General features: G+C 32.6%; 62 protein-coding genes, 1 tRNA gene and 2 pseudogenes (2 of these 65 only partly in view). 52 read left to right on the top strand and 13 right to left on the bottom strand.

Annotated features, from left to right (window positions below):
* Both ACPWTF_RS11040 and ACPWTF_RS11035 read left to right on the top strand, forming a co-directional pair.
* Positions 1-2,587 carry the 3' portion of a PD-(D/E)XK nuclease family protein gene (locus ACPWTF_RS11040; RefSeq protein WP_427875464.1) on the top strand. Its footprint begins 176 nt before the window's first position, so the window shows 2,587 of its 2,763 coding nt (coding positions 177-2,763); its start codon lies beyond the left edge, outside the window; the stop codon is at positions 2,585-2,587.
* Between the two features lie 298 nt (positions 2,588-2,885).
* Positions 2,886-3,560, top strand: a complete 675-nt coding sequence (locus ACPWTF_RS11035; RefSeq protein ID WP_427875463.1) for an ATP-binding cassette domain-containing protein — start codon at positions 2,886-2,888, stop codon at positions 3,558-3,560.
* Positions 3,561-3,566: 6 nt separating this feature from the next.
* On the opposite strand, the gene ACPWTF_RS11030 is transcribed toward ACPWTF_RS11035, so the two are convergent.
* Complete coding sequence (locus ACPWTF_RS11030; RefSeq protein ID WP_248728558.1) at positions 3,567-3,710, bottom strand: hypothetical protein; 144 nt, start codon at positions 3,708-3,710, stop codon at positions 3,567-3,569.
* 273 nt (positions 3,711-3,983) lie between these two features.
* Here ACPWTF_RS11030 and ACPWTF_RS11025 point away from each other — a divergent pair, with 273 nt between their 5' ends.
* Positions 3,984-4,319, top strand: a complete 336-nt coding sequence (locus tag ACPWTF_RS11025; protein WP_250834922.1) for a hypothetical protein — start codon at positions 3,984-3,986, stop codon at positions 4,317-4,319.
* Between the two features lie 24 nt (positions 4,320-4,343).
* Positions 4,344-4,718: a hypothetical protein gene (locus tag ACPWTF_RS11020; protein ID WP_095928390.1), complete on the top strand. Its 375-nt coding sequence runs from the start codon at positions 4,344-4,346 to the stop codon at positions 4,716-4,718.
* A gap of 83 nt (positions 4,719-4,801) precedes the next feature.
* Here the strand turns inward: ACPWTF_RS11020 and ACPWTF_RS11015 are convergent, their stop codons facing one another.
* Both ACPWTF_RS11015 and ACPWTF_RS11010 read right to left on the bottom strand, forming a co-directional pair.
* Positions 4,802-5,578: an alpha/beta fold hydrolase gene (locus ACPWTF_RS11015; RefSeq protein WP_427875462.1), complete on the bottom strand. Its 777-nt coding sequence runs from the start codon at positions 5,576-5,578 to the stop codon at positions 4,802-4,804.
* A 170-nt stretch (positions 5,579-5,748) separates the two neighbouring features.
* Positions 5,749-6,552, bottom strand: a complete 804-nt coding sequence (locus ACPWTF_RS11010) for a TIGR00266 family protein (RefSeq protein ID WP_427875461.1) — start codon at positions 6,550-6,552, stop codon at positions 5,749-5,751.
* A gap of 177 nt (positions 6,553-6,729) precedes the next feature.
* Between ACPWTF_RS11010 and ACPWTF_RS11005 the strand changes: the two genes are divergently transcribed.
* Positions 6,730-7,086 (top strand): hypothetical protein, encoded by a 357-nt coding sequence (locus tag ACPWTF_RS11005; RefSeq protein WP_427875459.1) that lies wholly within the window; start codon positions 6,730-6,732, stop codon positions 7,084-7,086.
* 89 nt (positions 7,087-7,175) lie between these two features.
* Positions 7,176-7,694 carry a ferritin gene (locus tag ACPWTF_RS11000; protein ID WP_095928386.1) on the top strand — a complete coding sequence of 173 codons (519 nt, stop codon included), beginning with the start codon at positions 7,176-7,178 and terminating at the stop codon, positions 7,692-7,694.
* Between the two features lie 339 nt (positions 7,695-8,033).
* On the opposite strand, the gene ACPWTF_RS10995 is transcribed toward ACPWTF_RS11000, so the two are convergent.
* Positions 8,034-9,326, bottom strand: a complete 1,293-nt coding sequence (locus ACPWTF_RS10995) for an aminopeptidase P family protein (protein ID WP_250834926.1) — start codon at positions 9,324-9,326, stop codon at positions 8,034-8,036.
* A 612-nt stretch (positions 9,327-9,938) separates the two neighbouring features.
* Between ACPWTF_RS10995 and ACPWTF_RS10990 the strand changes: the two genes are divergently transcribed.
* On the top strand, positions 9,939-10,490 hold the full coding sequence (locus ACPWTF_RS10990; RefSeq protein WP_427875458.1) for a hypothetical protein: 552 nt from the start codon (positions 9,939-9,941) through the stop codon (positions 10,488-10,490).
* 115 nt (positions 10,491-10,605) lie between these two features.
* Here the strand turns inward: ACPWTF_RS10990 and ACPWTF_RS10985 are convergent, their stop codons facing one another.
* Entirely contained in the window at positions 10,606-11,013 is a 408-nt protein-coding gene (locus tag ACPWTF_RS10985) for a helix-turn-helix domain-containing protein (RefSeq protein WP_427875457.1), read from the bottom strand.
* Between the two features lie 33 nt (positions 11,014-11,046).
* On the opposite strand from ACPWTF_RS10985, the gene ACPWTF_RS10980 reads away from it, so the two are divergent.
* The 8 genes from ACPWTF_RS10980 (at position 11,047) to ACPWTF_RS10945 (ending at position 16,272) form a co-directional block, all read left to right on the top strand.
* Positions 11,047-12,534, top strand: coding sequence for a polymer-forming cytoskeletal protein (locus ACPWTF_RS10980; protein ID WP_427875456.1), 1,488 nt, complete (start codon positions 11,047-11,049; stop codon positions 12,532-12,534).
* 6 nt (positions 12,535-12,540) lie between these two features.
* Positions 12,541-12,717, top strand: coding sequence for a hypothetical protein (locus tag ACPWTF_RS10975; protein WP_427875455.1), 177 nt, complete (start codon positions 12,541-12,543; stop codon positions 12,715-12,717).
* 377 nt (positions 12,718-13,094) lie between these two features.
* A complete protein-coding gene (locus tag ACPWTF_RS10970) occupies positions 13,095-13,472 on the top strand; it encodes a nuclear transport factor 2 family protein (protein ID WP_427875454.1) in 378 nt (125 codons plus the stop codon).
* A 4-nt stretch (positions 13,473-13,476) separates the two neighbouring features.
* Positions 13,477-13,914: a GNAT family N-acetyltransferase gene (locus tag ACPWTF_RS10965; protein WP_427875453.1), complete on the top strand. Its 438-nt coding sequence runs from the start codon at positions 13,477-13,479 to the stop codon at positions 13,912-13,914.
* 142 nt (positions 13,915-14,056) lie between these two features.
* The gene (locus ACPWTF_RS10960) at positions 14,057-14,797 is read left to right on the top strand and encodes a LytTR family transcriptional regulator DNA-binding domain-containing protein (protein ID WP_427875452.1); all 741 of its coding nucleotides are present in this window, start codon (positions 14,057-14,059) and stop codon (positions 14,795-14,797) included.
* Between the two features lie 102 nt (positions 14,798-14,899).
* Positions 14,900-15,454 carry a hypothetical protein gene (locus ACPWTF_RS10955; RefSeq protein WP_427875451.1) on the top strand — a complete coding sequence of 185 codons (555 nt, stop codon included), beginning with the start codon at positions 14,900-14,902 and terminating at the stop codon, positions 15,452-15,454.
* Between the two features lie 205 nt (positions 15,455-15,659).
* On the top strand, positions 15,660-16,031 hold the full coding sequence (locus ACPWTF_RS10950) for a hypothetical protein (RefSeq protein ID WP_427875449.1): 372 nt from the start codon (positions 15,660-15,662) through the stop codon (positions 16,029-16,031).
* A gap of 85 nt (positions 16,032-16,116) precedes the next feature.
* Positions 16,117-16,272, top strand: coding sequence for a hypothetical protein (locus tag ACPWTF_RS10945; RefSeq protein WP_427875448.1), 156 nt, complete (start codon positions 16,117-16,119; stop codon positions 16,270-16,272).
* A 204-nt stretch (positions 16,273-16,476) separates the two neighbouring features.
* Here the strand turns inward: ACPWTF_RS10945 and ACPWTF_RS10940 are convergent, their stop codons facing one another.
* Positions 16,477-17,838 carry a hydroxymethylglutaryl-CoA synthase family protein gene (locus tag ACPWTF_RS10940; protein WP_427875447.1) on the bottom strand — a complete coding sequence of 454 codons (1,362 nt, stop codon included), beginning with the start codon at positions 17,836-17,838 and terminating at the stop codon, positions 16,477-16,479.
* A 356-nt stretch (positions 17,839-18,194) separates the two neighbouring features.
* On the opposite strand from ACPWTF_RS10940, the gene ACPWTF_RS10935 reads away from it, so the two are divergent.
* The 5 genes and pseudogenes from ACPWTF_RS10935 to ACPWTF_RS10915 all read left to right on the top strand — a co-directional run bounded on the left by ACPWTF_RS10935 (position 18,195) and on the right by ACPWTF_RS10915 (position 23,520).
* The gene (locus ACPWTF_RS10935; RefSeq protein ID WP_248728545.1) at positions 18,195-18,860 is read left to right on the top strand and encodes a succinate dehydrogenase cytochrome b subunit; all 666 of its coding nucleotides are present in this window, start codon (positions 18,195-18,197) and stop codon (positions 18,858-18,860) included.
* An 11-nt stretch (positions 18,861-18,871) separates the two neighbouring features.
* A pseudogene (locus ACPWTF_RS10930) lies at positions 18,872-20,873 on the top strand (fumarate reductase/succinate dehydrogenase flavoprotein subunit).
* 51 nt (positions 20,874-20,924) lie between these two features.
* The gene (locus tag ACPWTF_RS10925) at positions 20,925-21,671 is read left to right on the top strand and encodes a succinate dehydrogenase/fumarate reductase iron-sulfur subunit (RefSeq protein WP_095928369.1); all 747 of its coding nucleotides are present in this window, start codon (positions 20,925-20,927) and stop codon (positions 21,669-21,671) included.
* A gap of 267 nt (positions 21,672-21,938) precedes the next feature.
* The gene (locus tag ACPWTF_RS10920; RefSeq protein WP_250834934.1) at positions 21,939-22,715 is read left to right on the top strand and encodes a DeoR/GlpR family DNA-binding transcription regulator; all 777 of its coding nucleotides are present in this window, start codon (positions 21,939-21,941) and stop codon (positions 22,713-22,715) included.
* A 37-nt stretch (positions 22,716-22,752) separates the two neighbouring features.
* The gene (locus ACPWTF_RS10915; RefSeq protein WP_427875446.1) at positions 22,753-23,520 is read left to right on the top strand and encodes an amidohydrolase; all 768 of its coding nucleotides are present in this window, start codon (positions 22,753-22,755) and stop codon (positions 23,518-23,520) included.
* Here the strand turns inward: ACPWTF_RS10915 and ACPWTF_RS10910 are convergent.
* A complete protein-coding gene (locus tag ACPWTF_RS10910) occupies positions 23,517-25,205 on the bottom strand; it encodes an Ig-like domain-containing protein (RefSeq protein WP_427875445.1) in 1,689 nt (562 codons plus the stop codon). The two genes, ACPWTF_RS10915 and ACPWTF_RS10910, sit on opposite strands and share 4 nt — an antisense overlap.
* A gap of 293 nt (positions 25,206-25,498) precedes the next feature.
* Here ACPWTF_RS10910 and ACPWTF_RS10905 point away from each other — a divergent pair, with 293 nt between their 5' ends.
* From ACPWTF_RS10905 to ACPWTF_RS10830, 16 genes are all read left to right on the top strand, one after another.
* Positions 25,499-25,786 carry a hypothetical protein gene (locus ACPWTF_RS10905; protein ID WP_427875444.1) on the top strand — a complete coding sequence of 96 codons (288 nt, stop codon included), beginning with the start codon at positions 25,499-25,501 and terminating at the stop codon, positions 25,784-25,786.
* A complete protein-coding gene (locus ACPWTF_RS10900) occupies positions 25,758-26,375 on the top strand; it encodes a hypothetical protein (protein WP_427875443.1) in 618 nt (205 codons plus the stop codon). Before ACPWTF_RS10905 ends, ACPWTF_RS10900 begins: the two co-directional genes overlap by 29 nt.
* Positions 26,335-28,695, top strand: a complete 2,361-nt coding sequence (locus ACPWTF_RS10895) for a hypothetical protein (protein ID WP_427875442.1) — start codon at positions 26,335-26,337, stop codon at positions 28,693-28,695. Before ACPWTF_RS10900 ends, ACPWTF_RS10895 begins: the two co-directional genes overlap by 41 nt.
* A 10-nt stretch (positions 28,696-28,705) precedes the next feature.
* Positions 28,706-29,110, top strand: a complete 405-nt coding sequence (gene mce, locus ACPWTF_RS10890; protein WP_095928359.1) for a methylmalonyl-CoA epimerase — start codon at positions 28,706-28,708, stop codon at positions 29,108-29,110.
* A 147-nt stretch (positions 29,111-29,257) separates the two neighbouring features.
* A tRNA-Ile gene (locus ACPWTF_RS10885) sits at positions 29,258-29,331 on the top strand.
* A 431-nt stretch (positions 29,332-29,762) separates the two neighbouring features.
* Entirely contained in the window at positions 29,763-30,281 is a 519-nt protein-coding gene (locus ACPWTF_RS10880; RefSeq protein ID WP_427875441.1) for a hypothetical protein, read from the top strand.
* 177 nt (positions 30,282-30,458) lie between these two features.
* On the top strand, positions 30,459-30,794 hold the full coding sequence (locus ACPWTF_RS10875) for a helix-turn-helix domain-containing protein (RefSeq protein WP_427875440.1): 336 nt from the start codon (positions 30,459-30,461) through the stop codon (positions 30,792-30,794).
* Positions 30,795-30,881: 87 nt separating this feature from the next.
* Positions 30,882-32,114, top strand: coding sequence for a DUF5906 domain-containing protein (locus ACPWTF_RS10870; RefSeq protein ID WP_427875439.1), 1,233 nt, complete (start codon positions 30,882-30,884; stop codon positions 32,112-32,114).
* Between the two features lie 267 nt (positions 32,115-32,381).
* Positions 32,382-33,314 carry a toprim domain-containing protein gene (locus ACPWTF_RS10865; protein WP_427875438.1) on the top strand — a complete coding sequence of 311 codons (933 nt, stop codon included), beginning with the start codon at positions 32,382-32,384 and terminating at the stop codon, positions 33,312-33,314.
* A 122-nt stretch (positions 33,315-33,436) separates the two neighbouring features.
* Complete coding sequence (locus ACPWTF_RS10860) at positions 33,437-33,817, top strand: plasmid mobilization protein (protein ID WP_427875437.1); 381 nt, start codon at positions 33,437-33,439, stop codon at positions 33,815-33,817.
* Entirely contained in the window at positions 33,814-34,833 is a 1,020-nt protein-coding gene (locus tag ACPWTF_RS10855; RefSeq protein WP_427875436.1) for a relaxase/mobilization nuclease domain-containing protein, read from the top strand. Before ACPWTF_RS10860 ends, ACPWTF_RS10855 begins: the two co-directional genes overlap by 4 nt.
* A gap of 19 nt (positions 34,834-34,852) precedes the next feature.
* The gene (locus ACPWTF_RS10850; protein WP_427875435.1) at positions 34,853-35,398 is read left to right on the top strand and encodes a hypothetical protein; all 546 of its coding nucleotides are present in this window, start codon (positions 34,853-34,855) and stop codon (positions 35,396-35,398) included.
* Positions 35,399-35,625: 227 nt separating this feature from the next.
* Positions 35,626-37,272, top strand: a complete 1,647-nt coding sequence (locus ACPWTF_RS10845; protein ID WP_427875434.1) for an alkyl/aryl-sulfatase — start codon at positions 35,626-35,628, stop codon at positions 37,270-37,272.
* Positions 37,269-37,625, top strand: coding sequence for an alkyl sulfatase C-terminal domain-containing protein (locus tag ACPWTF_RS10840; protein ID WP_427875433.1), 357 nt, complete (start codon positions 37,269-37,271; stop codon positions 37,623-37,625). The genes ACPWTF_RS10845 and ACPWTF_RS10840 overlap by 4 nt, the downstream gene beginning before the upstream one ends.
* A gap of 285 nt (positions 37,626-37,910) precedes the next feature.
* Positions 37,911-38,321, top strand: a complete 411-nt coding sequence (locus ACPWTF_RS10835; protein WP_427875432.1) for a hypothetical protein — start codon at positions 37,911-37,913, stop codon at positions 38,319-38,321.
* A 433-nt stretch (positions 38,322-38,754) separates the two neighbouring features.
* Positions 38,755-39,126 (top strand): helix-turn-helix domain-containing protein, encoded by a 372-nt coding sequence (locus ACPWTF_RS10830; protein ID WP_427875431.1) that lies wholly within the window; start codon positions 38,755-38,757, stop codon positions 39,124-39,126.
* 68 nt (positions 39,127-39,194) lie between these two features.
* On the opposite strand, the gene ACPWTF_RS10825 is transcribed toward ACPWTF_RS10830, so the two are convergent.
* Positions 39,195-39,410, bottom strand: a complete 216-nt coding sequence (locus ACPWTF_RS10825; protein WP_427875430.1) for a hypothetical protein — start codon at positions 39,408-39,410, stop codon at positions 39,195-39,197.
* Positions 39,411-39,654: 244 nt separating this feature from the next.
* Here ACPWTF_RS10825 and ACPWTF_RS10820 point away from each other — a divergent pair, with 244 nt between their 5' ends.
* The gene (locus tag ACPWTF_RS10820; protein ID WP_427875429.1) at positions 39,655-40,440 is read left to right on the top strand and encodes a DUF2490 domain-containing protein; all 786 of its coding nucleotides are present in this window, start codon (positions 39,655-39,657) and stop codon (positions 40,438-40,440) included.
* 65 nt (positions 40,441-40,505) lie between these two features.
* Here the strand turns inward: ACPWTF_RS10820 and ACPWTF_RS10815 are convergent, their stop codons facing one another.
* Positions 40,506-41,717: a tyrosine-type recombinase/integrase gene (locus ACPWTF_RS10815; protein WP_427875428.1), complete on the bottom strand. Its 1,212-nt coding sequence runs from the start codon at positions 41,715-41,717 to the stop codon at positions 40,506-40,508.
* A gap of 359 nt (positions 41,718-42,076) precedes the next feature.
* A complete protein-coding gene (locus tag ACPWTF_RS10810) occupies positions 42,077-44,050 on the bottom strand; it encodes an NACHT domain-containing protein (protein ID WP_427875427.1) in 1,974 nt (657 codons plus the stop codon).
* 318 nt (positions 44,051-44,368) lie between these two features.
* Here ACPWTF_RS10810 and ACPWTF_RS10805 point away from each other — a divergent pair, with 318 nt between their 5' ends.
* Together ACPWTF_RS10805 and ACPWTF_RS10800 are read left to right on the top strand one after the other, a co-directional pair.
* Positions 44,369-44,770, top strand: a complete 402-nt coding sequence (locus tag ACPWTF_RS10805; protein ID WP_427875426.1) for a helix-turn-helix domain-containing protein — start codon at positions 44,369-44,371, stop codon at positions 44,768-44,770.
* A gap of 170 nt (positions 44,771-44,940) precedes the next feature.
* The gene (locus ACPWTF_RS10800; protein WP_379798336.1) at positions 44,941-45,360 is read left to right on the top strand and encodes a very short patch repair endonuclease; all 420 of its coding nucleotides are present in this window, start codon (positions 44,941-44,943) and stop codon (positions 45,358-45,360) included.
* On the opposite strand, the gene dcm is transcribed toward ACPWTF_RS10800, so the two are convergent.
* On the bottom strand, positions 45,357-46,343 hold the full coding sequence (gene dcm, locus ACPWTF_RS10795; RefSeq protein ID WP_427875424.1) for a DNA (cytosine-5-)-methyltransferase: 987 nt from the start codon (positions 46,341-46,343) through the stop codon (positions 45,357-45,359). The genes ACPWTF_RS10800 and dcm overlap by 4 nt on opposite strands.
* A gap of 472 nt (positions 46,344-46,815) precedes the next feature.
* On the opposite strand from dcm, the gene ACPWTF_RS10790 reads away from it, so the two are divergent.
* Positions 46,816-47,085: a hypothetical protein gene (locus ACPWTF_RS10790; RefSeq protein ID WP_427875423.1), complete on the top strand. Its 270-nt coding sequence runs from the start codon at positions 46,816-46,818 to the stop codon at positions 47,083-47,085.
* 30 nt (positions 47,086-47,115) lie between these two features.
* Here the strand turns inward: ACPWTF_RS10790 and ACPWTF_RS10785 are convergent, their stop codons facing one another.
* Positions 47,116-47,706, bottom strand: a complete 591-nt coding sequence (locus tag ACPWTF_RS10785; protein WP_427875422.1) for a riboflavin synthase — start codon at positions 47,704-47,706, stop codon at positions 47,116-47,118.
* Between the two features lie 57 nt (positions 47,707-47,763).
* Here ACPWTF_RS10785 and pdxA point away from each other — a divergent pair.
* The 12 genes and pseudogenes from pdxA to ACPWTF_RS10725 all read left to right on the top strand — a co-directional run bounded on the left by pdxA (position 47,764) and on the right by ACPWTF_RS10725 (position 56,255).
* A pseudogene (gene pdxA, locus ACPWTF_RS10780) lies at positions 47,764-48,814 on the top strand (4-hydroxythreonine-4-phosphate dehydrogenase PdxA).
* Between the two features lie 105 nt (positions 48,815-48,919).
* A complete protein-coding gene (locus ACPWTF_RS10775) occupies positions 48,920-49,462 on the top strand; it encodes a YceD family protein (RefSeq protein WP_427875421.1) in 543 nt (180 codons plus the stop codon).
* Between the two features lie 9 nt (positions 49,463-49,471).
* Positions 49,472-49,666 carry a 50S ribosomal protein L32 gene (gene rpmF, locus ACPWTF_RS10770; protein WP_008465217.1) on the top strand — a complete coding sequence of 65 codons (195 nt, stop codon included), beginning with the start codon at positions 49,472-49,474 and terminating at the stop codon, positions 49,664-49,666.
* 174 nt (positions 49,667-49,840) lie between these two features.
* Positions 49,841-50,839, top strand: coding sequence for a beta-ketoacyl-ACP synthase III (locus tag ACPWTF_RS10765; protein ID WP_427875419.1), 999 nt, complete (start codon positions 49,841-49,843; stop codon positions 50,837-50,839).
* A gap of 23 nt (positions 50,840-50,862) precedes the next feature.
* On the top strand, positions 50,863-51,348 hold the full coding sequence (gene accB, locus ACPWTF_RS10760; protein WP_427875418.1) for an acetyl-CoA carboxylase biotin carboxyl carrier protein: 486 nt from the start codon (positions 50,863-50,865) through the stop codon (positions 51,346-51,348).
* A gap of 108 nt (positions 51,349-51,456) precedes the next feature.
* Positions 51,457-52,803 (top strand): acetyl-CoA carboxylase biotin carboxylase subunit, encoded by a 1,347-nt coding sequence (gene accC / locus ACPWTF_RS10755; RefSeq protein ID WP_427875417.1) that lies wholly within the window; start codon positions 51,457-51,459, stop codon positions 52,801-52,803.
* A 350-nt stretch (positions 52,804-53,153) separates the two neighbouring features.
* Positions 53,154-53,450, top strand: coding sequence for a hypothetical protein (locus tag ACPWTF_RS10750; RefSeq protein ID WP_250834945.1), 297 nt, complete (start codon positions 53,154-53,156; stop codon positions 53,448-53,450).
* 75 nt (positions 53,451-53,525) lie between these two features.
* On the top strand, positions 53,526-53,822 hold the full coding sequence (locus ACPWTF_RS10745) for a hypothetical protein (protein WP_248728511.1): 297 nt from the start codon (positions 53,526-53,528) through the stop codon (positions 53,820-53,822).
* Positions 53,823-53,850: 28 nt separating this feature from the next.
* Positions 53,851-54,141: a hypothetical protein gene (locus tag ACPWTF_RS10740; protein ID WP_248728510.1), complete on the top strand. Its 291-nt coding sequence runs from the start codon at positions 53,851-53,853 to the stop codon at positions 54,139-54,141.
* Positions 54,142-54,159: 18 nt separating this feature from the next.
* A complete protein-coding gene (locus ACPWTF_RS10735) occupies positions 54,160-54,453 on the top strand; it encodes a hypothetical protein (protein WP_427875416.1) in 294 nt (97 codons plus the stop codon).
* 14 nt (positions 54,454-54,467) lie between these two features.
* A complete protein-coding gene (locus ACPWTF_RS10730; RefSeq protein WP_427875415.1) occupies positions 54,468-54,764 on the top strand; it encodes a hypothetical protein in 297 nt (98 codons plus the stop codon).
* Between the two features lie 135 nt (positions 54,765-54,899).
* On the top strand, positions 54,900-56,255 hold the full coding sequence (locus ACPWTF_RS10725) for a sigma-54 dependent transcriptional regulator (protein ID WP_320494232.1): 1,356 nt from the start codon (positions 54,900-54,902) through the stop codon (positions 56,253-56,255).
* Positions 56,256-56,294: 39 nt separating this feature from the next.
* Here the strand turns inward: ACPWTF_RS10725 and ACPWTF_RS10720 are convergent, their stop codons facing one another.
* Positions 56,295-56,553: the 3' end of an ATP-binding response regulator gene (locus ACPWTF_RS10720; protein ID WP_427875414.1), read on the bottom strand. 2,186 nt of this gene lie beyond the right edge of the window; only the last 259 of its 2,445 coding nucleotides appear in the window; its start codon lies beyond the right edge, outside the window; its stop codon occupies positions 56,295-56,297.

The following is a 56,553-nucleotide window of genomic DNA, read 5'->3' as shown; positions in this document are numbered from 1 at the left end:
AGATTTTGTTCAAGATGTAGCTTCAATTCGTTCTGTTGATTCGATAGAGCTTTTGTTTGAATTTTATGAAGTTTATTTATCTATTACAGAACAAAAACAACAACAATCTTTTGAGCTGTTTGCAAACTGGGCAAAAACGCTCCTACAGGACTTTAATGAAATTGACAGATACCTTCTGGATCCTTCGCATGTTCTGTCTTATCTGAAAGATATTGAAGATATAAAAAGATGGGGGTTGGAAGTAGATCAAAAAACAAAGCTTCTTGAAAACTACATAGATTTCTGGAAGTTGCTCCCGTTGTATTATGAGTCGTTGTACAATCATTTGCTTTTTAAGTCAATTGGATACCAAGGTTTGATTTATAGAGAAGCTGTAAATAATCTTAATCATTTTTCGAATACTATTGGAAACCGCACATTTATTTTTGCCGGATTCAATGCTTTGAATGCTGCCGAAGAAAAAATAGTACAGCATTTACTTGCTTTGGATCAAGCTAGAATTTATTGGGATGCTGATCAGGCTTTTCTAAATGATCCATATCATGATGCGGGACTTTTTTTAAGAAGATTTAAAGAAAGTTGGAAACATTATAAGTCCAATATTTTTGAATGGATTGTTGATGATTTTTCACAGTCAAAAAACATTCAAATAATAGGAACTCCAAAGACAATTGGGCAGGCTAAACTAGCAGGAAGTATTATTGAAAATTTAATAGATCAAAATCCTGATGCTTCATTGGATAAAGTTGCAGTTGTGCTAGGTGAGGAAAACTTATTGGTTCCCGTTTTATACTCACTTCCTTCATCTGTTGGGGCATTAAATATTACGATGGGATATTCTGGAAAAAATAATCCGTCGCAGATATTTGTTGCCAAATTGTTTAAAATGCACACCAATGCACTTTCCAGAAAAGGAGGTAGTTATGTTTTTTATTATAAAGACGTGCTTGATATTTTGACGCATCCTTTGGTGGAGCCGTATGCGAATTCACACAGATTGGTACGAATTATAAAAGAGAATAATTATACTTTTATTACGCATCAGAAAATTTTAGAACTACATCCTGAGTCTTCTAGTTTTTTTAATTTACTATTTGAAAAATGGGAAAATGGTTCAATTGCAGTTTTAAAGAATATTTCGGCTTTGTTGATCGCAATTAAAGATCATTTTAGCAATGATAATGAAGAGGAAAAAATTGCAAAGGCTTTTGTTTATGGTGTTTTTAAGGTAATTAATAAGCTTATAAATTATTATTCTAAACATCATCATATCGATAATATAGATACACTGCATTCGATTTACAAACAGATTATAGATTTAGCGGAAGTATCTTTTGAGGGTGAGCCATTACGAGGTTTACAGATCATGGGGGTTTTGGAAAGTCGTGTTTTGGACTTCGATACTGTCATTATAACTTCTATGAATGAAGGTAAATTTCCAGCTGGAAAATCGCAGAATTCATTTATTCCTTATGATGTAAAAAGAGAGCTTGGACTTCCAACTTTCAAGGAAAAGGATGCTATTTATACTTATCATTTTTATCACTTATTACAGAGGGCTAAAAATATTTATTTGATTTATAATACTGAAAATGACGGATTGGATGCTGGAGAACGAAGCCGTTTTATTACGCAACTAGAAGTCGAAAAGAAACCGCAGCATAATATTACTTTTGATATTTATAATCCTGATCTTCCAAATACAGCTTACGAGCCTATTTCTGTCCCTAAGTCTGAGTTGGTAATGGAGCGATTGAAGGAGATTGCTGTAAATGGTTTTTCGCCCTCAGCGTTGACTAGCTATATTCGAAATCCGATTGAGTTTTATTTTCAGAAGATATTGAGAATTCGGGAGGTGGAAGAAGTGGAAGAAAATATTGCTTTGAATACTTTAGGAACAATTATTCATGAAACATTAAAAACACTTTATGAACCTTTTATTGGAAAATTTATTTCTGAGAACGATCTTTTAAATTGTTTTAAATTACTGGATGATGAAGTGCTCAAGCAGTTTAAGTTAGTTTACAAAGAAGGTGAAATCAAGAAAGGGAGAAATCTTTTGGCTTTTGAAGTCGCAAAACGAAATGTGGCTAATTTCTTGAGAATGGAATTAGAATCGGTAAAAAACGATGAAGCGATTCAGATAATTGCTTTAGAGCAGACTTTTGAACGCGAGTTTGTTCATCCAAAATTGCCATTTCCTGTTTTGATTAAAGGAAATGTCGATCGAATTGAACGTCGAGATGGGAAAATCCGAATTATCGATTATAAGACCGGAAAAGTAGAAAAGTCTAATGTTGTGTTGAAATCCTGGAATGGATTGACACAAGAGCTTAAAAATGATAAAATCATTCAGGTTTTGGCTTATGCATTCATGTTCGAAAAGCATGCAGGCGGACTTCCGATAGAAGTTGGAATTATATCCTTTAAAAATTTAAAATCGGGTTTTTTGCCTTTTGGCTTTAAAGAAGAAAAGGATTTAGATGTTATAGTGTCACCTCAAATCTTGAATTCTTATTTGGAAGAAATTGCTAATTTGCTAGTGGAGATTTTGGATATTAATATTCCTTTTGAGGAAAAAATCTAAAAGATCTTATCAGGAAATTTAGAAACATATTTGAGTTTTATAAGACGACTTTGATCGTGAATTTAGCCGTTTCTGCCATTGCATTTCTTTTTGGCGGATTTAATCATTTTTTATTGATGATAGCTACACTAGGTTTTGTTTCAAGTATTGGATTTAAAGAAATATATCGCCAAAACGAATATTTGTTTTATAGGAACAATGGTCTTTCAAAAAGGAGGCTTTTGTTTTGTACTTTTCTGCTAAATTTTGGTTTTGTATTTCTGTCTGCGACCATTTGGGTTTTAATTCACAAAATAGCTTGAAAAAACATATCCTTGAAGTAAGCGGAATTCAAAAAAGCTTTAATAATAAATTATTGCTTTCGGATATTTATTTGAAATTGGAAACAGGTCAAATAATGGGCTTGTTTGGTAGAAATGGCTCTGGAAAATCTACATTGTTAAAAATTATATTTGGAATAGTGCCCGCTTTGAATAAAAGTATTTTTGTTAACGGAATTTCAAAAAATAACGACTCTACTTTGTTAAATGAAATTGGTTATCTGCATCAAAACCAATTTATTCCAAATCATTTTTCGGTTTTGCAAACCATTTTGTTATCTGTCGATAAACAAAAAGCACGTTTCGTTTGTGAAGATGATTTTTTAAAATCTCTTTTAAATCAAAAAATTAGGGATTTGTCTTTTGGAGAATTGCGATATCTTCAGGTTAAATTGATACTTTCTAATCAATCAAAATTTACATTATTAGATGAGCCGTTTAGCGGTTTATCGCCTAAAATGGCAGATAATGTCGCTTTATTAATTAAAGAAAATTCTCAAGAAAAAGGAATAATTGTTACAGATCACAATTATAGAAATGTTGTAGAAATTGCAACAGATTTAAGAATATTAAGTGATGGTAAGTTGCATGTAATCAATGAAAAAGCCGAACTTATGCAGAAAGGTTATCTGATAAATTCGGCAATTTTTTAGATGCTTTTAGCTGAATATTTTCTTGAAAAAACCTTTTTTAGATTTTTCTCCAGAAGTAGAGTTGTTAATGTGTCCGTTTTCAATACGAAATCTTCTAAACTTCTCCAATTTTACATTTAAGTCAAAACGTAATTCGTCAACAGTTTTCATTTTGTTAAATTTTTTTGCAAAGCTATAGAAAAACTTTTGTCAAATGCAATAATCTGCAAATGTTAATTTTAGAAATGAGTTTTGTTAAGTGAATTGTTATGTTTTTAGTATTATTTGCTTTTTATGTTAATTTTTTTTGCAGATTTTTTGCAAAAAAATAGGATTAATTAAGTGATAAATAAAAGTGCGTCAGTACGTTATACTACATCTTTTTTTAACAAGTGTTTATCGCGCAATTGCCAATATTAAAATATCTTTGGCGCTTCCAAAAACATGACAAATAAGAAAATGATTGATTTACAAACACTAGTAGAAGAGACTGGCGCAGAGTCTGGACTAAGTTTTAATATTGATGGAATCTTGAATGAGTCTGTTAATTTAGAGTACGACGGGAATGTTGCAGCAATGATCGGAATGATTTTAAAGATGTGCCTAGAAATGTCTGAAGACGTTAATAATGGAGATCTTAAACAAGTTATGATAAAAAATAACGACGGAATTGTTGTAGCAAGCAAAAATCAAGATGATAATTGCATCGCGTTGCTTTCTAAAGATTTAAGTAAAATGGGTCTATTGCTGAGAAAAATGGATTCTATTTTTAACAACTAATTTAAAACCAAAAATTTAATACACATGTCAGATTTTTTGCAAAATTTTCAAAACGATTTAAAAGAGAATGTTAACGGATTTATCGCTGTTTCGGTTACAGAAGTTGAAACAGGAATGTCGTACTGCTCTCTAACAGTAAAATCTGATTTTGATCCAGAATTGGCTTCGGCTTATAATTTAGAAGTTGTAAAAGCTAAATTAAATGCACTTAGAGCTTTAGGATTAAATCAAAAAATTAATGATATTTTAATTACCCTTACAGATCAGATTCATATTATTGATGTTTCTGAAGATGGAAGATATTTTATCTACTTGGCGGTAGATTCTACTAAAGCAAATCTTGGATTAACAAGAGCGACTTTATCTAAATACAAGAAAGACATTACTTCAAAGTTATAACGATATTTGCCCCCAAGAATGAGAAAAAGGCTATTTCAACCCTAGGTTAGAAATGGCCTTTTTTGATTTTGATAGTTTCTTTTTTATTCGAAGAAATCTAGTAAAATAGTTTTCAGAGCTTCTTTGTTTTCAATTTGGCTCATATGCCCGTCTTCAAAAGAAACCAATTCTGCTGTCGTATCTTCGATTTGTGAAAGACTTTCTTCGTAATTTAAAACAGGATCTTTTTTTCCTAATATCAATAAAATCGGAAATAAATTTTTGCGAACCAGTTCTTCTCTGTCTTTTCTAATTTTCATTCCTTCCTGAGAAGCGATAATTCCCTGCAAAGGCGTTTTTAAAGCTTCCGTTTTTACTTTTTCGATTTCTTCTGCTAATCGAATTCTGTTGTTTTCACTGAATAAATTTGCAATCGCTAAACTTACAAAATTGACATAATTTTGTTTTACAGCTTTAATGGCTCGGGCTCTGTTTAATTTTTTCTCCGCGCTGTCTTCTTTTGAAGTGGAGTTTAGTAAAACTAATTTCTGAATTTTTTCTGGATATAATTCGGCGAAAGCCAAACCAACATAACCTCCCATTGAATGCCCGACAATTGTAGCTTTTTCAATATTCAAATGCTCTAAAACTTCATTTACAGCACCTGCATTGTCTTCCATTTTATGGACATATCCTAAGCAATCAGATTCACCATGACCTAATAAGTCGATTGCTACAACGCGGTATTTTTCTGAAAATAGATCGATATATTCTGACCACATTTTTTTGTTTTCAAGAAAGCCGTGAAGTAAAACTATTGTGTTTCCAATTCCAGAATCTGAGTATGATATTTTAGTATTTTTATATAAAATCGTTTTCAAAATGAACATTTTTTTTGTGAAAGCACAAAGTTAAGAAAGCTGAAGTAAAATATCATGATGTCTTGATTTAATTGGGAAATCTTTAAAAGAGTTATAAAATTATTTATAACATTGTTTAGTTTGTGAAATAATAAAAAATGGCTTCCATTTCTGAAAGCCATTTCTATAAATTAAAATCGGTTATCACCATCCAAAAGATTTCCTAGCCCGCCAAGTAGGCTTCCTTCATCACGACTATTTCCGCCAGATCGTGGTGCCGATGCAATAATACGGTCAGCCAATCTTGAGAATGGTAACGATTGTATAAAGACTGTTCCTGGACCTTTTAAAGTGGCATAAAATAAACCTTCGCCTCCAAAAATGGAATTTTTAATGCCACCAATAAATTCAATATCATAATCTACATCTTTGGTAAAACCAATAATGCATCCCGTATCTACTTTTAAGACTTCGCCAAGAGCTAACTCTTTTTTAGCCATTGTTCCTCCAGAATGTACAAATGCCATTCCGTCTCCTTCAATTTTCTGCATGATAAAACCTTCACCGCCAAATAAGCCGCGACCTAGTTTCTGAGAAAATTCAATTCCGACAGAAACGCCTTTGGCAGCGCATAAAAAAGAACTTTTTTGACAGATAAATTTACCTTGAAATTGGGTTAAATCAATTGGAAGAATTTTTCCAGGATATGGTGATGCAAATGAAACTTTGCTTTTGGTGTTACCTTGATTTAAAAATGCCGTCATAAACAAGCTTTCGCCAGTAAGAACTCTTTTGCCTGCATTTAAAAGTTTGCCAAACAAACCCGAACCTTGTTGTTGCGAACCGTCTCCAAATATAGTTTCCATCTGGATATTGTTTTCCATCATCATAAAACTGCCTGCTTCGGCAATTACAATTTCCTGTGGATCCAATTCTATTTCCACATACTGCATTTCTTCACCAAAAATCTGATAATCTATTTCGTGTGCCTGCATAATTTCTTAGGTATTTGTTTTTAAAATTAGACAAAAAATACTGTCGAATGTTACAGTGTTTAACGCACTTCGGCTGTTTTTAAGAACTTTAAATGATTTTGTTATTTTAAATTAGTCTTAATTACGTGTTTATTTGCCTTAAATTATATATTTTTGCATCGTTATAATTTTATCAGAATGTCATTAGTTAGCGATTTGACCACCAAAGTATTATTTGAGACCGAAAAAGGATACAGTTACCAATGTGATTTGACCAATAGTATAATTATCAATTTTGTTGATACTGTGTCAAGTTATAAGATTCAAGATTTTTTGATTTTTCAAAGAAAGGTTAATAGTGTTGATATTCTTAACATGCTTTATGACTTATCTGACCATTCAGATGCACAGCTGATTGAAACTACCAAAAGAAACTTTTCTAGAAATCTTACTATCTGCGAAATAGTGCAGTTAAGGGATTTATTAAACGGAACAAAATTTACCCTCAACCTGCATTCTTTGCTTTGCAATATGGTAAACGTCGAGCTTATTTAGATTCTTACTTAGATTAAATCCAAATTTTCAAGGGGTTACGATCTGCTTCTTTAATTTTTGTAATTTTACACGTATAAAAATTAAAGGTTATGAAAGATTTACTAAGAACACGTACTTCATTAGTTGAAGGTGTAGAAAATATATTGAATTTACAAGCAAAATTAGAAAGTGACGCTTCGAACAAATATTTAGCTATGGCTGCATGGTTGGATAGAAATGGTTATGCTAATACAGCATCGTATTTGTATAAGCAAGCAGAAGAAGAAAGAGAGCATTTTCTAAAAATTTTCAAATTCATTACAGATATGGGAGGGATTGCAATTACGCCATCGGTTCCAGAAGTACAGCAAGAATTTGCTTCTTTTAAAGAAGTATTCGAAATTGCTTTGCAAAACGAAATTGCAGTTACTCAGGCAATTAATAAAGTGATTGCAAAATGTAGAGCTGAAAATGACTACGCTACAGAAGATTTCATGATGTGGTATGTAGCAGAACAAAGAGAAGAAGAGAAAAATGCAAGAAGAGCATTAGAGCTTTTTGATCTAATCAATGGAAATGAAGCTGACGGTAAATTCCAATTGGATGTACAAATCTCAAAAATCGGATAATTAACCGATTTATATAATTTAAAAAGCCCTTAATATTTTATTAAGGGCTTTTTTATTGGTTTTAGATGTCACTTCCCAAAGATTAGAGAATTTTTAGTTTCTTTTGTTTTGGAAGATCAGCTTCGGAGAAGCGAAATATTTATAGAAATTTATGTATTGCCAAAACAATAGCTCCAGCGGAGCGACATATGTTTTTTTTACATTATGTGTCGCTCCGCTGGAGCTCTTTTACATCAATACGATTGAATGGCTATAAATATTTCGCCCCACTGGGGCTTAAAAAAGAAACACTTATAAAACAAAGGCTGTCCAAAAATATTAGACAGCCTCTTTTTTTATTTATGAATTCATCAAAGTCTCAATCTCATCTGCTTCAACAGGAATGTTACGCATTAAGTTGAAAGGTTCTCCTTTTTCCTGAACCACAACGTTGTCTTCTAAACGGATTCCGAATTTTTCAGCTGGAATGTAAATTCCTGGCTCAACCGTGAAAACCATATTTGCTTTCATTGGTTCGTGAAGCAATCCGTAATCGTGCGTGTCAAGACCTAAGTGGTGAGACGTTCCGTGCATGAAATATTTTTTGTAAGCAGGCCATTCTGGATTTTCATTCTGAACATCGGCTTTGTCAATTAAGCCTAAACCAAGTAATTCAGAAGTCATAATTTTACCTACTTCAACATGGTATTGTTTCCAAAGTGTTCCAGGTGTAAGCATTTTTGTTGCTTCGTTTTTAACTCTCAAAACAGCATTATAAACCGCTTTCTGACGATCTGTAAAACGTCCAGAAACTGGAATTGTTCTCGTCATGTCGCTTGAGTAATTTGCATATTCAGCCGCAACATCCAACAAAATCAAATCTCCATCTTTACATTGCTGGTTGTTTTCGATATAATGTAAAACATTTGCATTGTTTCCAGAAGCAATAATTGGCGTATAAGCAAAACCTTTAGAACGATTGCGGATGAATTCGTGCGCTAATTCTGCTTCGATTTCGTATTCTGTAACGTTTGGTTTTACGAATCCTAATAATCTACGGAAACCTTTTTCTGTAATATCGCAAGCGTGCTGAATCAAATCGATTTCTTCGCTTTCTTTTACAGAACGAAGTCTTTGTAAAATTGGGTTGCTTTTTGCAACATTGTGTGCTGGATAACGCTCTTTCCACCATTTTACAAAACGAGCTTCACGAGTTTCTGTTTCAACAGTTGCGCGATAATGTTCGTTTGTATTAATGTACATCGTATCGGCATACGTCATCATCTCGTTCAAAACTTTATGAAAATCCTGTAACCAATAAACCGTTCTAATTCCTGAAACTTGAAAAGCACGTTCTTTAGTCAATTTTTCACCTTCCCAAACTGCGATATGATCGTTTGTTTCTCTCAAGAAAAGAATTTCTCTTTGGTGCTCATAAGGCGCATCTGGAAACAAAAGTAAAACGCTTTCTTCTTGATCAACACCACTTAGATAAAAAATATCTCTGTGTTGCGCAAAAGGTAAAGTACTGTCTGCACTAACTGGGTAAATGTCGTTTGAGTTGAATACTGCAACAGAATTAGGTTTCATTTCAGCCATGAACTTTCTGCGATTTTTTACAAAAAGAGCGCTGTTTATTTGATGATATTTCATAATTATTTCGTTTTTGAACTTCGAATCTCAAAATTAATGATTTTTGAAGAAGTGGCGTATAATAGATTTATTAAAGTTTTCTTATTTATTGTTTTTGCCACGAAGGCGCTAAGGCATGAAGTTTTTTAACCGCAAAGAACGCTAAGGTTTGCGCAAAGTGCGCAGGAGATTTTTGCTCGCAAAGACGCGAAGTCGCAAAGTTTTTTTGTTGCGAAGAACACAAAGTTTAAGTTCTGTTTTGTCTTCCTGAGCGAAGTCGAAGGATTTGCGCAAAGTATTTCTTTAAACAGTAACGAAATAATCTCGCAAAGTCGCTAAAGCGCAAAGTATTTACCCAATCTTGTCATTTCGACGAAGGAGAAATCTTCGCGAGTAACTCTACAAAGATTGGTGATTTTTGTTTCACGCAGATTTAGCAGATTTAGCAGATTTTTTCTTTTCAAAGTCGAAGTGAACCACAATCTTGTCATTTCGACGCAAGGAGAAATCTCCGCAAGTAACTCTACAAAGATTGGCGATTTTTTGTTTCATGCAGATTTTGCAGATTTACATTTAATTATCTTTTAAACGATTTTGTATATTGGCTAATAATATTCTAAACCTAACAACAGAATGAAATATCTCCTTATTTTAATATTTATCTCCAATATTTCATTTGCGCAGACCGCTGTTTTAAAATTGAAATTTCCAAAAGATCCAAAGATTTCTCAGAAGTTTCAAAATGCAATAGATGAACAAAAAAATCAATTCAATTGGATTGATGAAAGCAATAAAGAAGAGATCAAAAATTATACGATGGAATTTATTTTAGATAAAATTGATAATAATCGGGAATATGGGTATTTGTTCGAAGCTGAATATTGGATAGCTTTTAATTACGAAAAGATAATTCCACAATTAATAGATCGGATAACAAATAAAAAAGAAGTTGGTCTTGGGAATAGTGCCGATTTGATGATATTTGAAAGAATAGAAAATGGAGATCTAAAAGCCTATGGACATGGATTCATAGTAAACGATGATTTATTCACAATTGCTGGAAGAGCAAACAGATTGCTAACAGTTGTAACAGGAGAAAATTTTGGTTCAGTTTCGATGAAATCAACTCCGAAAGATTTACATATTCTTCAAGAAAAATGGATTGTTTGGTTGAATGAGATTTAAAAAAAATAGACTTCTTAATATAAATATTTAGGATATGCTTTATAAGTTAAATTGATAAAAAACCAAAGCTTTGAATTTTCAAAACTTCGGTTTTTTCTTTTATAAAAATAAATTTCTATTTATTATCAAGTAACTTCTCCAAAAGTGCCACTTTCTCTTTTTCAGCTTCAACCAACCTTTCATAAAGTTTTTCATTCTTTTCAATAACTTCCAAAAGTTTATCAAGTGGATTAAATGTACAATTATTATGATTTATTGATGAAGATCCATTGTCATAACTATTCCCCATAATATTAAAAACAGCTTCTTCAGAAAAGTTCCTGATTACATCAGCTGGAACACCTAAAACTTCAGCAATTTTCTTTAGTTTTTCTTCATCAACGTTTTCAGTTCCTTCAATAATAGAGATGGTCTGCTGACTAACACCAAGTGCAATAGCAAGCGCTTCCTGCTTCATATCTCTCAGTTCTCTAATTCGGCTAATGTTTCTGCCGATATGTTTTGGTTTTGTTGCTGTGCTCATGATTCAAAGATATTTAAAATTCTTTTACCTTTTTTGGTTTATGCAGAAAACAAGTTTGCAGTTGTAGGTTCTTTTTTGTGGAGTAAAAATACAATTTTTCTGACTATCGAATTGGTTTTGAATTTAGAATTGTGTAATCTTGATGTTCAAAAAATCAACTTCGAATACTACAATAAAATGCAGACTTCCAATTTTAAATTAATTACAATAGCCGAAATCAAAACCAAATATCCTTTTTTAATAGAAGATGAAAATTTCGATTGTTTTGGTGATTGGGAAGACGAAGATTTTTTTCTTACCGCAGATGAAGATGTCAATTTTGTAGGGAATTTTTATTTAGATCTTTATGAGGATAAAGAGAAAAAATGGTTGACCAATTTGCTAAATCTTCCAGTTAAAAAGATCGAAGAAATAAGAATTGAAGGCATTTTTATAAACGGAGATATTTCTGCAAGCGGTTCAATTATTAATGCCGAAGGCGATTATGGTCCGTATGTTTTCATTAGCGGAAGCGTAAATTGTCAAAGTCTTTTGCTTGGCGGAGCGAATGTTGAAATAAAGAGAAATGTTACAGCAAAAGAAGTCGTGATGACGTATTACAATCACGGAAGTTTTAATTGTTCGGGTTCTATAAATTCTCCAGTTTTTATTGTTACAGATCATAATACAGTATTTGCAGAAAGAAAAAATGATTTGTTTTATTATAATGATAGAGATGAAATTGATCCAAAAAACGAATGCGAATATGACGATGAAACTGACGAAGAAATTATTTCAAATGAACTTCGAAAATTACTCGATAATCCGTTAATTGAAACTTTTGAAGAATTGGAACGTGATTTGGCAAGAGGAGAATTGGTTTTAAAACAAAATAATCCGCCCGCTAAAACTTATGAATATTGGCGTGATCGTGTTTTGGCAAATTACAGAGATCTTAAACTCGTTCCGAAGCAATTTAAAACTGAAGAACTTTGCAATCTGGCATTAAATATTACTTTTCATGCTTTGCCATTTATCGATCAGGATTTAATAACTTATGAGCTGTGTGAGAAATTAGTCAACAAAGATGGTTTTGCGATTCAGGTAATTCCTGATGGGTTTATAACGAAAGAACTCTGTTTTAAAGCAGCGGAAAGTGGTACAATGCTGAGATTAATCCCAGAGGAATATTATTCGGAAGAATTAATTTTGTTAGTTTTTAAAAACGGAAGACATGAACCAGATATCAACGATGTTCCTCCTCAATTTATAACAGAAAACTTTCTTGTAGAATATGTGAAAATTGGAAAAGGATTGTGGCTGGATAAAGCCTGTAAAGCAACTGGAATTGATAAACTACAGGTTTTGAAACAAGTAATCGATTCAGGAATAGAATATTTGGAGAATATTTTTGGGAATCATTTTAGTAAAGAAACAGTTGAATATGCTTTTTCGATTTATAAAAATCAAGAGGAGTGGAATAAATATGTTCAAAAGTATAAACAGAAATTTGAACGACTTGGGTTGAATGAATATTTGTAATGAATAATGGATGAAAGTGTAAAAATATTAAGAAGTAAAATCTCAATTCCTTTAGTCAAAGCAATTCAGCTTCTTAAAAAGAACAATAATGATGTTGCGCTCTCCGAACAAGATTTTCATAATGAAAACATTAGAGAGATTTGTGAGAAAACTGAAGAATTAATCAAAAGCCAGTTGTCATAGCCACAGGAAATAATCCTGTTTCAAAAATCGGTTTTATTTTATGGCCAGAAACTGCAAAAGGAGAATTTTATAAAACTGCAAAAAGAAGTGATGTTTTTATTCAAACAGAGGATTTTAATATTGTTATAGAGACATTTAAATCAGTTTATCCGCTAAAAAATCCTTGGAATAATTTAGTTGAAAATAAATTTGATGTTTTAGGACATAATTTTTTTGATAATATAACCTGTACAGAAATTGTCAAAAAAATAAATCAGATTGAGACTGATGATGAAAAAGTCAAAATGTTTTTAAAAGAAATTATTAATTGGCTAAATGATAAAATGTTTTATGCGGACTACATTGTGGTTTACGGTAATTTATAAATTAGGAGTGATATGAACAACAAAGAAAAAATAATTCAAAATTATATCGAAGGATATAATCAATTTGATATCAATAAAATGATTGCTGATTTTGACGAATCCGTTATTTTTGAAAACATTCAAAATGGCGAAATCAACCTGACTTTGAATGGAATAAAAGAATTTTCTGCCCAAGCCGAAAAAGGAAAAGAATATTTCTCAGCACGAAAACAAACTATTACATCAATTAAGCAAGATGAAATTACAGCAATAATTGACATTGATTATTATGCTGTTCTAGCAATAGATTTTCCAAACGGATTAAAAGCTGGTCAAGAATTAAATATGAAAGGAAAATCGATTTTTCAATTCTTGGACGATAAAATTGTAAAACTGACTGATATTAGTTAGAGATATGAATCTAAAAGTAAACATCAGAAAAGTAGAAAATCACGACCTAGACTTCGTCTATAAATCAATCTGCGAACTCGAAAATGAAGTTTTAGATTTTGAAGTTTTCGAAATGATATTCAATGAAAATATTTCAAACCAAAAAAATCTTTATCTCATTGCCGAAAACGTAACAGGAGGTTTAGGTTTTATTAGTTTTCATACTCAGAATCTTCTACATCATTGCGGATTGGTTGGTGAGATTCAGGAGTTTTTCATTCATCAAAAATATCGTGGTCAAGGTGTTGGAAGATTATTAATAAATGAGATTTTAGATTTTGCTCAGAAAAATAGTTTGAAAAGTATTGAAGTTACGACAAATAAGAAACGAGTAGAAAACGTGGCGATTTATGAGAATCTAGGTTTTACTTTGAGTCATAATAAGTTTACGATTTATAAATAAAGAGGTTTTTTAACCGCAAAGTCCGCTAAGGCTTACGCAAAGTTCGCAAAGTTTTGCGTTTAAAGCTTTGTGAACTTTGCGTTTATTTAAATAACTTAAACAGAAAAACTTTGCGTGCTTTGCGGTAAAATTTTCAGCTAATATGTATAAACTAAATCTATCAATAAAGCATCATTTAGTAATTGCCATTCTTATTAGTTTATGGCTTTTCGTTTTTGCTTTCGTGATAAGGCCCTTTGACGACGGAACTATAAATTTCAGAGCGTGGTTTTTAATCAGTTTTGGGTTTAGTGTAATGGCTTTTTTATGTTATGGTCTTTTAGCTGTTATTCAAAAAAACTTTTACGAAAGAACAGGAAAGTGGAGTATCAGTTTAGAAATAACAGCCATTTTTCTGTTTCATGTACTGTATTTAATTGGAGTTTTTGCCTTTTATAAAAGCCCAATTTTAAATGGCGGATATACTTTTTCAGAATTCTTTTCTGTAATCTTTATAAAAGTCGCTCTAATCATAACTCCTGTAATTATTCTAGCAAGAAGATATTTAATCAAACTCATTCCAATAAAAGATGATGTTTTAATATTTAAAGGAGAAAACAAATTAGATGTCTTAAAAATCAACAAAGCCGACTTGGTTTGCATTTCGAATGCTCAGAATTATGTTGAGATTTTTTATATCGAAAATGATAAACTCCATTCGAAACTTATTCGATCTTCGCTCAAAAAAGTTCAGGACGATTTTGGTTTTTTAGTGCAAATTCATCGTTCGCATTTAATAAATCCGTCGCATTTTAAATCTTGGAGAAATTCAAACACCATTATTTTGACACAAATAGAACTTCCAGTTTCGAGAAATTATAAAGATGTTTTAGCGGCATTGTAAATTTCATACCTAAAATAATGCATTTCGTACCTAAGTCAGTAAAATAGGGGTTTTAGGTAAATTTTGATTTTAGTTTTGCTTCATCAATTTTTAAAACAAATTATGAAAACAAAACATTTTTGCGCGATCGGATTGCTATTTTTCTTAGCCAGCTATTTATTATTTTCTAACATTTTGCCAAGTTTCAATACGTCGATAGATTTTGCGCATTGGTTTAATTTAATTGGAGCTTGTTTTTTATTATCGTTTAATGACGCATTTTCTAAAACAAAAACTAATAAAGTCGCTTCGATTTTGACAACTTTAGGCGTTATTGCCCATATCGGACTTTGCACAATTGATTTTATTATGTCGAGTTATGGAAATAATGAAATGGCAAAAGAAGCATTAAGTCAGCAAATCAGTAATTCGCCATTGATTTTTTATCCATTTGTTGTTGTTGGGCCGTCTTTACTTTTTCTTGGTTTGGCTTTGCATGCATTTGCTTTTATAAAAACCGAAACTGTAAAGTCTTTAATGGTAATTGTGGGTTCGGTTGCTGTTGGATTTTCATTTTTTGTTTTGAAAAACGGAGTTTGTATGTTTTTGAGTTGTGCAATTTTTGTTTTGGGATTGGGGTTGTTGCTTTATGTGCCAAGACCTTTGCCAAAGTTTTAAACACAATCTTGTCATCCTGAGCGAAGTCGAAGGAAGCGTTAGTTGCTCGACAAAGATTGGAATATTGTTGCGGAGCTACTTGTGTGTCCTTCGACTTCGCTCAGGAGGACAACTTCGTGAAGTAAAAGAATAGAAAACGGAAGCATTTACTTCGTTTTTTTTATTTGAAATTCGTATTTTCGTTCCAGAATCTAAAACTCAAAGATTGAAAAAACATATAAAATACCTAATTGCACTTTTTCTGACTTTTGTCGTAATTGCGGGCGATGGTGCTTTATATTCTCAATCTAAATCGGCAGAGTATTACGAGTCTTCGTTTGTAGTTTTAAAAAGAGAATTAAATTTTAAAAGCTCTCGTTTTTATAAATTCGGACAAGCTGTTTCTTGGAATGAAATAAGATTTTCAATTGTTTTGAATTTTCTCAAAACCGAAAATGTTTTTACTTTCCAAATCAAGAAATTGCTGAAACTTCAAAACCTGCTTTATCAAAACCTAACTTCATTTATAAAACAATCTGTTTTTATAAATGAAATAATCACTTCAAAAGACTTCGCTAAAAGTTTATACAGCGCTTAAGAAATTTATTTCTGAGCATAGATGATTCAATAATGTCTAATCATTTATCATTTTCAAAATGTATAAACAAAATAAAAAATCTCGCTTGGAGCTATCTAAGCGACCACTTCTTCATTGGATAAAAAGAAAATTTATAATCGTAATTACAGCCTTTATGCTAGGAATGGCAAACGGAATGCACACCGAAGATACCCGAATTAAAGGAAATCAAAATTATACCGAACAGCATAAGAAGGATTGATTACCTTTTATTTAACCGCAAAGGACGCAAAGGTTTTTTTGTGATATCTAAATAAACGCAAAGTTCGCAAAGCTTTGTATTCATGAAAAGCTTTGCGAACTTTGCGTAATCCTTTGCGAACTTTGCGGTTAAATTTCAAAAAACATAAAAAAAACCGAAACATCAAGCTTCGGTTTTGGAATTTGGGATTTCAAAATTTGGAATTTAATCCACCCATTTATAATATCTCGCTCCAATCAAAACAGGAATCTCTTTTTCAATCCTATCTAAAACCCATTCGTTTTTAGGAGTTCTTACGCTTTGTTTTTGTTCTTTTTTATGAAGACTTTCGTAAGTATTGAAATCAATTTCAACGCTTTCAGCTAAATTTTCAAAAAGTTTTACATTCTCCAAAGCTGATTTCCATTCTGGCTGGATCGTTCCTTCAAAAACTTTCGATTTCGATCCGCTTCCGTAAGCTAAGAAACCGAATTTAGTTCCAGCAACTTCTTTGCTTGTATCATAAAAATGAGCCAAAGTCGATAATAGTCCCATGAAAATAGAACCAGTGTAAAGATTTCCAATTAATGATGAAGCCAATTCGGCAGGTTGTAATTTCTCGGTTACAAAACTTCTATAATCATCAGATTTTGCTACTTCTTTAATTTTTGTCTGATAATCTGCTGGAGCAATATCATCGGCGATAATTTTTTCTGCACTATCTAAAGCATAGATTTCAGATAACATTCTTCTTCCTTGGAAAGAATATGGCAAGTGCATTACAATACTATGCCAAGTGTTATATAAAGTTTCAGTAGTGTTTTTTAATTTTTTGAATGAAAAGTAAGCATTTCGCGTACGATCCATATAACATTGATTAGAATATTGTCCGTCAAAAACTGGCTGATCTTTATGAATTTCGATTTCAGCTTCTAAATTATCAAACCAAGAATCGTTGTTTGCGTTTTGAGTAATTTCTTCTTTAGCAATCGTTCTGTATGGTTTAAAGAAGTCAAAAACACCTTTTGTGCTCGTCGCCCAATTGTCATCAAAAGCAATGATTTTCGGATCTGCAGTGATCAGCATTGCAACCGCTCCAGCTCCTTGCGTGTATTCTCCTCCAGAATTTAAATCGTATTTTGCAAAATCAGACGTAACTACAATGGCTTTTTTAGTCGGATTTAATTTTACAAAATCAAGACAGTTTTGCAAAGCGTCTACACCGCCAATACAAGCGAAAGTAAAATCTACAACATCGCATTCTGCTAATGAATCTTCGCCAAATTTCTGCTCCATTAAACTAATTAGATAAGAAGCAATGGGTTTAGAACTGTCAATACCGCTTTCGGTACCAACATAGATTCGGCTGATTTCTTTTAAGTCAATTTTATTATCAATGATAAGTTTTGTTAAAGCATTTGCTCCAAAAACAACCGCATCCTGATGAACGTCTGGGAAAGTCATTTTTATTAGACCAAGACCTTTTTCTAATTTCTCGGGTTCAATATTTCTGGCAATAGCCAAAGTTTTTATGGGTAAATGTATGTTTGCTACGTCAAATGAAATAGCATCAATTCCTGTTTTCATTCTTATTTTTTTGAGCCGCTAAAGGTAAAACTATGTTGCGGAATGGCAATTTTTTACTTAGACAAAATTTTGATGACCCTACACTTTTGAAGAAAACAAATTAAAACTTCGAATAAAATAACAATATCATAAATTTTTAGTAATCTACTTAGAGTCGAAATCCTTGATTCTGTTTTACAAAGCAATGATTTGAGGTTTTCTATAGTGAATTATTTTTTATCAGTTTTAATTTTGTACGTAAAAATACGTAGAATTGCGCTATTTTAAAATCATTATAAATAACAGCGAAATGGTTGTAGTTCTTTTGTAATTGAGTTATTTTTGTCTAATTTTTTAAAACAAACTACTTAACACTTATGGCACAATCTGCACTATTGAATGCTTCCATCTTAAAGAAAGTAGCTATGGCTCTTTCGGGAATATTCTTAATCACGTTTTTAGCGCTGCATGTTTCCTTAAATTTTATTTCTATTTTGAGTGAAGATGTTTTCAACGAAGCTTCTCACTTTATGGGATACAATCCGCTGATACAATATGTAATGCAGCCAGTTTTGGCATTCGGAGTAATTTTCCATTTCGTAATGGGATTTATTCTTACTGCTCAAAATAGCGCGGCACGACCAATTGCGTACGCTAAATACAACGGAGCGGCAAACGCTTCATGGAGTTCTAGAAATATGATTATTTCTGGATTGGTTATTTTGGCTTTCTTAGGATTGCACTTTTATGATTTCTGGTTTCCTGAAGTTAGCTATAAATATATAGCTGGTACGGCACCAGATGCTACGAGGTATTATGGTGAGTTAGTTCACAAATTTCACGACCCAATTCGTACGGCATTGTACTGCGTGTCATTTATCCTTTTAGGATTCCACTTGTGGCATGGGTTTGCATCTTCTCTTCAATCTGTAGGGATGCACAACAAGTACTCTAGATTTTTATCAAAAGTAGGTTACTGGTTCGCAGTTGTAGTTCCAGCGCTTTTTGTGATTATCGCTTTATTTCATCATTTCAATAATTAATATCAATTATAATGGCATTAGATTCAAAAATTCCAAATGGTGCCTATAGCGGACAAATGGACAAATTATAAAGATCATATTAATTTAGTAAACCCTGCTAACAAACGTAATCTTGATATTATTGTAGTTGGTACAGGTTTAGCTGGAGGTTCGGCTGCGGCTACTTTAGCGGAGTTAGGATATAACGTAAAAGCATTTTGCTTCCAAGATTCTCCACGTCGTGCGCACTCTATTGCAGCACAAGGTGGTATCAACGCAGCAAAAAACTATAAAGGTGACGGTGACTCGATTTACAGATTGTTTTACGATACTGTAAAAGGTGGTGATTACCGTGCTCGAGAGGCAAACGTTTATCGTTTGGCTGAAGTTTCTGGTAATATTATTGACCAATGTGTGGCTCAAGGGGTGCCATTGGCTCGTGAATATGGCGGACTTTTGGATAACCGTTCTTTTGGAGGAACTTTGGTTTCTCGTACATTTTATGCACAAGGACAAACTGGACAACAATTATTGTTAGGAGCTTATTCTGCGATGAACCGTCAGATTGGTCGTGGAAAAATTAAAATGTACAACCGTCACGAAATGCTTGACATTGTAATCGTGAACGGAAAAGCGAGAGGTATTATCGCTCGTGACTTAATTACAGGAAAAATAGAAAGACATTCTGCTCACGCGGTAGTAGTTGGTTCTGGAGGATACGGAAACGTATTTTTCCTTTCAACAAATGCTATGGGAAGTAACGCAACAGCAGCTTGGAAAATTCATAAAAAAGGAGCGTTTTTCGCAAATCCTTGCTACACACAAATTCACCCAACTTGTATTCCAGTTTCAGGAGATCACCAGTCTAAATTGACTTTGATGTCTGAGTCTTTACGTAATGATGGTCGTATTTGGGTACCTAAAAAATTAGAAGATGCTCAGGCAATCCGTGAAGGAAAGAAAAAAGCAACAGATTTATCTGAAGACGAAAGAGATTATTTCTTAGAGAGAAGATATCCCGCTTTTGGTAACTTAGTACCTCGTGACGTTGCGTCTCGTGCAGCTAAAGAAAGATGTGATGCTGGTTTTGGAGTTAACAAAACGGGTGAAGCAGTTTACTTAGATTTTGCAGCAGCTATCAAACGTTACGGAACTGAAGATGCTTATGTAAAAGGTTTAGATGATAAAGATGCTGCTTTGGTAACTAAATTAGGAGCTGCAATCGTGAAAAGTAAATACGGAAACTTATTCCAGATGTATTACAAAATCGTCGACGAAGATCCTTATACAACACCAATGATGATTTACCCAGCAGTTCACTACACAATGGGTGGAACTTGGGTTGATTATAACTTGATGACTACAATACCTGGATGTTTCTCTATTGGAGAGTCTAACTTCTCTGACCACGGAGCAAACAGACTTGGAGCTTCTGCTTTAATGCAAGGTTTAGCTGATGGATATTTTGTATTGCCTTATACTATCGGAGATTATTTAGCTCCAGATATTAAAATGGGTGAAATTTCTACAGATTTACCAGAATTCGTTGAAGCTGAAAAAGCGGTTGTAGATCAAATCAATAAATTTATCAATAACAACGGTAAACATTCTGTAGATTATTTCCATAAAAAATTGGGAAAAATTATGTGGAATAAAGTAGGTATGGCTCGTAACGCTAAAGGTTTAACTGAAGCGATCGAAGAAATTGCTGCTTTACGTGAAGAGTTTTATAAAGATGTAAAAGTTCCTGGAGGCGCTTACGAATTTAATCAGGAATTAGAAAAAGCAACTCGTGTTGCCGATTTCTTAGAATTAGGAGAATTGTTCGCGAAAGATGCTTTACACCGTAACGAATCTTGTGGAGGTCACTTCCGTGAGGAATACCAAACAGAAGAAGGGGAAGCACTTCGTGACGACGAAAACTTTGCATATGTTGCTGCTTGGGAATACAAAGGAAAACCAAGTGATGCAGTATTACACAAAGAACCTCTTAACTACGAAAACATTAAATTAGTTCAAAGAAGCTATAAATAGTATTTAGAAAAGTCTTAATACTTTTTTCTTAATACTTAATACTTATACAAAATGAAACTTACATTAAAAATATGGCGTCAAAAAAACGCTCAAGATAAAGGAGGGATTGTAGAATATCCTATCGATGGAATCGAACCAGACATGTCTTTCCTTGAAATGTTAGACGTTCTTAACGAAGGTTTAATCAACAAAGGAGAAGAACCAGTTGCATTTGACCACGATTGTCGTGAGGGAATCTGCGGAATGTGTTCTTTATTTATTAACGGTGAAGCACACGGACCAGACAGAGGAGTTACAACTTGTCAGTTGCACATGCGTATGTTTAAAGATGGAGATACGATTTTTATCGAGCCATTTAGAGCAAAAGCTTTCCCTGTAATTAAGGATTTAGTGGTTGACAGAAGTTCTTTTGACAGAATTCAGCACGCAGGAGGATTCATTTCTGTAAATACTTCAGGAAATACAATCGACGCGAATACTATTCCAGTTAACAAAGACGATGCAGATAAATCATTTGATGCTGCTGCTTGTATTGGTTGTGGAGCTTGTGTTGCAACATGTAAAAACTCTTCAGCAATGTTATTCGTTTCTGCAAAAGTTTCTCAATATGCATTATTGCCACAAGGTAAAGTTGAAGCAACGGATCGTGTTTTACACATGGTTCACCAAATGGATTTAGAAGGTTTTGGTAACTGTACAAATACAGGAGCTTGCGAAATCGAATGTCCAAAAGGAATTTCGCTTGAAAATATTGCACGTATGAACCGTGAGTATTTAGCAGCAAGCTTGAAAGGATAATACGCAATTTAGTATATTTTAAAAAACGCTTCCGTTACGACGGAAGCGTTTTTTGTTTCTATTTACAGCATAATATCTAAAACTGAATCAATATCTCTTAAAAGCTTCGATTTGTTGTGTAAGAGAGTTTAAAATAAATGATTTTAGGCTTTTGGTGTAAACTGGTTCTGTTTTATTTTAAATTGATGTAGTGCTTTAATTTGGTTTTTTGTTTCGATGAATTATTTAATGAAATGTTTATTTTTGTAATTAGAAAAAACAATCGGCATGAGCACTGAAAATGAAGTTTTAAATTACAGTAAAGAAGAACGTAAAAATCATATTCTAAAAGAGATCAATTTGCACACGCGTGTGAGTTTTGAAACTCTTTCGGCTAAACTTGGTGTTTCTGAAGATACTGTTCGTCGTGATATTAATGAACTGGACGCTGACGCACTTTTAATTAAAGTAAAAGGTGGCGCCATGACCAAAGGATATCACTATTCTTCATCTAACCAGACTTATGCTGTTGAAGCCAAACAAGTTATTGCGCAAAAAGCAGTCGGTCTTCTTCATGACGGAATGGTTTTAATTGTTGATGGCGGAACTACTATTCGAGAGTTCATCCGATTAATTCCAAACGATCTTAATTTAACTGTTTTTACGATTACGGCTTTAACTGCGGTTCAGCTTTTAGATAAACCCAATATTAAAACGATCATGATTGGCGGTAGCATTTCTTCTTACAGTCAGATGTGTGTGAGTGGAGAAGCTTTTCATCAATTGGCCAATATAAAAGCAGATCTTTTAGTTTTAGGGACAAATGCTTTAGACGTAGATGGCGGTTATTCAGATTCTGATTGGGAAACTGTTCAAGTAAAAAAAGCAATGATTCAGGCTTCTAAAAAAACGGCAGTTTTGACTATTACGGAGAAACTAAATACAGTTCTTAAAATGAAAATTGCTAGTTTGTCTGAACTGAATTATGTTATAACCGAGGAAGAACCAGCTCATGAAAAATTGAAGTCATACAAAGAGAATTTTCCTGAATTGACTGTGATTTAATTTCAAAACCAATTTTTCTACTTATCTCTAAAATCTGATGAAAATTGCTTTAATCCAAACCGATCTTTTTTGGCAAGATGCCAGTAAAAACCGAGAAAATTTCGATTCAAAAATCAATGAAATCGATTCGGAAGTAAATTTGATTGTGCTTCCAGAAATGTTTTCGACCGGATTTACAATGAACGCTTCTGAGGTTGCCGAAACGATGCAAGGAGAAACGATTGAATGGATGAAATTGAAAGCAAAACAAAAAAATGCTGCCGTAACAGGAAGTGTTGTTATCACAGAAAACGAGAAGTTTTATAATAGGATGTTTTTTGTTTTTCCGTCAGGAGAATTTCAGTATTACGATAAAAGACATTCTTTTTCTCTCGCCGGTGAAGACAAAGTGTACACCTGCGGAAATAAAAAGGTAATTATAGATTATCTAGATTGGAAAATATGTCTGCAGGTTTGTTACGATTTGAGATTTCCGGTTTTTGTACGTAATGTAGAAAACTACGACCTTATTTTGTATGTCGCAAATTGGCCAAAAGTACGCACCAATGCTTGGGATGCTTTGCTAAAAGCACGTGCCATAGAAAATCTTTCGTATGTGGTCGGAGTAAACAGAATTGGTAATGATGCTCACGATTATGAACATATTGGCCATTCTCAAGCAATAGATTTTTTGGGCAATTATATTTTAGAGCCACAAGAAAAAAATGGTGTCTTTGTCGTAGAATTAGACAAAAACACCATGTATGAAACGCGTAAAAAATTAGACTTTTTAAGCGATAGAGATCAGTTTGAAATTAAGTTTTAAAAGGCTTTTCGTTTCTTTTCTGCTTCTTTTTTCTTTTTATCGTCTTGTTTCTTCTCGACTTCTGGATTAAAAGGAATGCTCAAGTCAATTGTTTCGTTCCGATCCCAATTGGCGCGCACATCAAATTCTTCCTGATTATAAAATACTTCTTCTGCGTATTTCTTTTCTAAGAAATTACCAGTGTCGTATTGTTTGTTTTTATTGTCGTCATAAATAATGCGTACAGTAAAAATATCAGGTTGCAGTAGATTGAATTCTAAAGTAGTTGCGCCTTCAGAATACCCTTCGGCTAAAACTACATCTCCTTTTTTATTGGTCAATTCAACAATTATAGGAAAACGTTTGACATTTTTAAGAGTCAATATCAGATTTCCGTAATCGGCATGTTCTTTAGTGCTGAGTTTATAAGATAAAGTATCATTTGTCTTTTCATAAAAATCGGTCAAAGCACCTGGTAAAAAAGTAAAACTATATTTGTCCAATGGTTCTTTTTGGAAATCGAAATATAATTTCTGTTCAAATTCATCATATTCTGTTGTATAAGGAACAGCAACAGAATCTTTATTGACCAAAGCGATTTTAGATTTGTCAAATTTTACCAACGGAGTTTCGGTTTCCAAAGTAAAGCGTTCTCTAAAATTAATCTGACCGTTTTGTACCGCTTTAATATTTAAAGTATCTTTTTTCAAGGCTTTAATCTTGAACGAAAATCTTTTTTTATAATCTCCTTTTTCAACTTCCATTGATAACGAATCGGCTTTAATTGGTTTGTACCAAACTTGAAGCGAATCTTTTTTAGGAAACTGCGTTACGATAGTTTCAAGAACTTCGTCGCCATTTTTAAGTGTAATTTTTGGTTTTGAATTTTTGAAATCCTGTTTTCCTTCATAAGGAAGATACAAACGGTTTCCTGAAGCTTGAATAGGTTTGAAAGCTTTTAATGGCAAGGTTTCTTTAAATAATTCCACCTCATAAACCGTGTCTGTCGGAATTGTGATATAGCTTTTCAAAAATCCGATTTTATCATCTTTTGGATTAAATTTATTATTTGAACCTTTATCTTTTAATGCTACCAAAAGATATTTTCCTTCTCTTAAATTTTCAAACTGAAAAGTTCGCATACTGTCCAAAGTGTTGGTAATGTAGCGCGGAAACTCTTTGTAAATGGTAGAATCTTTAAATTTATCATTTACTTCATATAACATTACAGAAACAAAATTGTCAACATACTTTCCGTACGCATCTTTAATTTTTCCGTTCAGTTTAAGTGAATCAATATGCAATCCAGTCGAAAACACATATTTAAACTGGTTTAGTGCGTTTCCTTCATTGTTGTCTGTAATTGCCTGTCCAAAATTTAAACTATAAGTTGTGTTAGGCTGTAAAGTATCTCGAAGCTCGATCTTTATAAATTTGCTGACATTTGTAGGCGTAATTAACGGCTCATTTTTTAAAGGCGGAGAAATAATAAGCTGTTTATTGGTGTTTTTAATTTTGACATATTCGTCAAAATTTAAAGTAATAGTGTTTCCTTTAAAATCGGTTGTAAAGTTTTTAGGAAAACTAGATACCAAAACAGGAGGTAACGTATCTTTTAAACCGCCGGTAATGCTGCCTCTTTTGGCGCAGCTTATCATCGATATTAGAATTACAAATGCAATGTATTTTAGGGTGTCTTTCAACATAACGGTTTTTCAATTTGATTGCACAAAATAACGATTATATTTGCTTTAATTGAAATTTTTTATCCATTTATTAGGATTTGGGACTTTTGGAAATCTTCCAAAATTTTAGTGTTTAAAATGCTATAATTTCTTACTTTTGAATTAAAATGTAATTTTCCTAAGTTTTGTTCAAACGATTTTTCCCAGTTTTGTTTCTCTTTTTAATGCTGTCATGCACTAAAAGTGAAAAGCCCGTAATCTCCTTTTATTACTGGAAAACAATCTTCAAGTTTTCTGAAACGGAAAAAGAAGCATTGAAAGAAAACAATGTACAGAAACTTTATGTACGGTATTTTGACATTGGAATTCATCCAGAATCTAATTTTCCAATTCCGATTAGCCCAATTCGATTTGAAGAAAATCCAAAGGAATATGCTATTGTTCCAGTTGTTTTTATTCAGAACAAAGTAATGCTCCAACCTAATCTTGATGTGAAGAATTTGGCGCAAAAAACCTTTGATTTTATCGAACAAATCAATTCTAAAAATAAAATTGCATGTCAAGAAATTCAAATTGATTGCGATTGGAACCTTAAAAAGTAAAGAGAATTATCTCAAATTTATAGAAGTTTTTAAAAAGCTTTCGAATAAGAAACTTTCAGCCACGATTCGATTGCATCAGGTGAAATATTTCAAAAAAACAAAAATTCCGAATGTTGATTCTGGAGTTTTGATGTATTATAATATGGGATCGATTGCGCCAGATTCTCTAAATTCTATTTACGATAAGAAAGTGGCAGAACGATATCTTAAAAGTTTAAAAAGATATCCGCTACATCTCGATTTTGCTTTTCCAATTTATTCGTGGGGAGTTCATATTAGAAATAATAAAGTGATCGGACTTCGTTCTAAAATGAGTAGTAGAGAACTAGAGAAAGATTCCAATTTTGAAAAAACAAGCTCGATTTTTTTCAGGGTAAAAAATTCCAATTATAAAAATGGTGTTTTTTATGAAGAAAATGATTTCTTGAAAATAGAAGAAATAAAACCAAAAGATTTAAAAGAAATGGCAGAAGATTTGCAGGATAATCTTGTAGAAAAGCCCAACGAAATTATATTTTACGATTTAGACGAATTCAATTTAAACAATTATGAAAAAAATACTTTTAAGCAGATTATTTCTTGCTTCTAGTGCCGTTTTGCTTTCTGCATTCGGAATTATATATGCCTGCGCAGATGGAGACTGGGATTATTTAGGATCTTATAATTCAAATTTTACTCCAGAAACTTTTGCTGATAATTCGTATTCTCCTTTGTTTTTATCTGGTGGTATTTTTTACGGAATTGGTTTTGATACCCAGCATAATTCTCGTTTTAATAAAAATATAAAATCAGATTGGGCAGATTATCTAAAAGGAAAAGTCGATACCACAACTGTCAATTATTTTTTGATTGGTGATGAAAAGCCTAGATATTATTCTGATGACAAAAATACCATCAAAAATAAAGAAGAAATTGAAGGTTTGCATGTTTATTATAAAACGAAAAAAGAAAATAAAAGCACGCAAAAATGGGGCAAAAAGCTGAATCTGAAAGACGAGAAAGTAAAAAACTTTGTTGAGTTTCTGTATTTGGCTCAAAAAATAGAAACAGTATCTATTGGAGATGATTATTGGAGCTACGATCCCGTTGTGGCAAAAACGTTCAACGATGCCAAAATGATTCAGTCGATAGAAAATGTATACAATACTTTATCAGATCCGTTTTTGAAAAACAGATATTGGTTCTTGACCATGAAAGCACGTTTTTATAGTAACGACAAACAAAAAGCAATTGATTTTTTTAATAAAACAGAAAGTTCTGTTGCCAGAAATACTTTGTATTATCGCGCTTTAGCGTATGTTGCAGGAATTAATTATAAACAAAAAAAATATGCGACTTCTAACTATTTATACGCTCAGGTTTTTGATAAATGTCCAGAATTAAGAGTGGTTACAGCGTATAGCTTCAAACCAAAAAACGAATCAGATTGGACAAAGGCTTTAGCGTTGGCAAAAGATAATAAAGAAAAAGCGGCGCTTTGGGCAATTCACGGATATTATAAAGACGAAAAACAGGCGATTGAAAAAATCTACGAATTAGATCCTAAAAGCGAACATTTAAATTATCTCGGAACAAGATTGGTTAATTCGCTAGAGCAAAAAATAAACAATTCGTTTCAGACGGACGGGCAAGGAGAAAATCAGAAACCAAAACCACAAACTGTTGCTGAAAATAAAACAGAAAATAAGACGAAAGTGGATAATAGCGCTGTCGATTTAATTGCAAAAATTTCTGCTGCAGGAAATACCGATAAGCCTTATTTATGGGATATTTCACTTGGATATCTTCAAACGCTAAAAGGCGATTATGCCAATGCAGACAAAAATTACAGCAAAGCTGAAAAAACACTTCCGAAAACAGAATTGGCGGGAATGCAGCTTCGTTTATTGCGTTTTGTAAATAATTTAAGTAAGATTGATAAGTTGACAGATAAAAATGAGAAAACCATTCTAGCCGATTTAAATTGGTTATACACAGAACTTCCTAAAAATTATAAAGGAGATACGTTTCGTTATCAAAATGCTTCTTCATGGAGCAGAAGCTATTTATCGCGTTTGTATAAAGAACAAGGCAATTTGGTTATGGCCGAGATTTACGGAGAATCACGCTATAGTTATTGGAATGATGGAAATGCATATTATGACAATGAAAAGAATTTGCTGGGAATAAAAAGCTTTTTGGAAAAATCGAATAAATCTGAAATCGAGAAAATTGGTGCTGGAATTTATAGTTTAAAACTGAAGGATATTAATAATTTTCAAGCGATTCAGTCCACTTTCAAAAACAAAATTCCAGAAGCAATTGCTTTTATGCAACAAACAGATTCTGTTCAATATTATAAATTCTTAGGAAATCCGTTTAACGGAAATATAAAAGATTGCCACGATTGTGAGCACGCGGCGTATCAGAAAAGAAAATATACTTTTATGGATTTCTTGACCACTATAAAAGAAATGCAGGATAAATTGGCTCAGAAAGAAGATGTTTACACCAACAGCCTTTTGTTAGGAAATGCATTTTATAATATTTCTCATTTTGGAAACGGAAGAACTTTTTACGAAATGAGTATTGTGGGTTACGGATCAAGTCCGTATTCGTTTAGAGATTCGATGAAAGAAATGATTACGAATAATTCGGTTTCTAAAATGTATTATCAGAAAGCTTTTGAAGCAGCTTCGAATAAGGAACAAAAAGCAAAATGTTTGTATCTGATTTCGAAATGCGAACGAAATGATTATTACAATAAAAAATACAATAAGATAAACAGCTATTGGGAAATTCAAGATGATAAAGTTAATTTTATCGCTTGGAACTCGTTCAAAGCTTTAAGAAAAGACTATTCGGATACGAAATATTATCAGGATGTAATTGCAGAATGTGGTTATTTTAGAAGATATGTAAATCAATAATTCCGAAAAGATGGTAAATAAAATAGAACATATTGGGATTGCGGTAAAAAATATGGACGATGCTAATGTTTTGTTTGAAAAAATGCTGGGTGTTCCGTCTTATAAAATGGAAGCAGTAGAAAGCGAAGGAGTGTTAACGTCCTTTTTTCAGACGGGAAATAATAAAATCGAACTTTTGGTAGCAACAAATCCCGAAAGTCCTATTGCTAAATTCTTAGAGAAAAAAGGAGAAGGAATTCATCATATCGCTTTTGATGTTGATGATATCGAAGCCGAAATTGCACGTTTGAAAAATGAAGGTTTTGTCTTAATCAATGAAGTTCCGAAGAAAGGGGCAGACAATAAATTGGTTGTTTTTCTTCATCCGAAGAACACAAATGGCGTTTTGGTTGAGCTTTGCCAAGAAATTAAATAAAAAAATGTCATTTTAATTTTTGAATAAGATGTTGAAAATCAATTTCGTTTTTGAGTTTCGAACAAAGATTTAAAATTAAATTGAAAATGATGTCTTAAAATATTTGGAGTGAATGAAAAATAGTAGTAATATTGCATCCTCTAAACCTGTCCTATAGCTCAGCTGGTTAGAGCACCTGACTCATAATCAGGTGGTCCCTGGTTCGAGCCCAGGTGGGACCACTAGTAAAATCAAGCCTTTGCAGAAATGCAAAGGCTTTTTTATTTTTTCTGACGAACATTTGACGAACATCAAATGTTTTATAATCAATTAGTTTTGTTTACTTTTATAGGAATTAATTGATTGTAATATGACTATTTATATCTACATTTTGTCATGTATTCTAATTTTTGCAAAAATTGTTGTACCTCTGTATCTTCTTTTTAGATTGTTTTTCATAATTAAACCTTTATTTGTAAATCTATATTTTGAGGAGAAATTTAATTATTATAAAGGAATAAGCAAAAACAGATTATTAATTTTATTACTGCTTTGTTTTTTATCATTTTTTATTGGAACCTTTCTAGGTAAAGAAGTTTTGAGTTTTTCAAATACTTACAAAATCATACTTTATATTTTCTTACTTGTTCTTACCCAATTTGTCTTGTTTTATATGTTTGAGGTGAAAACTCCAAGAAGTATATTTAAAATAGTACGAGATTGTATTGAAAACCCTAAGGAAATATTTAAGCAAAGAGAAGTCGTTTTTGAAGAAAGTAAAGTAATGGGATCAATAAATACAAATGGCGTGAATTTTAAGGATGCCGTAAATTTGACAAATGGAGATATTATTAAACAGATTAATCGAAGAGAATTCGATCTGGTCATAGAGAAATACCGTAAAGTCTTTCGAGATAATTCCTCAATCGAAAATCTTTATAAGTTAAGCAATGGTATGGAAATAAAAGACAGATCGATTTCTATAAAGATAGACAATAAAAGACATTCAAAACAGAACATAATTGAGATCTTGACGTCCCTTTTCAATATTCAAAAAAATTGGAATTCTCAGATTAAAGATAAAACAAACACCAAAATAATTGATTTTTTGAATAAATATATTACAATAAATGATGGAGATAAATCTCTACACATCAATGATTTTACCCGATTATTTGAAAAACTGTCTTGATCGCTATGTAAAATTCGATTACTCAAATATGTTTTTAAAAGATAAAATAAAGTAAAGTGATTTATTCCTTCTGATAATTTCTTATTCTCAATTATTTTAAATGTGTAAATTGTTTTTACACGATTTTTTACATAACCAAACCTCCGTAAACTTGTTTCATAATTTAAAATTAGAAACATGGATACAAATAATTTTACTTCCAAAATTGATCGATTGGAATTGATCGTAATGGAACTAGCGAAGAAACAAGATGCGTTTATAAAAAAGGCATTAATGAAACTATCTTTAAATAGCAAAGATGTTTATTCCTCTGAAGAAGCTGCAGAGTTTTTGTCTATAGAGGTCAAATATATTTACCAGCTTACCCACCAGCGAAAGATCAGATATTCTAAGAAAAAAGGCCAGAAGAAAATCTATTTTAGAAAGGCTGATCTGCTTGATTATTTAAACGGAGAGATTATTAATACTACCGAAGATCTTGAGAACACAAATGCCGCTTTGTGGAAAAAATAATGCGTGAATCTCTTTAACGCATAAAAATCCCTTATATTTTTAATCAAATTCTTATGACAAGATCGTAAGGATTATAATTTGAATCTTATGGACTTAGATATTCCTTATATCAGAGTAGGAACTTCCTATTTCAAAATTATTGATAAACCTTTAATATCTGGCGATAAAGTAAAAGTGATGGTTCGGTGGAATCGTGAAACAATCATTTCAGATCATGGAAAATCGTTTTTAAACGATATATCCAAATTAGATGGTTTTTGCTGTATTCCGAATCATTTTGGTTACCAGCAAATTGTAGATGATTTCTATAATACCTATCATGAACTGCCTAACCAACCAATAGCGAAGGATTTTTCAATTCATGAACTCGAAAAATTGATTCCAAATTCATTGCAATTTATTCAACATATTTTTGGAGACCAAAAGCAATTAGGCTTAGACTATATAAAACTTTTATATGAAAAACCTACGCAAACATTGCCAATTCTTTGTTTGGTAAGCAAAGAGCGATCGACAGGAAAAAGCTCTTTTATAAAGTGGTTGAAAGCAATTTTTGGAATGAATATGACTTACATAAAAGGCGATTCATTTGGGTCGCAGTTTAATTCTGATTGGGCGAGTATGTTACTTGTAGCCATTGATGAAGTGTTTTTTGATAAAAAAGAAATTACAGAACGTTTAAAGTACCTTTCTACGACTGATAAAGATAAAGTAGAAGCAAAAGGAAAGGATCGACAAGAAATTGAATTCTTTGCAAAATTTATTCTTTGTTCTAATAATGAAGATAATTTTATTCAAATAGACGAGGAGGAAATCCGTTTTTGGATTCGTAAAATTCGCACTATAAATACAGAAGATGTATTCTTTCTTAAAAAACTGAACAAAGAAATTCCGTACTTCTTAAAGTACCTGCAAATGAGAAATTATTTTTCACAACAAAAAACGAGAATGTGGTTTAAACCCGAACAGATTATGACTGCTTCCTTGTTAAAGCTTGTAAATCGAAATAAAGAAGAAATTCTAATGCTTGAATTGATACATGAGTGTTTTGAAAAAATGGAAGAGAATGAGTTGAAATTAGCTCCTAATGATATTTTCATTTTACTGAGAAAGCAAAATAACAGAATAAATATTTCTGCTAGTGAAATAAGAAATATTCTGAAGCGATGGGGTTTTACACCCGAAGACAATACGAAGTCTTATTGTGGAATTGAATTATTGTCTCATGGTGAATATGTAAAAGTAGATCGAAGAGGACGTTTTTATACCATTAAAAAGATTTTGTTTTATAAAATTTTTGATGCTTTGATGCAAAATTAGTATAAAGTCTTGTAATTGAACTAAAGGGATCTGCATCAAAGCTTGCATCAAACTAAAAAACAATCTTTTTTGATGCAAAACTGATGCAGGACAAAAATAAAGTGATGCACTGATGCAGCTATTGATGCAGTGTAATCTTAATATAATCAATTGATTACGTGTAATTTGCATCAAAATATCAAAAAAAATAAAAAATTATAGTTCTTTTTTTCATTAGCAAAAGAACAGACTTGTGCTAAATAAAATAGAAGAGTAAAAAAAACAATTATGGAAAAGTTCAATTGTAAAATTGCAAATCAAATTGATTTAGTCAATTATCTTAAAACATTAGGGCATGAGCCATTAAAAATAAAAAATCAGGATTATTGGTATCTATCGCCACTGAGATGTGAAAACACACCCTCTTTCAAAGTGAATCAAAAGTTGAATTTATGGTATGACCATGGAACGGGCAAAGGAGGAAATGTAGTCGATTTTGGGATTGAATATTTTAGATGCACTGTTTCTGAATTTTTACAGCTTTTAAATGGTAACAGTTTTTCCTCCGGTTTAAGTTTGTCATCTAAGAATAACAATCGACAGTCTTCAAATTCAAGAATTGCAAATGAAAAGAAAGATAATCTTGCTGATAAAATTGTCATTGTTGATATACGAACATTGGAAAATAAATCCCTTCTCCATTATTTAGAAAACAGGAGCATTCCGGAGGAAATGGCAAAAGAACACTGCAAAGAAATTGATTTTTCATTGAAAGGCAGAAAACACACTGCAATTGGATTTCAGAATATTTCAGGAGGGTACGAACTCCGAAATGAAAATTTTAAAGGTAGCAGCTCACCAAAAGATATCACTTTCATAGATAACCAAGCAAAATCAGTTGTTGTTTTGGAGGGCTTTTTTGACTACCTCTCTTATAAAATGATGAATCAAAAATCGGATAACCTACAAACAAATTTCCTGATATTAAATTCATTGTCTTTTTTTAACAAGTCACTACAGTTGATGGATAAACACGAGCGAGTAGATCTCTATTTAGACAGAGATACAGGAGGTATAAGATTTACTAACGAAGCCCTGAAAAGAGATTCTATAAAATATACCGACCAAAGTTTTCTATACGAACAAAAGAAAGATTTAAGCGAATGGTTAAATCAGGAACAGCACGTTAAAAGAGGTCATAGTTTTAGGCGATCTATATAACATCCGAGTGGTAGCCAGCTATGTTTTGGTAAAACCAAAACGCTGGCTCCTCTCATGCTATGGCATTCGTTGAGAGAATTTTTTTCATGCTGCCGCATTCAAAAAATAAATGATGAAAGATTATGGAACAACAGAATGAAACTAAAAAAAATAGAGGAGGCAGACCCAAAAAAGCGATAAAGAGAGACCAACTAATGGCAATTAAATGTACACTCTATGAGCGTAAAATAATTGAATCCAAAGCTAAAAAAGTAAATCTTACTGTTTCCGAATATCTTCGTGAAATTGGACTCAAAGCAAAGATTGATTATAGGAATAAAGCCCTTCCGAAAGAAATTCTAAGCTTTACCGGAGTGCTTAATCACATGGCAGCCAACCTTAATCAGATAGCCAAAAAGAGAAATAGCAATGACGAATTGAGTCCACTTGAACGAGCAGAATTAAAAGTACAGTCAGGTCAGGTTAAAGATCTTGCCGTCCAAATTAAAAACTGTATGTCATGATAGGTCATGTAAGTATAGGCAGCTCTTTTTACCATTGCATTAGCTACTGTCTGGAAGATAAAAGAGAATTGTCTGAAGAGAAAAAACTTGCACTTGCAATGCAAGACCGTTTGCAGTATAAAGACCGAGCAGAAGTATTAGAATATAATAATTGCTTCGGTAACAAGTATGAGCTTACTCAGCAGTTTAAAGATGTAAGGAAATTAAGCAGGCGTGTTGAAAAACCAATGTTGCATCTTACCCTACGTTTAGCTCCAGAAGAAATATTGACCAAAGAACAATTGAGAGAAGTTGGCAGAGAATGCGCCAAGGAGTTTGGTATTGCAGACCACCAATACATTTGTGTACTACATAAGGATACCAAAGAACAGCATATTCATATTGCAGCCAATCGAGTTGGCTTTGATGGTAAGGTTGCCAATGACAGCAATAACTATAAATGCATGGCTGAACTTTGTCGTCGTCTTGAAAAGAAATATGATCTTCAAGAAGTATTAAGTCCAAGAGCATTCCTCTCTCCTAAAGACAGGTTATTGCCTCGCCATGACAGTAGAAAAGAAAAACTTAAAGAAGATATTCAACAGACATTTAAGTATGCCAGTTCCTATTTAGCATTTGAAAGACATATGCGAGAGTTGGGTTATAAAGTTCTTAAGGGCAGGGGAATTTCTTTTATAGATGATAAAAAAGTAAAAATAAAAGGAAGCGAAGTTGGTTTTTCATTGATGAAAATTGAAAAGATATTACATCAGAAACAACAGTATGCCGGGAAAAATGTTGGTGAAGAAAAAAATCATGACAGAGATAGTCGGTCAATATCTAATTCTTTCAATACTGGAAAGCACAACGAAGAAAAGCAAAGCTGCAACTCAGGTCGGATAGGAGAAGAAGTTGTTAAAGAGATTTTAGGGTTTACAGGTCAGCTAATGAATTCTGAATATGAACCGGATTATATTGATCCTGAAAGAACGAGAAAACTCCAAAAGAAAAAAAAGAGACCATCATTAAGGAAATAATATTTTAAAAAATAGTAGTATGGAAACAGATGCAAACCAAGAGCATATAGAACGAGAGACATTACAATTAGTACTGGAGGAATTTACACAGGAACAGAAGATAAATAATCAGCATATTGAGGAGCTTATTATTGCCATAAATAACATAGGGAATAAAATCGTATCTATAAAGGAGCATAAATCCGGCAAAAATGTTTTGGAACCATTGGATATTAAACCAATAGAGGCTATCCTGCAAAAAAGCTTCCTGGATATTAAATTTATGATTGGCAGGCAGCCAAAAAGTATCGTTAGGAAATTTCAGATTTTGTTATTTCCGGAACAGGATGCAAAACTGTTTTACAAAATTGTTTTTGGAAGGTGGTTTTTATGGCTTGTTATAATGGTAGCCATAACTAATCTTTACAGCTGGGGCATACATTACAGCAACAATATCAAAGAAATTGAAATGCAGCAAGTTCGAAATGATAGGATAAATAAGGCATGGCAATATATGTATCAAAATAATGATAGAGAAGTTAAGGTTCTTATGCAAAAAGCCTATATAAATTGCAGTAGAGAGTAAATAACGTTTTAAGATCAGGACAAATATTTTTAAAGTACAATTTAAGTCTGCGGGCGATGTTAGAAGAAAGATGTTGCAAATCAGATATTAGGTTGCAAATTATAATTTGAAACACATTTTAGTTTTGCGAATTTTCTCTCTTTTCTTTTTACAGTTAATTTTAGATAAAATTATAAACAAGTAGGTTTACAATTTTGTGATGGAATTAACTAAAAAACTATAAAAAGATGAAAAGAGTATCAAAAACAACAGTCAGGTTTTTATCACTTATTAGCTTATTTGCAGTGACAAAAACGTATTCCCAGAAAATTCAAACAGACAAAAATCAAAAAGAAGCAACTAGTTTTACTCAGAAAACAAATAATGATTTACTATCGTATTTGCCTTTTGCTGACAAAACAGATTATGAGAACGCAAAAAGAGGTTTTATCGCTACAATTCCCGAAGGAATTATAAAGGATGAAAAAGGAAATGTTGTCTACGATATGAAGCAGTATGATTTTATTAAAGGTACTGCACCTGCAACTACAAATCCTAGTTTATGGCGTCAGAGTGAACTCAACAGTATCAATGGTTTGTTTGAGGTAAAAAAAGGTTCAATTTATCAAATCAGAGGTTTAGATCTTGCTAACATGACTTTAATCGTAGGTAAAACAGGCTGGATTATAATTGATCCTCTTATGTCTCCCGAAACAGCCAAGGCTGGATTAGCATTAGCAAACGAAAAGATTGGTAAAAAGCCTGTTGCTGCAATTATTATTACACACAGCCACATTGATCACTTTGGAGGAATAAGAGGAGTGGTGGATGAAAAAGATGTGAAAAGCGGCAAAGTTCCAATTTATGTTCCAGAAGGTTTTTTCGATCATGCTATAAGTGAAAACGTAATGGGAGGAAATACAATGGGGAGAAGAGCTTCTTATATGTATGGAAATTTACTTCCAAAAGATGCAAAAGGAACTTTAGGGACAGGTTTGGGACAAACAACTTCAACAGGTTTGTCTGGTATTATAGATGGTACATTTAAAATTAATAAACTTTCTGGTGAGGAAAAAATTGTAGATGGACTGAAAGTGGAGTTCATTTATACTCCCGAATCTGAGGCGCCTGCAGAGATGATGTTCTATTTTCCTGAACTCAAAGCATTTTGCCAGTCTGAGGATATAACACATACCCTTCACAATCTTTATACTTTGAGAGGGGCGCAGGTGCGTAACGGTCAAAAATGGAGTGCCTATATTGATTTGGCACTTGCCAAATGGGGAGACGATGTACAGTTTTCTTTTGCTTCTCATCACTGGCCAACCTGGGATAATAAAAACATTAAGCCTTACTGGGAAAAACAACGCGATTTATACCGTTTTATCCATGACCAAACGCTAAGATTGGCCAATGAAGGCTATACTCCAATTGAGATTGCCGAGATGCTCAAGCTTCCCGAATCATTAGACAAGGAATTTTATAGCCGTGGGTATTATGGAACTTTAAGCCATGATGTACGTGCACAATATCAATTATATTTTGGCTGGTTTGATGGAAATCCTTCAAACTTAAATAAACTAACACCGGTAGATGCCGGGAAAAAATATGTCGAATTTATGGGCGGGGCTGATAATCTGCTCTCTAATGCCAAAAAATCATATGATAAAGGTGAATACCGCTGGGTGGCTGAAGTTGTAAGTCACTTAGTTTTTGCAGACCCAAAAAATCAGGATGGAAGAAATCTGTTGGCAGACGCTTACGAACAGCTTGGTTATGTTGCTGAATCTGGGCCTTGGAGAAACTTTTATTTATCAGGAGCAACAGAGTTAAGAAATGGGGTTAAGGTGTTGCCATCACCAGACACCGCAGGCCTGACATGGTTAGAGGTATGAGTACTGATTTATTCTTTAATTTCCTTGCCATGAAATTTAAAGGAACAGAAGCTGATGCCGCCGCTATGAAATACAATTTTAATATTGTTCTTCCGGATGTAAAAGAAAAAGTAGCGCTAATAGTAGCAAACGGAGTTGTAAATCCACGAATTGGAGGAAGTGTAAAAGACAATGTTACAGCGACGATCACAATTAATAGAAGTGACCTGAATAAAGTTAGTTTGAAAGAAGCTTCTTTTGCTGATTTACTGAAATCAAAAGCAATAAAAATTGACGGGGACCAAAATGCTTTTACAACATTCCTTGGAAAAATAGATAGTTTTAATTTCTGGTTTAATATTGTTGAACCCTAACATTATAAGTAAACAGATGCAGTTTGGCGCTGCCAATGATGAATACCTGCTTAAAATTTAAAAAGTTTGTTTAAATTAAAAGGGCATTCAAGTAAGGTATGATTACTTATGAGCCTGTATAAGGGCCATTGGATAATTTAAAAATATTTTTACAATATTTTAAACAAAGCATCTTTGATATCATTTGGCAATGAGCTCTTGCTTTTGTAATGCTGAGGTGTGGTTTATGGCTGCAGATTATGATCTGCAGCCAAACACCTTAAAGTTGCAATTAATACTAAAATTATGAGTAAGATACCAAACACAAAATTTTTAGTCTGCATTTTATTTTTCTCCATTATCAGTCTTCATGCGCAGGATGATGCTGCTGAACTGGCAAAGAAGCTTGCCAATCCGATTGCCAGCTTGATTAGCGTGCCTTTTCAGAACAACAGCGATTATGGTATTGGGGATTTAAAAGGAAGTCGCAATACGCTTAACTTTCAGCCAGTGATACCTATAAGCATAAACGAAAACTTAAATATGATCGGAAGGGTTGTACTACCTATAGTTACCCAAAATAATATTACAGGAGTCTCCGAAAAACAGAGCGGATTAAGCGATGCGGTAGTTAGTGGTTTTTTCAGTACAAAAAACACAAAAAACGGATTCACATGGGGAGCCTGCCGCTTTTCTTATACCCACGGGAACAGATGATTTCCTTACCAGTGAAAAATTCGGTGCAGGCCCCACTGCTGTGGCTTTAAAGCAAACCAACGGATCGGACCTTTGGCGCACTGGTGAATCAATTGTGGAGTGTGGCGGGAAGTGATGAGCGTGCTGATGTAAGCCAAATGTTTGTACAGCCTTTTATAACGCACAACTGGAAAAGTGGAGCCGGTATAGGACTTGTTGGTGAATGGACACAGAACTGGGAAGCCCGGACCACTTCTGTAAGGCTGATCCCCAATATCAGTGGGGTGACAAGCGTCGGTAAGCAAAAAGTTTCATTAGCTATCGGACCGGCGCGTTCAACTTATTGCTACTGAGAGAATGAGAGCCGATTGAGGTTGGAGGGCTTTGGTTATTTTTCTTTTTCCTAAGTGATTGAAATAGGCCTGTACTAATTTTATTTATTTAATCAACAGTTATGGTATTTAAAACATTATCATCGAAGGAGAAAAAAAAATATTTTGAAAAATTACAAAGTATTTTAATTTCTAGAAAACTTTTTCTGAAAAATGATTTTTCTCTACCCAAACTGGCTGAGGAGACAGGGATTCAACTTTACATTATTTCACATGTAGTGAATTCGCAAACTAATTCTCATTTTAATGATTATGTAAACTTGATGAGAATTCAATATTTTAAAGAAAAAATCAATGATATGGAATGGAAAGATTTAACAGTTAAAAAAATGACTGCGGCGTGTGGATTTAAGTCCCGCACGACAGCTTATAGAGCATTTATAAGGCATATTGAAATGACCCCATCAGATTATTTAAAATTAAATCGGTCATAATAGGTGAATTCGCAGATATAAAAAAAAACTGATATTTATATTTTATGCCTTGAAAAATGTCAGTAGGATTAAATTTTTGGATCTAAAAAGATAATTCCGGATGTGAGCAAAGTAACGCACAGCATAGCAGCAAGAATGATAATCAGAGCGATGAACAAAATGAAAATAATTCGATTTTGCCGACGATTATTTTTATCCAATCTTTGGTTTAGTTTTAATTCTTCTTCATCTTTTATGTATTGATATTGATCCTTCATTATTTCAAAGATAGTAATCAGTATCATTCTTTTTTTATGGCATTAAGTAGATTCTATCTCATTATTGTGAAAAAAAAATAAATTATATATAAGTAAAATAAGCCCTTAAGGTGCTCCATTTTATATTTTTTTACTTTTTTTTTAAAAATTTTGTATTCTCGAATCTGTACGTTAATAGATATACAGCTTTAAAATAATATCCATTTCTGTACAGCATCAAGTGCATAACCTTTAAAAACATCTTCTTTATAGTGGTATGTATTATAATACTATGCGAAAATATATTTATCTCACCTGCCTTTATTTTATGGCTGCAAATTCGCTTGCTCAGACAGATGATTTGTATCAGTTTTGGAATCAATACGATTTTACAAGAGATCTGAGCGAGAAATGGGTATTGCAGGCCGACGCCGGCCTCACTTCTAGCAGCACCCCGACTGATAATAATGCACTTCACAATGTAACGCAGATTTATCTTAGGGCATGGGTTCACTATTATGCATTTGAAAAATGGAAATTTTCCGTTTTCCTTGCCAATTATTCAAACAAAAACGTTCCTGAATTAAATCAAAAACACGGACGGGAATTCAGAACGGCACTGCAGGCTACATATAACCTACATCAATCCCCGGCAGTTAAAATTAACCTGCGGGCAAGACTGGAAGACCGGCATATTGAAACTGATGAAAATTATATGGAAGCCGTCGAGCGCCTGCGATTTCAGATTAAGGCTGTGTGCCCGCTTTCAAGCTTAGGCGTAAAAGTAAAAAAAATGTATGTTTTTGTTTCAGACGAAGTATTTTTTAAAACAAAAAGCCAGGTTAGCGGCCCAGAAGCATTTGATCGTAACCGGGCAATGATAGGCTGCGGGTTTGCTTTTTCAGATGATATCAAAATTGAAGCTGCATATGCAAATGAAATCATGCCACGCAGTGGAACAGATAAAGTAGTAAATGCGTTTCAAGTCAAAGGAATTTTTAATAATTTATTTTACCATTTAAGTAAGCCATTTAAAAGGAAAAAAAATGCGGTAGATCAGGGTGAAGGAGATTTATAATTTTTATGTTTTTCGAGGGATAATGCCTTAATTTTTAATTGATTATATTAAGATGGGATTTACTATCAAAAAATAATATCATCAATCATTTTGTCTAAAGTGTTGCTTGGAAGTGTGTTTAAATAAGACATGGTAGATTTAATGTCTTTATGACCTAAGGCTTCTTTGATTATATCAATTGAGATATTGTTAAATTTTAAAATGGTTGCAAATGAATGCCTTGCACAATAATAAGTAATTTTCTTTTTAATGTCTAAATCAATCATAATTCTTTTCAGAGGTGCGTTTATATAAACTTTGAGATATTTTTCTTTCTTGTTATTTATATAAGTTCCAGAATTGTTATTATTATGAATTATGTTGAATAAATAGAATGAGTCAGCTGAGGAACTATATTTCGCAATTTTGTCTTTCCAGAAATCGTTTACTTTGAAATTTACGATTACTTCAGTTTTACTTCTTTTATATGTAATTGTTCCTTTATATAGATCTGTTTTCTTTAATTGTATTAAATCGATGAAATTAATTCCTCTTCCGTAAAAGCTCAACAAAAACATATCTCTTGCAAAATTGTCATTTTTTTTGAGTAAAGTTGCATTTTTCAATAATGCAATTTCCTCTTCGGATAAATATTCTTTTTTACCGCTTTCCTTGATTTTGGAGACCTTAAATTTGTTAAAGGGATACATTGTTGCGGGAATTATCTCGCGATTGATAGCTTTATTAAAGACTGCTCTTAAAGAACGGATCCTAATTCCAATTGTACTTTGGCTATTATTATTCCCATTTAAAAAAGATTGATATTTATAAATTGTATCTACTGATAAATCTTTAAATGTAATTTCACTTCTGTTAAAAAATCTTTGAATGGATCTTAAGGTATCTTTCTCAATGTTGTAAGTTGATAATTTCCCCGCATTTTTAATTTCTTCTATTAAGTTTTCATGAAAAGTGGTATAGCTAAGAGCTTGCTGCTTTCCTGATTTTTTTTTAAACTTGTTTACAACATCCTGTAAGGTAAATGGAGTTTCATCTAGTTCAAATTCATGAATAATGCTATTAACTCGACTGGCATATTTTTCAATAAGATCATTTATTTGTTTGTATTCTTTGTGTGATTTTTTAAGACGGTCTGTTTCAAATGACCAATCTTCATATTTACATTTTTTCTTAATTGATAAACTAGTATTTGTTCTGTCTTTAATTAAAACAAGATTAATAAAATAATCGCCTTGTTTATTTCCTGCTGCCTTTAATGTGAATTTATGTGATACCATTATTGAAATTTTAATTAAAAAATCCGACGAACATTTGACGAACATTTGACGAACATTTGACGAACAAAAGTACAATTATAATAAGAAATAATGATTTATTTTTTATTTAAAAAATCATAAAGCACTGATATTCAGTTATAATGGCTTATTATAAGTGATTCTAAAAACTTGCTAGATCTTTCTCATAATCAGGTGGTCCCTGGTTCGAGCCCAGGTGGGACCACAGAGAAATCTTGTAAAGCCTTATAAACATTGTGTTTGTAAGGCTTTCTTTTTTCTAAGGGACGAATTTTACCTGTTGAATTTGGGTTAAAAAGCATTAAATACCTTAATTCTGAAAATATAGAAGAAGTTATTTTTTATATTCCATCTAGGTTATCTTTTCTTTCATCAAAACTTTCTTCTAGTTCAATTTTATTTAAAAGTTTTTTGCTCTTGTCATAGTCAAGTAAATATAAATTATGGTTATTTTTTCTAGCTAATCGTTCAGCTATAATGCCATTATTGAATAATTGAAAATATTCTGGAGAATTTATAATGTTTAACGGATTATCATCCAAACAGAGTGCTACATCCTTCGGAAGACTCTCAAGAGTTTTTTTGTATTGAGTTTCTGAATCAAAATTGTTTTTTCTAAATATAGGCTCATTTTTTAGACCTAATATATCTAAAATTTGCAAATTGTAAGTTGAACTGAAAATTTGGCATAAATGCCACTTGCCAAAATCGGTGTTACTCAAAACTTTTCTGCCAACAGGTGCTAGTATTTCTTGAAACATTTGGTCAATTTCTTTAAAATCAGTTATACGTTTATTAGTGTTATATATTCCATATGAGATTCCGTAGGATGCTGATTGTCTTTCTCTTATTGTTGATTTGGTTATTCCGTTAATTTCTTTGTAAGAATTATTGCAGTGAAAAATAAAATTTTTTAGAAGATCCTTAATAATTATTTTTCTAAAATATTTTTTTTCAACTTCATAAAGAAAATCCAAAATATTTAAATAATTATCTTTTTTTGATTGATATATTAATTCAATAATTTTTTCCTTGTCTTTCGAGGTACTTATAAATTCAGCCGCAAAATAATCTTGAAGAGATTTGTGCGCCCATTTTAAAATAATTCCATCTCTAACAAATAAAGGTACATTTGACTCTATATCTTCAATAAAGTCTGATTCTTTGAAGTCCAAACCAGCACATTTGTTTTTGGCTTCTTTTATATGGTTTATTAACTCTTGATTATTATATTCAACTTTTACAATTTTTGCAGTGTCAAATGCCAATTGTCTTAATATCAATCTAAAGTCTTGAATGTCTAAACCAGAAGCTTTGTTTCTTTTGAAACCATCTTTAGATAAATCATGATGTTTGTATAGTGCGCCATATACATCATCATAGAAGGTGGACTTTTTAGATGGAATATCTTTATTGTAGGTATATGTTTTATATAGTAAAGAAACTAGAAAAGGATTAACAAGGAATTCACGGACTTGGGTGTCTTTCTCTTGTATGTTTTTTATTAATTGTTCACTTACTTTGTTTTTGTTTATTGAATCATACTTTTTAATAAGCTCAAAAGATTCATGAATATTAAGGGGCTTGATGTGAAACATCTGAAAGTCGCCAAATGATGACAGTGAAGAATCGGGTCTTGATGTAAGAATGTACCAATTTTTCCTTGCTTTTGAGATAAAATCTTTCAAATCATGAATTACATGTTCCCTGTAATCATATTGAATTTCATCAAAACCATCTAATAGAATTGTGAATTCTCCTAGTTCTAGAAACTTTAGGATTAATTCCTTGTCAAAAGATTTATCAATTGGGTCTAACTGAACGAAAATTTCGTCTAGAATGGAATGCGTATTGTTTAGTTTTTTTAACTCTATTAATATTGGAATTGATATTTTTTGCTCAATTATAGAGAGGCCAATCCACTTCATTAAAGTGGATTTTCCCATTCCGGCAGTGTCACTAATTACTATTCTTTGATAAGATTCAATAAACTCTTTTTTAAAAATATCAATTTTAAAATTTTTATTGTCTTTAGTCGATGAAATTGAGAGGGGCAAGTAAATTGCCTTTGTGCTTATTTGTTGATTAGGAAATACGAGTATATTTAATATACTAAACTTTTCATAAGACCTGTTTAAATACTCGGTGAATTTGTTTTCAAAATAATTTTCGATTAAAGCATTTTCATTTTTTCTTTTTTTTAACCATTGTTCAAGCTGCTTTACCTTAGGGGTAATTATGGTGTTGATTAATGGATCAATAAATGGCTTGGCGATGGTTGTTATATCCTTTATGTCTGAAAGATTTATTTCCATTTTCAAAGTTGTTAATTGTTTGTATTTGAAGTAGTATGGCTTTTTAATTTTATGCTACTTCAAATATATAGAAAAATCAATTGGAAAAAATTTGTAAGTTGCAGCCAAAGATGTGGAGGAACTTGGGGGCTTAGCTATTTTGTCTTTTACTTCAAATTCTTTCAATACAGCATCCAATTCTTTGAAAAAGAAGCTTTTTGAGAATATCAATAATATCTTACAAGAGAATTTTTTAAAGGATATTTTTCTATCTTTGAAAATCAGATTTTTAATTCGTGAGGCTTTGTATTTAGGGCTTTAGAAAAATTAATATTCATTATGGAACAAAAAATACATCAGGGAAGAAACGTAAAACGTTTCAGAGAAATGCTTAATATAAAACAGGAGGCATTGGCTTATGATTTGGGAGAAGACTGGAATCAAAAGAAAATTTCTATGCTGGAGCAGAAAGATGTAATCGAAGATAATCTGCTGAAACAAATTTCTGCCGTATTAAAGATTCCTGTTGAAGCTTTTCAGAATTTTGATGAAGAGCAAGCGATAAATGTTATTTCTAATACTTTTCACAATGAAGCATTCATTGGTAATTCTGGTGGTACTTATAATGTTAATCCATTACAAGAAATTTTAAAACTTCACGAAGAAAAAATTGCTCTATATGAGCGTATGCTTAAGGAGAAAGATGAAATGATGCAAAAGCTTGAAAAGCTAATCAAATAAATAATTTAGGGATAATCCTTATTCACAAAGCCTTTACAGAAATGTAATGGCTTTTTTGTTTTTAGTATTTTTTGAAATGTGAAAATTGAAATTTTGGTACTCCATAATTGAAGCTTTAATCCTTTAAAATGTTTTAACTTTATCCATCCAAAAACAAATTTAATTTTCAGATGGATAGATTAACTCCCGAACAGAGGAGGAAAACTATGCAGGCGATAAAAAGCACTGCTACAAAAGGCGAAGTAAGGCTTGCAAAAGCGTTATGGAAATTGGGCCACAGATACCGAAAAAACAACAAAAAGGTATTTGGAAGGCCTGATCTTACTTTTGCCAAATATAAAATTGCCATTTTTGTTGATAGCGAATTTTTTCACGGAAAAGATTGGGAAACGGAGCAACTAAGAATTAAAACCAATCGAGAATATTGGATTCCGAAAATTGAAAGAAATATACAGCGAGATGAAGAAGTGAATGCTTTTCTAATTTCTGAAAACTGGACAATTTTGAGGTTCTGGAGTAAAGAGATTGAAAAAAATCTGGAAGTTTGTCTGGCAAAAATTGAAGGAACAATTATGCTTTTAAGTATTTAAACTTTTTCAGCTTTTAGTTGTCTAGCTTCTGCTTTCTCAATGCATTTGAATATTTCAGAAGCGAGCCTTTCTATAACAGGCATGCTTACAGAGTTTCCGGCTTGTTTGTAAAGGCTGGAATTTGAAATTTTGGGTAATTTGTAATGATCTGGAAATCCTTGAAAACGAAAACATTCTCTTGGGGTTAATTTTCTAAAACCAAATTCGGTTGTAATAATTGGAACATTGTGGCCGCCAGTTCCCATATTTGCGGTTAAAGTAGGGCAAACTTCTTTTTTGTTTTCTCGAACATACTGCCTCCTAAATTGATAAATTCTATCTTCTCTCACAACGGCTTCCTTTAACATGTTGTACATGTATTTGTCTTCGGTGTAATAGAATTTTTTATCGACTTTTTCTTTGGTAATTAAGTCGGTGACCTTTTTGGTTAATTCTTCTTTCTCTGGAAAATTAAATTTGAAGCCTTTTTTTACGAATTTTTTATCGAAAGCAACCATGAAAATTCGCTCTCGATTGTGCGGAATATTTCCGAAATCTCTAGTGTTCAGGATAGCGCTGTCAAAAGTATAGTCCCGTTTTTTGATCTCGCGCTGAATTACTTTCATCGTGTTTCCTTTATCATGTCCTTTTAAGTTTTTGACATTTTCAAGAAACACTACTTTAGGGCGCATCTCATCAATAAAATCCAGTATTTTGAAAAAATGATTTCCTCTGCTGTCTTTAAAACCTTTTCGGTGGCCAGCTAAAGAAAAGGGTTGGCATGGAAATCCAGCTGTAAGAATGTCAATTTTATTAAGATCTTTTACGTCGAGCTGCATTACATCTCCTTCAATAAGAGTGTGCTTGAAATTGTTTCTGTATGTAACACAGGCTTTTTTGTCAAATTCATTTGCCCACTCTAATTTAAAACCTGCATTTTCAAAACCTAAACAAATACCGCCAACGCCTGCGTATAAACTTCCGACTGTATATGGTTTTTTCATTTGATTAATTAAAATTAAAAATAGATTTGAATTTGAAGTTTTAAATCTTTTAGAATTGGATTGTATGTGTGTTTGATTTTACAAATATATCAATTTGAGAATATTCTCTTGAATGTAATTTAAGTTGAATCCAAACTACTTTTTTTGGCGTATATTTGGTAAAAGACATTTTTTGAGAGAACAAAAAACTATCGCCACTAAAATAAGTAAATTCTTATATCCTTTTAAGTCTTGCGAATAGTGCTGAAAATGAACGTTGTTCTTCTAGAACGTTTTCTGAAACGGATTAGAGGTATTTTTAAGAAAAATGTTAAAATTTGTTCTGGATTTTTGGTTTTAAAAGTTGGTTTTGAGTAAAAAACTTATACTTTTGTCCAAGATTTTGGAGATGGAAATGCGTTTGTGCGAAATTTCTATTAAAGAATATTTATCAATAATTATCTAGAATTGCTGTTTGCAATAGCTTGAATTTATGAAAAATCTAAAAGCCCCATTTTTAGTAATTGCCTTATTTTTGAATGTTTTATTAGTGTCTGCAGAAACTTCTTCGCATCCGCCTGCTCCTAGTGCGAGTACTGCCAGAAGTATGACTACAACGGCTGAGGAAGAGTGTCCTCCATTGTATCCTGACTGTGATGATGCTTTTCCAATAAATCAAAATATTATATTTCTAGCAATCGGAGGTTTGGCTTTAGGTCTTACGGTCATATATAAAAATCAAATAAAAAAAGCTTCAATTTAATTGAAGCTTTTTTTATGGAAAATTTAAGCGTTATTTGTTTATGGAGTAAAGTCTAGAGATGTATTTTCCAACTACATCAAATTCAAGGTTGATTTTTGTTCCAACTTTGAAATCTTTAAAATTAGTGTGTTCATAAGTATACGGAATAATTGAAACACTAAATTCATTCGTTTTAGAATTTACAACGGTCAGGCTGACTCCGTTTACTGTAATCGAACCTTTTTCGATTGTAATATTGTTTAGGTTTTTATCGTATTCAAAAGTATAATTCCAACTTCCGTTTGCTTCTTCAATTTTAACACAGGTTCCAGTTTGGTCTACGTGGCCTTGTACAATATGTCCGTCTAAGCGGTCGCCAAGTTTCATTCCCCTCTCTAGATTTACAATATCGCCAGTTTTCCAATCGCCAATATTGGTTTTTAGAATAGTTTCGTCGATTGCTGTTACGGTATAAAGAGAATCTTTAATAGCTACTACTGTAAGGCATATTCCGTTGTGCGAAACGCTTTGGTCTATTTTTAATTCGTGGGTTATTGATGAGTCAACTGTTATATGAAGATTGTTTTGATCTTTTTGAATTTCGTGAATCCTTCCGAGTGTTTCTATAATTCCTGTAAACATTGTGGTTTTATTTTACTAAATTTGCACATCAAAATTAGTAATAAATAAACTGAGCTCATGAATAAAAAAGCAGAAAATATAATTGTTGGAATTTCAGTTGGAGATTTAAACGGTATTGGAAGCGAAGTTATACTGAAAACATTCGAAGATTCTCGTATGTTGGAATTGTGTACGCCGGTTATTTTTGCAAATGCTAAAATTCTCTCATTCGTTAGAAAAAACTTTACGTCGACGATTCAATTTCATGGAGTTGATAAATTAGATCAAATCATTCCGGGTAAAGTAAATGTTCTGAATCTTTGGAGAGAAGGAGTTGATATAAATTTTGGAGTAAATGATCCTAAAATAGGAGAATATGCTATTAAGTCTTTTACAGCAGCAACGAAAGCTTTGAAAGATGGTGAAATAGATGTTTTAGTAACGGCTCCTATTAATAAATACAATATACAGTCTGAGGATTTTAAATTTCCTGGGCATACCGATTATTTGAATCAGGAATTAGATGGCGATGCGCTAATGATGATGGTTCAAGATAATTTACGAGTAGGTTTAATTACAGATCATGTGCCGTTAAACGAAGTCGCTTCTAATTTGACAGAAGAATTGATAACTAAAAAAATAGAAACTATTAGAAAATCTTTGATTCAGGATTTTAGTATAGTGAAGCCAAAAATTGCAGTTTTAGGACTCAATCCGCATGCTGGTGATGGCGGTGTGATTGGAAAAGAAGATGATTTGATTTTGAAGCCAACTTTAAAGAAAATCTTCGATTCGGGAACAATGGTTTTTGGTTCGATTTCCTGCAGATGGTTTTTTTGGAAGCAGTCAATATGAAAAATATGATGCTATCGTGGCAATGTATCACGATCAAGGATTAATTCCGTTTAAGACATTGTCTTTTGGAAAAGGCGTGAATTATACAGCAGGTTTGAATAAAGTTAGAACCTCTCCAGACCACGGTACAGCTTATGATATTGCTGGAAAAGATATGGCAGATTACAATTCTTTTAAAGAAGCAGTCTATCTTGCGATTGATATTTTTCGCTCGCGTAATCAGTATGAGGAGATTAGCCAAAAACCTCTTAAAATAAAAGAAAAACAGTTATAAACAAAAAAAGGTCAATAAGATTATTAGATTTGTAATAATTTTATATCTTTGCACCCCAATTCAGATATCTAGTTTTAGAATCGAATTGATCAAATTGATGTTGAAATGAGCAAAACAAAAGAATTTTTAATTCCTTTCGTAGGATTAAAACTAGGAAAACACCATTTTGAGTATCAAATAAATAACGAGTTCTTTAAGAATTTTGAATACGATGAGTTTCAAAATTCGGATATTAAAGTTAATTTACTTTTCGAAAAGAAAAGTACCATGTTAGAGTTAGAATTCAAACACAAAGGAACAGTTAATGTGCCTTGTGATCTAACAGGCGAAGATTTTGATTTGCCTATAAAAGGGAAAATGAAGTTAATTGTTCGCTTTGGAGACGAATTTAATGATGATAATGAAGAATTGTTGATTTTGCCACATGGTGAACATGAGGTAGATGTAGCGCAATATATTTATGAAATGATCGCGCTTTCTGTACCTCACAAAAGAATTCATCCAGGTGTTAAAGACGGAAGTCTGCAAACAGAAGCTTTGACGAAACTGAATGAGTTGAGTGTAAAAGAACAAAAGGAAGAGAGTAACAAAGAAGAAGATATTGACCCGCGTTGGGAAAAATTAAAGAAACTATTAACGGATAAATAATATAGTAAAATGGCACATCCTAAGAGAAAAACCTCGAAAACAAGAAGAGATAAGAGAAGAACACATTACAAAGCTACTGTAGCTCAAATCGCTACATGTCCTATTACAGGTGAGGCGCATTTATACCACAGAGCTTACTGGCATGAAGGTAAAATGTATTACAGAGGGCAAGTTGTTATCGATAAATCTGAAGCGGTTGCTTAATACGTTTTTGTAAATTATACTAGAACTCTCACATAGTGAGAGTTTTTTTTGTTGATTATAATTTTCGTTTTTTAGGAAAATATAGACAAATTCGTTACGTTTTTTTTTGTAATTTTCGGGTCTTTTAAAAATTTTTCAAATTAATCGTAATTTGAAAATAAATAATAGAATATAATGAATACAATCACAGCCGCAATTACCGCTGTTGGAGCTTATGTTCCTGACTTCGTTCTTTCGAACCAAGTATTAGAAACAATGGTTGATACCAATGATGAGTGGATTACCGCTCGAACAGGAATTAAAGAAAGAAGAATTCTTAAAGATGCTGATAAAGGTACATCTTACCTTGCTATACAAGCAGCAAAGGATTTAATTGCAAAAGCAAATATTGATCCGCTTGAGATTGATATGATTATAATGGCAACTGCGACACCAGATATGATGGTGGCTTCTACAGGAGTATTTGTTGCAACAGAAATTGGAGCAACAAATGCATTTGCATACGATTTGCAAGCGGCATGTTCAAGTTTCTTATACGGAATGTCTACAGCTGCAGCATATGTTCAGTCTGGACGTTACAAAAAAGTACTTTTAATTGGTGCCGATAAAATGTCATCTATTGTAGATTATACTGATAGAGCAACTTGTATTATTTTTGGAGATGGAGCTGGAGCAGTTCTTTTCGAACCAAATTATGAAGGCTTAGGTTTGCAGGATGAATATTTAAGAAGTGATGGTGTAGGGCGTGACTTCCTTAAAATACCTGCAGGAGGTTCTTTGATTCCACCTTCTGAAGATACTGTAAAAAACAGACAGCACAATATTATGCAAGACGGTAAAACTGTTTTCAAATATGCTGTAACTAATATGGCAGATGCCAGTGAATTGATTTTGCAAAGAAATAATTTGACAAATCAAGATGTTGACTGGTTAGTGCCACACCAAGCTAATAAACGTATTATTGATGCTACTGCAGGAAGATTGGAATTGGAAGATTCTAAAGTTCTTGTAAATATCGAGAAATACGGAAATACTACTTCTGGAACTTTACCATTAGTATTGGCTGATTTTGAAGATAAGCTTAAAAAAGGAGATAACATTATCTTTGCCGCTTTTGGTGGTGGATTCACTTGGGGATTTATCTATTTAAAATGGGCTTACGATAAAAAATAAATTAAAACTAAAAACGAATCATTATGGATTTAAAAGAAATTCAAAACCTAATCAAATTTGTTGCAAATTCGGGCGTTGCAGAAGTGAAGTTAGAAATGGATGATGTAAAAATCACGATCAGAACAACTTTAGAAACAAATGTAACTGAAGCAACTTACGTACAGCAATTACCTGCTCAGGCAGCTTTACCTCAAGCGGCAGTTCCACAAGTTACGGCTCCAACAGTTGTAAGTGTAACTCCAGAAGCACCAGCTGCTAACGATTCTAAATATATTACTATAAAATCTCCAATCATTGGTACATTCTATAGAAAACCATCTCCAGATAAACCAGTTTTTACAGAAGTTGGAAGCACTGTTTCTAAAGGTGATGTTCTTTGTGTAATTGAAGCAATGAAATTATTCAACGAAATCGAATCTGAAGTTTCTGGTAAAATTGTAAAAATTCTTGTAGACGATATGTCTCCAGTAGAATTTGATCAACCTTTATTCTTAGTAAATCCATCATAAATAAATTTAGATTTTAGATTTTAGATTTTAGAATGGTTCAAAAAAAGTTTTGTTAATCATCTAAAATTATCTAATTATCAAATTGTCTAATTATCTAATTAAAATAAGATGTTTAAAAAAATATTAATTGCGAATAGAGGAGAAATTGCACTACGTGTAATTCGTACATGTAAGGAAATGGGAATCAAAACTGTTGCAGTTTACTCTACAGCCGATGCAGAAAGTTTACATGTTAAATTTGCTGATGAAGCGGTTTGTATTGGCCATCCTCCAAGTAACTTATCGTATTTGAAAATGTCAAATATCATTGCTGCTGCAGAAATTACAAATGCAGACGCAATACATCCAGGTTATGGATTTCTTTCTGAGAATGCTAAATTCTCAAAAATCTGTCAAGAGCATGGAATTAAATTTATCGGTGCTGCTCCAGAAATGATCGACCGAATGGGAGATAAAGCTTCTGCTAAAGCTACAATGAAAGCGGCAGGAGTACCTTGTGTGCCAGGTTCAGATGGATTGTTAGAATCTTACGAACATGCACAAAAAGTAGCTAAAGAAATTGGTTACCCAGTTATGATGAAAGCTACTGCAGGTGGTGGTGGAAAAGGAATGCGTGCAATCTGGAAAGAAGAAGAGCTTTTAAAAGCTTGGGAAAGTGCTCGTCAAGAAGCTGCTGCAGCATTTGGAAATGACGGAATGTACATGGAGAAACTTATTGAAGAGCCACGTCATATCGAAATTCAAGTTGTTGGAGATTCTTACGGAAAAGCATGTCACCTTTCTGAAAGAGACTGTTCGGTACAACGTCGTCACCAAAAACTAACTGAAGAAACACCTTCGCCTTTCATGACAGATGACCTTCGCGCAAGAATGGGAGAAGCTGCTGTAAAGGCTGCTGAATTCATTAAATATGAAGGAGCTGGAACTGTAGAGTTTCTTGTAGATAAACACAGAAACTTCTATTTCATGGAAATGAATACTCGTATTCAGGTTGAGCACCCAATCACAGAACAAGTTATTGATTATGATTTGATCCGTGAGCAAATTATGGTTGCTGCCGGAATTCCAATTTCTGGTAAAAACTATCTTCCACAATTACACGCTATTGAAGTTCGTATTAATGCTGAAGATCCTTACAACGATTTTCGTCCTTCACCAGGAAAAATTACTACGCTTCATATGCCAGGAGGACACGGAGTTCGTTTAGATACTCACGTATATTCGGGATATAGCATTCCACCAAACTACGATTCTATGATTGCTAAGTTAATTACAACTGCGCAGTCTCGTGAAGAAGCTATCAGCAAAATGCGTAGAGCTTTGGATGAATTCGTAATCGAGGGTGTGAAAACTACAATACCTTTCCATAGACAATTAATGGATGATCCAAAATATATTGCAGGTGATTATACAACTGCATTTATGGATACATTTAAAATGAATAGTCCAGAATAATTATAAAGGCTTCCAAATTTGGAAGCCTTTTTTCTTTTGTAAAGTTTTTATAAAATTCCAATCCCGAAGTTTCAGGATAAATTCCAAATTTTAGAACTTCTACTCCTCAATCTTGGAATTTGTGATTTTAAAATTTGGAACTTCTTTCGAAAGGTTACACTAAAAGTGTTTACTTATTACACACCTTTTTTCTCATTTACACACCTTTCGCGTTTTGTCTTTTTTTGCTATATTTGATGTAAAGTCTTTTAATACAGGTTTTTAAGGTCTTTGGCATGGCTCTTTTCTTTTACGGCATAATAATTTCATTACTTAAAGCGTAAACAACTATTAATTTAAATATATACGTTATGAAAAATTTATTTTTATCAGCCGCAATTGTTTTAGGAAGTTTAACTTCATTTGCTTCAACTACTCCAATTACTCATACTAATGTAAAAGTAGTTTCTATCGCAGACGATTATACAGAAATCAAATTAGAAGAATTACCAGCTGCGATTAAAGACGCTTTGAAAAAAGCATATCCAGAAGCAGTAATTACTAAAGCATATAAAAACGAAAAAGAGCAGTATAAACTTGATGTAACTGTTGGCGACAAAGTAGGAAACTTATTTGCTAATGCAGACGGAACTTGGATTGCACAATAATCTAAAAATAAGGTTTTGTGAAAATCCGGATCAAGAATACTAAGATCAAATTAACTATATTAAAAAACAACTATCATGAAAAATTTATTTTTATCAGCCGCAATCGTTTTGGGAGGTTTAACATCATTTGCTTCAACTTCGCCAATCTCAAATACAATCGTAAAAACAATCTCTATCCAAGATGATTATACAGAAATTAAACTGGAAGAAGTTCCAGCAGCAATTACAGATGCTCTTAAAAAAGCATATCCAGATGCTGTGCTTTCTAAAGCATTTAAAAATACAAAATCTGAATACAAGCTTGAAGTAACTGTTGGAGATAAATCAGGGAATCTTTTTGCTAACGCAGATGGAACTTGGATTAAAAAATAATTAAGTCTAACCCTTAAAAACTATTACTATGAAAAAGTTAATCTTATCGGCAGCAATTGTTTTAGGCAGTTTGTCGATGAACGCAGAAACCCCTGTTGCAACCAATTTAATGGTGCAGACAGTAAATGATCAGGATGGATACAAAGAAGTAGATGGAGTTCCCGCAGCCGTAAAAAAAGGCTTAGATGAAGCTTATCCTGGTGTAGTGCTTGAGAAAGCATGGGTAAATGATAAAAAGGAGTACAAAATTGAGATAACCGTTCGAGGTGAAAAATCGATCGTTTATACAGACGCTTCTGGTAACATTCTTAAAAAATAATTTAAACCACTAAATATTATGAAAAAGTTAATCTTATCAGCAGCGATTGTGTTAGGAAGTTTTACAGTAAATGCTACGGTTCTTCCAACAGTTTCGATTTCTCAATCAGTATTCGTTCAAAGTGAGTTTACTGAAGTAGCTATAGATGCCGTTCCGGTCGCTGTAAAGTCTACACTTGAAAAATCTTTCCCGAATACTAAGCTAGAAAAAGCTTATAAAAACGAGAAAAATGAGTACAAACTTGAGATTTCAAGTGGAGAAAAGAAGTATACTATTTTTACAGATGCTTCTGGAAATATCATTAAGAAATAATTAAAATCAGCATCATGAAAAAACTAATCTTATCAGCAATAGTGGTTCTAGGAACTCTGTCAATGCATGCAAATGTATTGTCTGTTTCTCCAAACACTAAAGCAACTGTAGCTATTCAATCAGAATACAAAGAGGTTACAGTAGATGCTGTGCCTGCACCTGTGAAAACAGCTTTGCAGACAGCTTATCCAGGAGCAAAACTGGATAAAGCATTTGTCAATGACAAAAAAGAGTACAAACTAGAAATATCAGTTGGAGACCAAAAGGCTACTGTTTACTCAGATGTCAATGGTAACTGGTTGAAGATATAATTAGGTGAATTTAGATTTATGTTTTTGGTGAAAAAGAGATTGCATTGTGCAATCTCTTTTTTTTACATATTTTGCATAATTTTATGAAATAACAAGTTTAATAATATTATTTTAGCAAAAAGACCCTACAAACAAATGCCGAAGATATTACTGATAGAAGATGATATTGCGTTCTGTAAATTATTAGAGAAATTTCTAATCAAAAAAGCCTATGAGGTAACCACTACTTTCTCAGCAACAGAAGCGCGTGAAGCAGTTAAAAATGAATCATTCGATTTGATTTTGACCGACCTTCGCTTGCCTGATTCTGATGGTATCGGACTTATGTCTGAATTTAAAAATTCTCACCCACATATTCCAGTTATTTTAATGACAGGATATTCTGATGTAAACACTGCTGTTAAAGCCATAAAAAATGGAGCGGCAGATTATATTTCTAAACCATTTAATCCAGACGAAGTTCTTCTTGTAATTACCAATGCACTACAAGCACCAAAAGAGGAAGAAGAACAGGCTCCTGTAAAAGAAAAAAAGACGGTAAAAAAACAGTCTTCATCAGGAGAAAATGAATTCGTGAAAGGAATTTCTGTTGCATCCAAAAAACTTCTAGATCACATTCAATTGGTAAGTCCGACAGATATGTCAGTTTTAATAATTGGTGAAAGTGGAACAGGAAAAGAAATCATTGCAAAAAGTATTCATCAGCAAAGCAGAAGAAAAGACAATAATTTTATTGCAGTAGATTGCGGAGCGATCCCAAAAGAATTGGCTGCGAGCGAATTTTTTGGACATCTAAAAGGATCTTTTACTGGAGCAATTAATGATAAAAAAGGATATTTTGAAGCTGCCAATGGTGGAACTTTATTTTTGGATGAAATAGGAAATCTTTCATACGAAAATCAAATCCAGTTGTTAAGAGCGCTTCAAGAAAGAAAAATTAAACCGGTAGGAAGCAATAAAGAAATAAACGTCGATATACGCATTATTACGGCAACGAATGAGGATTTACGTGAGGCAGTAAAAAATGGCGATTTTAGAGAAGATTTATACCATAGAATCAATGAATTTTCAATCCAGTCACCATCTTTAAAAGATCGAGGCGAAGATTTAATGGTTTTTGCAGATTATTTTTTAGAAAAAGCCAATCAGCAATTGCATAAAGATGTGATCGGGTTTTCTCCAGAAGTGGTTTCTATTTTTCAGAACTACTCTTGGCCAGGAAATTTACGAGAATTGCAAAACTGTGTAAAACGTGCGACTCTTTTAACTCGTGGTGATTTTATCGAAAGTGATGTGCTTCCAGCAGAATTTTTCCAGATTCAAAATCAGCCTGCTGCAACGGCCGAAGTTTTCTCATTGTCTGAAAACGAAAAAGAAACTATTATTAGTGCTTTGTCAAAAACGCAAAATAATAAATCTGAAGCAGCAAAACTGCTGAAGATTACTAGAAAAACACTTTACAATAAATTGAAACAATATAATATTGAATAAAAAAAGCAGTCTTAAAGAGACTGCTTTTTTATTGCTTCATTAAATTTCTTGTTTTAATTCCTCAAAAAGGATTTCTATTTTTTCAGATAAATCGGCGTAGATTGCTTTTATATCGATTGTATTTAAATCTTCTTTTTCTAAATTTTTTAAAATTTCGCCAATTTCATTTGCCTGAATTTGCTTAAACATTGGCGCAATACGATGTGCGATCGATTTTATTTCTTCATGATTTTTCTCTTGAACAGCTGTTTTCAAAAAGCCTAAATTTTCTATAGATGTTTCTATAAAAGAGTTTAAA

Source organism: Flavobacterium sp. MMS24-S5 (assembly GCF_050320125.1).
Classification (GTDB): domain Bacteria; phylum Bacteroidota; class Bacteroidia; order Flavobacteriales; family Flavobacteriaceae; genus Flavobacterium; species Flavobacterium tyrosinilyticum.
Note: the sequence above shows the minus strand (reverse complement) of the source record. Positions and strands in the feature narration are given on the sequence as shown.

Coding starts and splice junctions, on each gene's coding strand:
- ACPWTF_RS11030 (WP_248728558.1), bottom strand. CDS start 3,710: ATGAAAACTGTTGACGAATTACGTTTTGACTTAAATGTAAAATTGGAG.
- ACPWTF_RS11025 (WP_250834922.1), top strand. CDS start 3,984: ATGACAAATAAGAAAATGATTGATTTACAAACACTAGTAGAAGAGACT.
- ACPWTF_RS11020 (WP_095928390.1), top strand. CDS start 4,344: ATGTCAGATTTTTTGCAAAATTTTCAAAACGATTTAAAAGAGAATGTT.
- ACPWTF_RS11010 (WP_427875461.1), bottom strand. CDS start 6,552: ATGCAGGCACACGAAATAGATTATCAGATTTTTGGTGAAGAAATGCAG.
- ACPWTF_RS11005 (WP_427875459.1), top strand. CDS start 6,730: ATGTCATTAGTTAGCGATTTGACCACCAAAGTATTATTTGAGACCGAA.
- ACPWTF_RS11000 (WP_095928386.1), top strand. CDS start 7,176: ATGAAAGATTTACTAAGAACACGTACTTCATTAGTTGAAGGTGTAGAA.
- ACPWTF_RS10995 (WP_250834926.1), bottom strand. CDS start 9,326: ATGAAATATCATCAAATAAACAGCGCTCTTTTTGTAAAAAATCGCAGA.
- ACPWTF_RS10990 (WP_427875458.1), top strand. CDS start 9,939: ATGAAATATCTCCTTATTTTAATATTTATCTCCAATATTTCATTTGCG.
- ACPWTF_RS10985 (WP_427875457.1), bottom strand. CDS start 11,013: ATGAGCACAGCAACAAAACCAAAACATATCGGCAGAAACATTAGCCGA.
- ACPWTF_RS10975 (WP_427875455.1), top strand. CDS start 12,541: ATGGATGAAAGTGTAAAAATATTAAGAAGTAAAATCTCAATTCCTTTA.
- ACPWTF_RS10970 (WP_427875454.1), top strand. CDS start 13,095: ATGAACAACAAAGAAAAAATAATTCAAAATTATATCGAAGGATATAAT.
- ACPWTF_RS10965 (WP_427875453.1), top strand. CDS start 13,477: ATGAATCTAAAAGTAAACATCAGAAAAGTAGAAAATCACGACCTAGAC.
- ACPWTF_RS10960 (WP_427875452.1), top strand. CDS start 14,057: ATGTATAAACTAAATCTATCAATAAAGCATCATTTAGTAATTGCCATT.
- ACPWTF_RS10955 (WP_427875451.1), top strand. CDS start 14,900: ATGAAAACAAAACATTTTTGCGCGATCGGATTGCTATTTTTCTTAGCC.
- ACPWTF_RS10940 (WP_427875447.1), bottom strand. CDS start 17,838: ATGAAAACAGGAATTGATGCTATTTCATTTGACGTAGCAAACATACAT.
- ACPWTF_RS10935 (WP_248728545.1), top strand. CDS start 18,195: ATGGCACAATCTGCACTATTGAATGCTTCCATCTTAAAGAAAGTAGCT.
- ACPWTF_RS10925 (WP_095928369.1), top strand. CDS start 20,925: ATGAAACTTACATTAAAAATATGGCGTCAAAAAAACGCTCAAGATAAA.
- ACPWTF_RS10920 (WP_250834934.1), top strand. CDS start 21,939: ATGAGCACTGAAAATGAAGTTTTAAATTACAGTAAAGAAGAACGTAAA.
- ACPWTF_RS10915 (WP_427875446.1), top strand. CDS start 22,753: ATGAAAATTGCTTTAATCCAAACCGATCTTTTTTGGCAAGATGCCAGT.
- ACPWTF_RS10910 (WP_427875445.1), bottom strand. CDS start 25,205: ATGTTGAAAGACACCCTAAAATACATTGCATTTGTAATTCTAATATCG.
- ACPWTF_RS10895 (WP_427875442.1), top strand. CDS start 26,335: ATGAAAAAAATACTTTTAAGCAGATTATTTCTTGCTTCTAGTGCCGTT.
- mce (WP_095928359.1), top strand. CDS start 28,706: ATGGTAAATAAAATAGAACATATTGGGATTGCGGTAAAAAATATGGAC.
- ACPWTF_RS10880 (WP_427875441.1), top strand. CDS start 29,763: ATGTTTGAGGTGAAAACTCCAAGAAGTATATTTAAAATAGTACGAGAT.
- ACPWTF_RS10875 (WP_427875440.1), top strand. CDS start 30,459: ATGGATACAAATAATTTTACTTCCAAAATTGATCGATTGGAATTGATC.
- ACPWTF_RS10870 (WP_427875439.1), top strand. CDS start 30,882: ATGGACTTAGATATTCCTTATATCAGAGTAGGAACTTCCTATTTCAAA.
- ACPWTF_RS10865 (WP_427875438.1), top strand. CDS start 32,382: ATGGAAAAGTTCAATTGTAAAATTGCAAATCAAATTGATTTAGTCAAT.
- ACPWTF_RS10860 (WP_427875437.1), top strand. CDS start 33,437: ATGGAACAACAGAATGAAACTAAAAAAAATAGAGGAGGCAGACCCAAA.
- ACPWTF_RS10855 (WP_427875436.1), top strand. CDS start 33,814: ATGATAGGTCATGTAAGTATAGGCAGCTCTTTTTACCATTGCATTAGC.
- ACPWTF_RS10850 (WP_427875435.1), top strand. CDS start 34,853: ATGGAAACAGATGCAAACCAAGAGCATATAGAACGAGAGACATTACAA.
- ACPWTF_RS10845 (WP_427875434.1), top strand. CDS start 35,626: ATGAAAAGAGTATCAAAAACAACAGTCAGGTTTTTATCACTTATTAGC.
- ACPWTF_RS10840 (WP_427875433.1), top strand. CDS start 37,269: ATGAGTACTGATTTATTCTTTAATTTCCTTGCCATGAAATTTAAAGGA.
- ACPWTF_RS10835 (WP_427875432.1), top strand. CDS start 37,911: ATGAGTAAGATACCAAACACAAAATTTTTAGTCTGCATTTTATTTTTC.
- ACPWTF_RS10830 (WP_427875431.1), top strand. CDS start 38,755: ATGGTATTTAAAACATTATCATCGAAGGAGAAAAAAAAATATTTTGAA.
- ACPWTF_RS10825 (WP_427875430.1), bottom strand. CDS start 39,410: ATGATACTGATTACTATCTTTGAAATAATGAAGGATCAATATCAATAC.
- ACPWTF_RS10820 (WP_427875429.1), top strand. CDS start 39,655: ATGCGAAAATATATTTATCTCACCTGCCTTTATTTTATGGCTGCAAAT.
- ACPWTF_RS10815 (WP_427875428.1), bottom strand. CDS start 41,717: ATGGTATCACATAAATTCACATTAAAGGCAGCAGGAAATAAACAAGGC.
- ACPWTF_RS10810 (WP_427875427.1), bottom strand. CDS start 44,050: ATGGAAATAAATCTTTCAGACATAAAGGATATAACAACCATCGCCAAG.
- ACPWTF_RS10805 (WP_427875426.1), top strand. CDS start 44,369: ATGGAACAAAAAATACATCAGGGAAGAAACGTAAAACGTTTCAGAGAA.
- ACPWTF_RS10800 (WP_379798336.1), top strand. CDS start 44,941: ATGGATAGATTAACTCCCGAACAGAGGAGGAAAACTATGCAGGCGATA.
- dcm (WP_427875424.1), bottom strand. CDS start 46,343: ATGAAAAAACCATATACAGTCGGAAGTTTATACGCAGGCGTTGGCGGT.
- ACPWTF_RS10790 (WP_427875423.1), top strand. CDS start 46,816: ATGAAAAATCTAAAAGCCCCATTTTTAGTAATTGCCTTATTTTTGAAT.
- ACPWTF_RS10785 (WP_427875422.1), bottom strand. CDS start 47,706: ATGTTTACAGGAATTATAGAAACACTCGGAAGGATTCACGAAATTCAA.
- ACPWTF_RS10775 (WP_427875421.1), top strand. CDS start 48,920: ATGAGCAAAACAAAAGAATTTTTAATTCCTTTCGTAGGATTAAAACTA.
- rpmF (WP_008465217.1), top strand. CDS start 49,472: ATGGCACATCCTAAGAGAAAAACCTCGAAAACAAGAAGAGATAAGAGA.
- ACPWTF_RS10765 (WP_427875419.1), top strand. CDS start 49,841: ATGAATACAATCACAGCCGCAATTACCGCTGTTGGAGCTTATGTTCCT.
- accB (WP_427875418.1), top strand. CDS start 50,863: ATGGATTTAAAAGAAATTCAAAACCTAATCAAATTTGTTGCAAATTCG.
- accC (WP_427875417.1), top strand. CDS start 51,457: ATGTTTAAAAAAATATTAATTGCGAATAGAGGAGAAATTGCACTACGT.
- ACPWTF_RS10750 (WP_250834945.1), top strand. CDS start 53,154: ATGAAAAATTTATTTTTATCAGCCGCAATTGTTTTAGGAAGTTTAACT.
- ACPWTF_RS10745 (WP_248728511.1), top strand. CDS start 53,526: ATGAAAAATTTATTTTTATCAGCCGCAATCGTTTTGGGAGGTTTAACA.
- ACPWTF_RS10740 (WP_248728510.1), top strand. CDS start 53,851: ATGAAAAAGTTAATCTTATCGGCAGCAATTGTTTTAGGCAGTTTGTCG.
- ACPWTF_RS10735 (WP_427875416.1), top strand. CDS start 54,160: ATGAAAAAGTTAATCTTATCAGCAGCGATTGTGTTAGGAAGTTTTACA.
- ACPWTF_RS10730 (WP_427875415.1), top strand. CDS start 54,468: ATGAAAAAACTAATCTTATCAGCAATAGTGGTTCTAGGAACTCTGTCA.
- ACPWTF_RS10725 (WP_320494232.1), top strand. CDS start 54,900: ATGCCGAAGATATTACTGATAGAAGATGATATTGCGTTCTGTAAATTA.